Below are 57,671 nucleotides of genomic sequence, written 5' to 3' on the forward strand. Positions count from 1 at the left end.
CTCGATGCGAAAACCCTGAAAGAGGAAGGGCGAATCAATCCAGGGGCGGTCCAGCTCCGCCACATACATGCCGACCTTGAGGTCGCGGATATCGATTTTCTTCAATGCCATCCGGGCGGCCTCCTGCCTCTTCCCAACTGTTTTCTGTCTCTGGAATCTAACAGTTGGCCGCGGCCGGGTCTAAACCTTTCTTGAATCGGCGTTAGAAAGACATCGAATCTGCACCATTTATCCCTAAAAACGTGCAGAGCTGTGGAGTGAATCCGGATTTGCAGGGGGTGGGTAGCCCCTGGAACGCGCCCATCAAATCAACGCCTCGACTGCTCCCCGCTGTTCCGCGAAGAATCAAAAAAGCCCCCGGCTTACGCCGGGGGCTCCTCAGATGTGTCGCACGGATTAAAAGGCCAGGTTCATGAGCTTCTCTGTCGAAAATCGGTCATCAACCGGATTATCGCTGTCGGAAGTGTCAGCCTCGACCGACTTTGCAGCCGACCCGCTCAACACATTCAGCCCGGATCCCGAAGTCGGGCCCGGCTCACCAGGCCAGATCGGCTGCAGTGTACCGGGATGCAACATGACCAGATAACCGTGGCGGTTCCCGTTGACCCCGATAATGGCGCCTGCCGCCACCACTGCATTTTCATCCTGGGTAACGGCGAGGACATCACCCTCGAAATCCACGCTGACGGGCTTCAACGTGAAGTCACCATTGTCAAAGTTGAAGACCGCCAGACCGTCCCGGGCGCTGCCATTCGCTTCACTGAAGTAACCGGACACCAGCAACTGGTCGGTCGAGTCCAGCAGATGAAGGTCAGTCACCGTGCCATCAAGGTCGGGTGGGGTACCCACGACATTGCTGCCGGGGGTCAATACGGTGATATAAGCCTGGTTCTGCCCACCGGACTCTGTGAAACGACCGCCTGCCATGACATAACTGTTGCCATCATTCAGAACGGCGTTCACGGATCGGTCAACACCGCCATCCCAGCCAGTGCTGTTCAAATCACTGGCAAAGGTAGCCGCCAGGTGGGCGGGCGCACCGCCACCGATCTCGTCGAACCAGCCACCGACGAACACAACGTCATCACCTGAATAATAGGCAAGATCAAGAACCGTATCGTTGACCTGAGGGTCCGTCATGCTCGACAACGCGCCGGTGACAGGATCGACCAGGGCCAACCGGGTCAGAGGCTCCCCGTTGATTTCGGTAAAGTCACCACCGATGGCAATGTTTCCATTGGCTGTCGTGATGGCCTGTACCGCACTGTTTGCTTCCGGGTTCCACTCGAGGAGCGTGCCATCAGTCGCATCAAAGGCAGCCGCATTACTGCGACTCTCGCCCTGGGCAGCCTCGATCAGGCCACCCGCATAAAGCTGTCCTCCTTCGAGATGCAGGACGGCCGTGGCCAGGCCATCCACCCCGGCGTTCCAGTTGGCATCCAGCTTCCCATCCTGGCGGGAGAGGGCAGCCACGCTGCCAATATACTCACCACCAGCACCCCAGATGCCGCCGTATACGGCCATTCCATAATCGCTTTCGACAAATCCAAGCGGAATCCCATCCACATGAGGCGCCCAATCCGGATCCACGGCCATGTCACTGCCAAGCGGCAGACGACCCACGTTGATGGCCCTCTCACCGCCAATGCTGCGGAAAAGACCCGCGACATAGAGCGCATCGTCGCGAACTTCCACCGTTACCGCAATGCCATCAACGCGCAGGTCACGATTGATATCGAGCCCGCCGGTATCGAGACTCAGCGCGGCAACTCCTTCCCATGAACTGCCTGAGACCTCATCATAATGGCCGGTGATATAAAGGCGCTCCGGCCCAACAGCGATGTCCGTGACGGTTCCATTCAGATTGGGTGTGAAACCCGGGTCAACGGCTCCATCATCGTGCGACACGGCAACCAGATAATTTCTGCTTTCACCGTTTACAGAACTGAACGATCCGCCAATATAGACTGACTCACTGGATGGCAGAATCGCCAAGGCGGTGTCATTCACATCGACATCGAAATCTTCCACGTAGCTACCCGTGCTCAGATCAAGGGCAGCGACATTGCTGTTTGACGCGTCGGGCGTGTCGAAACGGCCGGCCACGTATAGGCGTTCGTCGTGAATGGCAATGGCGTTTACCTGGGCGAAGAACAATGTGCCCGCCGGGGCTTCCGGCGAGAAGCCGCCGTCAATGTTGCCATCAAAATCCAGTGCGACCAGGCCGGTGAATCCGGTATTGCCATTCACCTCTTCGAAGCGGCCGGCCACATACAGGCGATTGTCATCGATCAGCATTTCGTTGACCCGTGTGATACCGCCATCGAGGGATGCGGTCCACTGCTCATCCAGTGTTCCGTCCGCATTCAGGCGAGCAAGGTGCGCCCGAGGCTCGCCGTTGATGGACGCGAAGTTGCCACCGATATAGAAGCCACCATCGGGGTCCTTGGCGACGGCGGTGATTTGGGCGACTACCCCGTCTTCATTGCGCACATCAAGGAATGGACCGGTCAGAGGGGTGCCAGAGAGATCGTCACGAAAGTGAGCGATACCCTGGTGCAAACCGCCGTAGTACTGAAAATAACCACCGGCAATGAGGTGCTGATCCGTCAGAACGGTGTCCAGGACGTAGCCGGTCAGGTGATAAGTGAGCGCGGTGGCCGTGGTTACATCCGATTGCATGCCATTGGCCTGCATGACCAGATGGTAGGTAGTATCCAGGCGCAATCCATCATTTTCGGCATCAATCACGGCGCTACCGCCACTGACACCGTAGCTGGCGCCGCCATCCGCACACTGCTGCACATTGCTCCAGTCACAAGCGCGATCGCTTGAGTAGAGAATGTCGACGGTACCCGCCGGTGACCATTGCAGTGCAATCTGTCCTTCCTCGTTGAGCGCAGCAAGGCTGAAATCACCACACTGGACGAGCACATCATCGATGGCCTCATCACTGATCTCGCCGGATTCGTTGTCAACGAGGCAGGCACTGTCTCCTGGCTGCTCCGAGATGGTTACCTCATAGCTATCGCCATCGGCCAGCAGAGTATCGAACTCAAAGGCACCGTCGGCATCCAGTGAAAGGGTTTCTTCACCGTTCAATGTGAGCTCCACACTGTCACCCGCAAGTCCGCTCAGCTCACCGCCGACGGTAAACCCCTGGGGCCCGGAATCCCCGGAACTACTGGAGCACGCAGCGATGCCCCCGCAAGCGACGAGCACCCCGCTTAACAGAAAACCGTTCGCAGCCGTGCTGCCCTTCTTCGTCTGTATGTTGATCATGATGACCTCCCTGACTGAAATTCGGGCCGGACCTATGGATTCGGCCGCCAGTTCTCGACACACTCACCCTGCCTGTACGGCCCGTTTTACACACCCCCCCATACGGGGCACCGCGTCCCCACCCAAACGAATGGGTATCTTGCTGGCGTTGCTTCTTCGCCACGAATCTCGCGGGATGCGCAATTGTCGCAGCCGACTGCCAGGCGATTGAAAAACGGCATGGCGAACGGGAGTTCCGGCGGGTAGACTGGTTTTGCAAACGGTGCCCGATTGCCTGCGCTGTCCGGGCTGGAGGATGCGAAAATGCAGAGAATGAGCAACACGATCAGACTGCTTGCATGCTTGCTGCTGCTGCCTCTGGCGGCATGCGGCAATGATGAAACCATTCTGGTGGACGGTGGTGACCCGAATGGGGGTGACGAGGCGCTGCTTCGGGTTGTTCACGCAACGCGCGATGCCCCGGAGCTTCAGATGACGGTGACTCGTATCGATGAAGAAATGGAGGTAGAGATCTACAGCCAGGCCCTTCCAGCGGGCGGGCAATCCGACCCGATTGCAGCTGAACCTGGATTGCTCCGCCTCTACCTGGCGCGCGCCACGGCGCCGGACATGACATTGCTGGAAGCCGAGTTTGAGCTCGCCGAAGGTGAACGCCGCTCTCTTGCCGTCATCGGCAGCCTCAATGCTGATGCACTTGGAATTGCAAGCATCGCTGAGCCCGTGGAGAGTGCCGGCGCCGATGAAGCCGACGTGCATTTCCTCAATGCCGTGCATGTGGATGGCAACAATTGGCCCGTCACTCTGAGCGCCAGCGGCGAGGACATCGTCAGCGGGGCAGATTTCGGTGTCTGGCAGCCCGCGGTCGCGGTGACTGCCGGATCCGGCAGCAGTTATTCTCTGGTGGCCCGCAACAGCGATGGCCTGAACATCACGCCGCCGGTCGGCTTCACGCCTGACGCCACCAGACACTATCTGGTCATCGCGGCCGGCGTCTGGGGTGACGGTGTGCAGACCACCGACCCGGTCTTGCGGGTCGTCGCGGCCATGAACGATTGATTGGGGAACCTCTTTACGGAGGTTCCATGGACGATTCCGGGCTTTTTCTCATCCAAATGGGTGAGGCGGGGCGGCCCATTCCGGTCTAGATTCTGACTCGAGATTCGGCAGGGAAGCTGGTCTCATGCAGCGGGGAGGCTCCTTTGCAGGGGCCTCCTTTTTTGTTTCTTCGTGGAAAGGCCGCCGACGCCAATCCTGGCGTGGCGCCCGTCAGCGGATGACGCCCTCGGCACGCAGGCGTGAAAGCCGCTGTTCATCCAGCCCCAGCCGCTCCATCAGCACGGCTTGCGTATCCTGTCCAAGCGCCGGTGGCGGGCCATGGCTTTGGGTCGAGCCGCCACGACAACGGATCGGGCTGGCAATGGTCGGTATCTCACCGAGGCGGGGATGGGTCAGTGTCTGCACCAGGCCCCTGGCCCGCACCTGGGGATCGTCCATCACCGCCGCCATGTCATTCACCGGTCCCGCCGGCACGCCGGCCCGTTCCAGGGCGGCCAGCCAGTCGCCCCGCGGGCGGCGGCGGATCACCGCGGCCAGCCGTTTCACCAATATCGCCCGCTGGGCGACCCGATCGGCATTGCGCGCATAGGCCGGGTCACGGGCCAGGTCCGGCAGATCCAGCACATCGCACAGTGCCTGAAACTGCTTATCGTTACCGGCGGCGATCACCAGCCAGCCGTCCACGGCCTCGAAGGCCTGATAGGGAACGATGTTCGGGTGGGCATGACCCATGGCTTGAGGCACTTCACCCCCAACCAGATAATTCATGGCCTGATTGGCCAGGGTTGCCACCTGCACGTCCATCAAGGCCATGTCGATGTGCTGTCCGCCGGCCCCGGCCTCGCGCTCCCGCAAGGCGCCCAGGCAGGCGATGGTGGCATAGAGGCCGGTGAGGATGTCAGTCACGGCCACGCCCACCTTGGCCGGTTCACCCCCTTCCCGGGCCGGGCTGCCGGTGATGCTCATCAGGCCACCCATGGCCTGCAGAAGGAGGTCGTAGCCGTTCCGTTGCGCGTAGGGGCCATCCTGACCGAAACCGGTAATGGAGCAGTAGATCAACCCCGGGTTCTGTTTGCGCAGACTGTCATGATCCAGGCCGTATCGGGCCAGGCTGCCCGGACGGAAGTTTTCCAGCAGGATGTCACTGTCGGCCGCCAGTTCGCGCAGCAGGGCCTGCCCTTCGGGATGACTGAAATCGATGCAAACCGACTGTTTGCCACGATTGCAGGCGAGAAAATACGCCGAGAGTGCCCCGGGGTCACTGTTCAGCCACGGCGGCCCCCAGTGCCGGGTGTCGTCACCGCGCCCCGGCTGTTCGACCTTGATAACGCTGGCGCCCATATCCGCCATGAGCTGACTGGCCCAGGGGCCGGCCAGTATCCGGCTCATGTCGAGAACCCGTATACCATCGAGCGCTTTCATGGGGCTCCTCACAATGAGCGTGACGAAAAACTTGCAAGCCCTTGTTTTACGGGCCATACAAAAGTGTATCAGGGCCAGCGATTGGCAGGGATGCAGCCATGTTACACGAAGCCCACCCCCCGGTTTTCGATCAACTCCTGGATCGCGCCATCCGCGACGGTTCACGCTATCTTGAACTCAGGCGGGCCGATTCACACATCCAATTGCACGCCCTGGTTGGCGGCAGCTGGCGCGCCCTATCCGTCACCGAGCAGGACGCCAGCGAGATCTGGGAATGGGCCGCCCAGCGACTTCTGGGCAAGCACCCGGAAGCGGCATTGAACGGCCAGCGGCCCACCAGCGCGGAACTGATCGGTGACTATGAAGACCCCAACAGCAGCGATGCCAGCCGGCCACGGCTTAAAGTCCGATTGCGCTGGCTGTCCCGGGCCGCGCCGGGCAGTCAGATGAGCGGCACCATCGCCCTTCGTCTGGTGGATGCACAGGGCTCGACACACTGAGCCGGCAGACCTTTCGCGACGTGGCCAGTTCAATCATCAGCCACGTAGCGAGCACAGTTTCGACCCGCATTCTTGGCTTCGTACAGGGCACGGTCGGCACGCCCGAGCAGGGAATCCAGGCTGTCACCGGGCCCGCCGCTGGCGACGCCGATACTCACCGTCAGTGGCGGTGAATAGGCGATGCCTTCCTGCTTCACCCGGCAACGAATCTTGCCGGCGAGCTCCATGGCCGCCGTGGCATCCGAGTGCGGGCCGAGCACGAGAAACTCCTCCCCGCCCCAGCGGCAGAAGTGATCCGACTCTCGCAGTGACTCGGCAATGACACGGCTGATGCGGCGAAGCGCCTCGTCGCCGGCGGTGTGCCCGTGTTCATCGTTGATTTCCTTGAAATGGTCCAGATCCAGAAAGAGCATCGACACGGGAAAACCATATCGCTGACTACGCCGCAGTTCCGAATTCGCCAATGCCTCGAAGCTGTGTCGGTTGCCGATACCGGTGAGGGCGTCGGTGTTGGCCAGGCGGTAGAGTTCCTCCTGCTTGCGCATCAGAGTGACTTCGACCGCCTTGCGCCGCTCACCCTCCTCAATCAGGCGACGATTGAGCCGGGCGTAACGCAGAGTCAGGATACCCAACAAAAGCAAGGCCATCACACCGCCCGCCGTCCAACGCATCAGCCAGGCATAATCCGGCTGTGCCGTTTCCGCATCGAACAGAAAACCGTCCAGCACTACAGGGCCGGGGGCCATGCCCATCTTCACATAGTAATCGCCGATCATCTGCCAGCGCCCCGGGTTCATGTGCCCCATGGAAACCAGTTCCGGCATGATCAGTTCCCGCAGGGCTTCGGCTTCGAACAGCAGGTGCTCTCTTGCCTTCTCCGGCGCGTAGTGGGTCTGAATATGATCAACGGTCTCTTCCACATTCTCCAGGGCGTAGACCCAACCCCGCAGGCTGGCGTTCACGAAGTCCGCCACCATGAGCGGATCCGATTCCAGCAGTGATTCCCGCGTGATCAGGACGTCATTGTAGAAATTGATGCCATAGTCCCTGGGACGGATCAGCCGGTAATCGACACCCTTCTCTGCGAGCAGCCAGGGTTCATTGCTGCTATAGCCATCGTAGGCGTCCACCTCGCCCTGAATCAGATCGTCCAGTGAATAGGTGGTGGGGACAAGATCCATTTCTTCCAGACGGATACCCTCCTGGCGGAGCATGGCAAGCAGTTCGGCACTTTCCGGAGGCGGCATCAGCATGAGGCGTCTGCCGGCCAGATCCAGGGGCGTGAAGATCCCGGAGTCAGCACGCACGATCCACACGATGGGCGATGTCTGTGCAATGGCGGCCAGTGCAACCACCGGCTTGCCTTCCATGCGCTCGATCAAGACACCACTGTTGCTGATGGCAAAATCCACCTTGCCGTCCAGCATGTCTTCCACCGGCTTGAGGGCATGGGGGCCGCCTTCCAGCAACTCCACGGCAAGTCCGGCCTCTTCGTAGAATCCCTTTTCCAGTGCCATGTAGTAGCCGGCAAACTGGAACTGGTGCTTCCAGCGCAGCTGCAGGCGCACATCGGTATCGGCCGTGACCACTCCGAACGGCAGAAAGCCCAGCAGCAAGACGAGCAAAATCAGCGCGATGGACTCGGGGAAGCTTTTATTGATCCTCCCGCGCCTCGCGGGAGAAAGAATCCACTTGGCGGCGGGCGCGAGTGAATTGATCAGCGCTTCCTTGAATGTGGAGTGAATCACCAGCGATCCTGCGTCAGTACTTCAGCCCGAGACGGCGGTAGAGATGAGCCAATAGCCACAAGGGCCCAATCATCAGGAACTGCAGGTCTTCGAGAAAGGACGGCTTCTTGCCCTCGATTTCGTGCCCAATGAATTGCCCCACCCAGGCCAGCACGAAGACCGCAAGCGACACCCCCCACAATGGCAGGGGCAACTGGTCGAGCTGCCAGGCCAGCGCACTCAGGATCACCGCAAAGAGCAGCATGCCCAGAGCCAGCGGTGGAGAAAGAAAGAGATAGTAGATGACAGCCGCCAGCAGCAGCATCGTCGCCCAGTTCAGAAACGGGGTCAGTTCGACCCAGGCCGGCGGCACCGGCAGGGACCACAACAGGCCCACGAGGCTCAGCACGATCAACGGCACACACACCCAGTGTATGCGCTTGTTGGTGGGATGCTGATGACTCTCGCCGTAGGCATCAAGCCATTCTTCCGTGCTGCGCGCCATCGGTCGACCCCTCCCAACGTTTTCCATCAGCTTAGGTGGCGTTCCGGCACAACTCAAGCGTCGCCGGATTTGGTCACGAGCGTGGCGCTGCCATCCCAATTTTCACTCGGCGGTTGCTGACGATAGCGGCTGATGATGTCCAGATAGAGGCCGGCGACCGGATCATCCCGTCGCTTCAGAATGTCGGAAAAGCCGGCCGCTGCCTGTGACCACTGCCGCGATCGATAGGCATCCAGGGCTTCGGCAAACAGCCCAAGTTCCGCCAGGGTGTCAGCGTCAGCCATTGCTTCCAGCATCAGCGGTTCGTGAACGGAAACCGGCGACTTTCGCCCCTTGACCCGAACTCGATCCAGCTCCCGATAAAGGTACTGTGGCGCCCGATCCCGTGTGGCCTGGCTGACGATGACGGGCACACCGTAACGTCGGGTAAGCCCTTCCAGGCGGGAGGCGAGATTCACCGCATCACCCACCACCGTATAATTGAGGCGATCGGCCGAACCCATGTTGCCGGCAACGGCCGTTCCACTGTTGATCCCCACCCGCAGTTGCAGATCCGGCCGGCCATCAGCCTCCGCCATGTTCAGGGCCTGCATGCTCTGCTGCATGGCCAGGGCGGCGGCGACGGCATGGCTGGCATGGTACGGGTCCGGCAAGGGTGCGGCGAATACGGCCATCACGGCATCGCCGATGTACTTGTCGATGACCCCCTGATTCGCCTCGATGTCGCCAGACAGGCGGGTCAGGTAGTGATTGAGGAAATCCAGCAGTTCCGATGGCGGGAGGCGCTCGGCCAGCGCGGTGAAGCCGACGATGTCGGCGAACAGAATGCTCACCTCCCGCTCTTCCCCGCCCAGCTCGATGTCCCGGCTGAGTAGCTCTTCCGCGATGGCTGGCGAAACCACTTTGCCCAGCAGGCCGCGCACCCGGTCCCGATCCTCGAGCCCGTGTGCCATGCGATTGAAGGCGCGTCCCAGGGCGCCCAGCTCGTCCCGTTGACGAACATGGACACGGCTGCGGTAATCGCCCTCGGCAATGCGCACCGCGCCCTCGCGCAACTGGCGCACCGGCCCGCTCACGCGGCGGGCCACCCAGACGGCACCCACTGCCGTCAGACCCAGGCCCAGCAGCATCAGCACCAGCAGTATCCGCTGAAGGCGCGCATAGGGGGCCATGGCGGCATCCAGGGAACGGTGCATGCCGGCCATGAGCTGGCGCTGATCGTCCATGCCCAGGGGATACAGCAGGGACACATAATCCTCACCGGCAAGGCGCAGGTTGAAGGCGCTGCCCGGCGACCCGGGGTTCGTCGCCAACTGGTCGGACAGGGCCTGTCGCTCGGCCGCTGGCAGGGTGGATGCAAGCGGCCGCCACGCGGTCTCTTCCCGGACCATCAGACTGATATGCGACTGGGTCACTTCGCGGAAATGCGCCACGAAAGGATCATCCACCGCAAAGCCCATGGCCACCCAGGCATCGTGCCGCGGGATCAGAACCGGCACGACCACCAACTGAAAAGGCTCACCGTCGATCAGCACGATTGCGGTGGCCTCGCCATGGGGATCTGCCTGTGCTGCCGCCAGCAGTTCCGGGTGAATGAATGCCGCGGCTTCCTCCCCCTCGCCCAGGGTGCTGGCGATGACCTCGCTATCGAGAGAGAGCAGGTACATGATGTCCGCCCCGATGCGGTGACCATGGTTGTGCAGCATGGACTCGATGGTCGGCCCGTCGCGGGTGGCGTAGGCAGACTTGAAGGCGAAATCGTCGGCCAGCAGCACGGCGGCCTGAAGAAGGCGAGTATCCCGCTCCTCCAGGAGACTGGAGAAGACCCCGGCGGATACCTCCAGGGCGTTGCGGATCTCCGTGCCGGCCGTGATGCGGCCAGCCCAGTTGCTGAAACCCAGCGCGACGGCCTGAGTGAGCGTGAACAGCGCCAGGAAGAGAACAAGCAGGCGGGTCTGAAAGCGCCGGAATCGAAACATCGGCTCAGCTCACTCCTGCCGGGCATGCAAGGCAACTGTGATCAATCCATTCAAGGCGGCCGCCGACGACGGACGCGAATGGATTGATCGCAGGCTCCCTATCGGTACCCACGACGACCGGGGCGTGGTGCGCGACGGGGTGAAGGGCCGCTCTGAATCTCCAGTGTCGAATCCAGCTTCAGACGTTCGCCCGCGGCCAGCTCACCTTCATGCAACGTCATTCGCCCATCGGATAGGCCGTGATGCCAGACCTCCACTCGGTAACGTCCCGCCGGCAATGAAGGACTTTCCCATCGACCACCCTCATCGCTGAGCCCATGCCATGGCGTATCCACCACATAGATGTGGCCCAGCATCCAGTCATGGATATTGCAGGCGATGGTGACAATCCCCGCCTGGGGAAAATGCACGGGCCTGGCCGGCATGCCTGTATACAGGGGCAACTCGAAGGTCTTGGCCTCGGAGAAGGAATAAACGTGATGACGGATGTCATCCTTGTTGGGGAACATCACCTCGGTACCCACGGGGATGGTAATGGCGGCCGGAACGAAGGCCCGATCAATCTGGTCGATCCGGACCCGGGGCGAATCAGGGCGGTCCGGCTCGGCGTCAAGTGTCCGCACCACCACCGCAGCGTTGGCAAGCCCGTCCCCCGCGGAATCCATCAGATGAACATCAAACCCGGCCGCCGACACCGGCATGGCCAGAACAGCGGACAGCAGGAGTGGCACCAGCGTGGTGGAACAGCTCAGAGTTCCTGCATGAAGCTTAACTGCCATCGCGTGGCTCCATAGGAAATGTCATTGTCGGTGGTTACATCGGTGAAACGCCCGATGAGGTTGATGGAGGCACGATCACCCAGCGGAATGGACACGCCGGCCTGAACACTCCAGGCCTGCCCATCAATGCGGTAGGTGCGAAAACTCTCGCCAAAGACCGGGTCATCCAGCCACGGCAGCTGCTCGTCATCGAAGAGATCCGGATCGGTGGTGCTGGCATTGAAGTCGCCCCTCTGATAGGCAAGGCCCGACAGCCAGAGCCAGCCATTGTCCATGCGGTAATCCAGGTCCGTCTGCAACCCGAGCGTGGAGAGGCGGAAGACATTGTAGGGGGCATTGCCTTCATCCCGTCGCACATTGTCCGGCGACTGGCGGTCGTAAGCCAAGCCGACCCGAAGCTGCCAGTGCTCGCCAACACCGCGCCCGGTGCTTGCACCGATGGACTGGCGCGTGCCTTCTCGCCACTCGTCCTTCACCCCGTGGTAACCGTAATCCAGATGGGCGGCAATCCAGGGAGCCTGCGGCCCCAGGCCCAGGCGGCGGTGGTAATGACCGGAAACGACGAGGCGGGATTCATTGAGATCGTCAAATCGATCGTGCAGACGCGCGCCAATCGCCACAGTGGCATCCAGGGTGCCCCATTCCCGCAGGTCGAAGGGACGCAACCAGGCCAGTTCGGCATCAAGCAGCGTATCGCTGCGTTCGTCTTGTGCCTGCGCGGCCCGGTTCAGGTTGTCATCATGACTCAGCTGAACGGACACATCGCCGAACCAGCTCATGGCCGTGACATCGAGCGGCAGAGCGGCCAACAGCAACGGGCAAGCGGCACGGATACAGCGCAACATCGCGTCCTCCCGGCAGGGTGAACCGGATACTCCCCGGCATTCGGCCACCCTGAGTATAGACGCCAGATAGGCACGCGGCGCCCCGCCTCCCCGCAGCGGGTGGAAAGGATAGAATCATTGCCGCTTGGTCTCGCTGGACTATCATTGAGGAATGTCGATACGGTTTCGCGCCATCCCCCTCCTGTTGACGGCACTGCTCCTGTTGTCGGGTGCCGTCATGGCCGATCATCCGCTGCACCCGATCCAGGGACAGCCGCCGGTGGCGCGCTTTGCCATTGATCTCGATGTATTCGCCCAGAATCTGGCCATCGCCCAGGGCCCCGACGGACTGGTCTATGTGGGCAATGCCGACGGCCTTCTGACCTTCGATGGTGCCCACTGGCGCCATCACCCGCTGCCGGATGGCTCCCGGGTGCTCACCCTGCTTCATGACGGCGAACGGCTCTACGTGGGGGGAACGGAGCGTTTCGGCTACGTGGAGCACGATCAGGCCGGTGTGCCGCACTTCAGGGATCTCACCGCGCTGTTCAGGCCCTTGATGGGCGAGGAAGGCTTTGGGGAGATATGGGACATCCTGCCCACCCGGGACGGCGTCTATTTCCGCGGGCTGCGCCACCTCTTTCATTACGCTCACGATGACGGCGCCACCCGGCTATGGCACCACCCCGGACGATTCGGTGCCCTGGCCACGGATGCCGATGGCCTCCTCCTGCTTCAGTTCCGTGAAGTGGGCCTCAAGACCCTGGTGGACGGACGCTTCGAACTCGTCGCCGGTGGTGAGCAGCTGAGCGATTTCGTCTTCCACCTGCTGCCGGGCGCGGACGAAACACTGGTGGCGGCCGCCATGGACGGGCGCTGGCTCGCCTACAGGGACGGTGGCGTGGAAACCTGGACGGCACCGGCCGGCCTGCCCGACGCCAATCACTTCACCGCCTTCGCGGTGCTGCCGGACGGCAGCTGGGCCCTGGGCGGGCGCTCCGGCGATCTCTATCTGCTTGACCCGGAAACGTCCGCCTACAGCCGGATCGGCCTGGGAACGGATGCCTTGCAGGCCATCACCCCGAGCCGGGTGGGAGGCGGGCTGCTGGTGCAAACCGACCTGGAGACGCTGCATGTGGACTGGCCACCGACCTGGACCCTGTCCGATGACGACAGTGGCCTCATGGGGCATGTCACCCGCTTTGCCCGCTGGCAGGACCGGAAACTCATCCTAAGCACTTCCGGCGCCTTTCTGCTGGATCAGACCGACAGCAAGCCATCCGGCCTCAGTCTTCAACGCTCAAACTGGACACAGTTCGAGGCCTGGGACTGGCTCGCCCTGGCGCCCGACAGGGCGCTGCTTGCGGAAACCTACCATTTGATGGAAATCACCCCCGACGGGGCGACGGCGATCTCCGATTCCAGCCTCTATCCGCGCAGCATGAAGCGCAGTCGCTTTGACGACCGCCTCATCTACGTGGGTACCGCACTGGGCCTGGCCATCGCAAGGCAATCCGGCGATCACTGGGAATGGCTGCGCCTGCCGGAGAAGCCCGCTGCACGGATCCTCGGCATTGCTGAAATCGCGCACGGCGAACTGCTGCTGGCAAGCCATCATCACGGCATCATCCACGTCACCCTCAATACCGAACTGGACGGCATCGATCAGTGGCGGGCGGTGGATGCAGCGTCCGGCATCGATGACGGCAGCGGTGAAAACGGCCTCTGCCATCTCCTGCGTCATCGGGATGGCCGGATCACCGCCAGCACCAGTGGCGGTCTCTGGCAGTGGGACGGCGATTATTTCCAGGCAGTTTCGCAACCCGGCCTGGATGCGCATCGCGCCGACCACAGCCCGTTCCATCTCCGGGAGGGCCCCAGGGGCGAACTGTGGGCCTTCAGCCACAACCGTCTCCTGCGGCATGCCAGAGACGATGAATGGGAACGATTCGAGGTGGCCGAAGCGCTCAGCCGTGGCGCGATCACCGAACTGGGCTTCGATCGCGACGGGCATGTGCTGGTGGGCAGTATCGGGCGGCTGCTGTTCCACCACAGCGGCATCCGCGCTGATCACGGTGAGGTACCGCAGGTCTCGCTGCGACGTGCCATCCTGCAACACGCCGATGGCCGCAGGGAAGCCCTGGCGCTGGACCCGGATCGGGTTCACCAGCTGCCCCGCGATCACTACGCCCTGATCCTGGAGCTCGCCGTGCCGGACTACGCCACCAACTCCGGCGTCCGCTTTCGCTCCCGACTGGCCGGAGTGGAACCTGAAATCTCGGACTGGTACTCGTCGAACCTCATCACCTACTCCTTCCTCAGCCCCGGTGACTACCGCTTCGAGCTATGGGGACAGGACGGACGCGGCCGCACCAGCGAGGCGGCTCCCTTCCGCTTCGAGATCCTGCCCCCCTGGTACCAGACCAGCTGGGCCTACAGCCTCTGGGGTCTGCTCATGGTGCTGTCGGGGGTCAGCCTGACCGTGGGCGTCATCCGCTGGCGCACCTATCGCATCAGCGCCGAACACCGCCGCCTGGCGGAAATCGTGGAAGGGCGTACCCGGCAGCTTTCACTGGCTAATCGCCGCCTCAAGGACATGGCCAACATCGACGGCCTGACCGCGATTGCCAACCGGCGCCGACTGGATGAATACATGACGGAGGCGCTCAATCACTGCCGTCAGGAAGGGGTTCCCCTGGCGATCCTGCTGCTGGACGTGGATCACTTCAAGGCCTATAACGACCAGGGAGGTCATGTCGCCGGTGACGTGGCGTTACGCCAGATCGCCCTGATGCTGGAAGAGGCACCCCGGCGCCCGGAGGATCTGGCGGCCCGTTACGGCGGTGAGGAATTCCTGCTGCTCATGCCGGGCGCCAGTGAGACGGCGGCACGGGAAGTGGCTGAAGGGATACGCCGACGGGTAGAAGCGTCCGATCTCGAACTGACGGTGTCAATCGGTGTCTCCAGCCGTGTCCCGTCAAGGGACGACAACTGCCAGCGACTGATCGATTCCGCGGACCAGCCCCTTTACCGAGCCAAGGCGGAAGGCCGAAACCGGGTTGTCTTGGCCGGTTAGACAGGCGACGGGCATCCATCGGCTTCCCTCGTTTCCGGCCCCTTGTCCACCTTCAGGGGCGTGGGCCGACCATGCCCGTGCATGGAAATGGGGCAGTTTTTGACATATCGTTAAAGGCAAGGGAGTGCATCGGGCCGTTTCGTCGCGTGGCCGGGACAGGGAGACCGAACCGGGGGTGGGCTTTATCCGGGCAGACGGAGGAAAAGATGCTGACTGATTGGCGATTCGGCCTGACGTTCATTGCGCTCCTGTGGCTGGGCCCAGCCGCTGTGCCGCCGGCAAGCGCTTCCGACAACCCCCTGATGCTCTCGGCAGAGGAACGCCGAAGTACCGAAGGCCACCTGCAGGTTCACGTGGACAGCGCGGCCGGGCGTGATTTTTCCGCCCAGCTCGAACGGGCGCGTGGCGGGCAGTACCAGCTCAGCGAGGAAGCCTCGCCCCACTTCGGTTATTCCGACGCCGCCATCTGGCTCTATCTGCCGATCAGCGCGCCCGTGGATGAAGGGGGGGAATGGCTGGTGGAAATCCAGCACCCGCTGCTGGGCGAGGTCTCGGTGGAAGCCCATCATGCAGACGGTCGCGTACAACGCTGGGAAGCGGGCCAGAAGGTGCCCTTCGCGCAATGGCCGAAGGAGCATCGCAACGTCACCATCCCATTGCACATGGAAGCCGGTGAGCAGGTGGAACTGCTGTTTCGGATTGCCAGCAACAGTTCCCTGCAGACTCCCATCGTTGTGTGGCCGGAGGCGGCCTTTGCCGAGGCCAACCAGCAAGCCAATCTCTGGTTCGGCCTCTTCTATGGCGTGATCCTGGCCCTGCTGCTCTACAACCTGCTGCTGTATTTCGGCCTGCGGGACATCAGCTATCTCTATTACGTCGCCTACGTTGGCCTCTATCTGCTGTCGCAGCTGATTCTCAATGGCCTGGCCTTTCAGTATCTCTGGCCACGGGCCACCGCCTGGGCGGAGATGTCCACATCAGTGATCGTGGCCATGGCCTTTGTCGCCGCGGCCCTGTTCTCGCGATCCTTCCTGCAGCTACCCTCGCGCATGCCCGTGGCCAACAAGGTGGTGCTGGGTCTGGCCGGTGCCTTCGTGCTAGCCGTGCTGCTGGCCATCGTCTTCAGCCCGCGTGTCGGGGTTCAGCTTACCGCCGGGCTGTCGGTCATCAACACCTTTGCGCTGGTGGCCATCGCCACATTGTCTCTGCGAGCCGGCTTTCTGCAGGCACGCTACTTCCTCCTGGCCTGGACCATCTTCCTGCTGGGCACGGCCATCTACGGCCTGCGGGCCATCGGCCTGCTACCGAATGTCTTCCTGACCGAGTTCGGTGTACAGATTGGCGCCGTGGTGCAAATGCTCATGCTCAGTTTTGCCCTCGCCCACCGCATGCGAGTCACGGAATGGGAGAAAGCCCGGGTGGAGCGCGAAGCCAAGGTCAATCTGGAGAAACGCGTCCGGGAACGAACCGCCGAACTGGATAGCGCGCTGGGTGAACTGTCCAACAGCAACAAGCGCCTGGAAAACCGCACCCGCCTGTTCGAATCCCTGGTGGAGGTGAACCAGTTGGCCCCGGGCGTGCGCAACCCGGAATCCCTGCTGGTCCAGACCCTGCCCCTGCTGGCCCGCGCCCTGCCGGACACCGGCCTGGCGGTGGTGGCCCGAGTCCCCAAACGGGCCACGGCCATCACCCATGTGCATTTCCACGGCATCGAGCCGGCCATCCAGAAACGCATCCTCGGCCTGCTGCGCGGCAAACGCATCGACAGCGAGCTGCCGGTCAAGCTGCCGGATCTGGGCGATGGCCACCAGGGCCTGCTGATCACCATGAACAACCGTCTGCGTCAGCTGGAAGGCCTGTTCATCATGGTGAAGAAGGGCAGCAACTTCCAGGCCGATGAACGCGAGGCCGGCGTGCTGTTTGCCGACCACCTGGGCGCGTCCATGGAAGCGGTGCTGCTGCAACGCCGCCTGGAAGCGCGTGCCGACACGGAGATGAAGACCGGCCTGTACAAGCGGGCCCACCTGGAGAAGGTTCTGCACCGCGAGATCGAGCACCGCAAGGCCCATGACGCCCTGGATTTCGGGATGCTCTGCCTGCGGGTGCACGGACTGGACAGCGCCCGTGAACAGTACGGGGATCAGGCGGCGGAGCAAATCGTTCTGGCCACTGCCCGCGGCCTCCGGGAGCATTGTCGCCCGGGTGACGAGGCCGGCCACTGGCGGGGTGAACAGCTGGCCCTGGTCTGCCCCGGCACCCGCCGCCAGGAAATGGAGAAGTTGCAGACCATGCTGGGCAAGGCGCTCAACGGCCAGAAGCTCACCCTCACCGCGCGGGACGGCAGCCCGATCGACTACACGGTGATGGTGGAGATGGGCGCGTCCACATCGGATGAGGCGACGCCTGAAGCCGTTTCGGAGCAGGCGGTTGAGAACATGCGAAAGGGCGCTCGCTGATTCGATTCTTCCCCTTCTTGCATCCCTCCCCGCGGCTATTTAATCTGGCCGCGGGGAAAGGGATGCCCTGATCCGCGAACTCGATATCGGTCTCACCGGGCGCGAGGGGGCGAATCAGTGGTTCCCAGGGAACAAGAATAAAGGGGACGATCATGCACCAGCGCTCACTGCTGCCCACCGAAGCACCTCGCCATCTTCTGCCGCCGAACGCGGTACGCCGCCAGCCCTGGTGGAAGAGCCGAAGCAGCCGCAAGGATTTGCGGAGCAATGTCTGGAGCCAGGGCGGGCTCGCGGCATTGGCCGTCTACACCGGCAGCTGGCTGACCACCGTCCCCCTTGAAGTGCTTTTCTTCATCGGCGCCCTGCTGTTCGCCTTCTACCATGAAATCCGGGCACGCCAGGTGCTCTTTCAGATCGGGGATGGCTCTTCCCCGCACCATGTATTCGCTTCGGCTGGCCAGCGCCAGGATTCAGAACCCTCTCGTGAAACAGGGGATCGGCCACGGCCACCCGCAGCGGTCGCCCGCCAGGCGCGTCCTTCCCGGGACTGAAGCGGGCTTCCTCTCATGCTGATTCTGCCCCTGCACAAGAAACCCACCCGGGAAAACTTCCCCGTCGTCACGGCCCTGATCCTGTTGATCAACGTGCTTGTCTTTTTTGTCCTTCAGGGGGGTGACGGTGCCGTTGAAACCGAGGCGGGGCAGTACTACCACGACAGTGGCCTGTCGGCACAGGAATGGGAATGGTTCGGCGAACACATCTCGCCGAATGACCAGCCTCACTGGGATTATCGCCAGGAGCTGGATGCCCTGGCGGAGGAGGATGTGCCGGACGCCTTCATCGCCCTTTTCCGGGCCAATGTGCTCGAAAGCCATCCCGATTTTCTCGAGGCCGCCGAAGCCGGCGAGTTCCTCAGCCGGGATTCCGAGGACTGGGCGGACTGGGCGCAGCAGCGTGAACAGTTCGAATCCATGATGGATGAGAGCTTCACCCAGCGTTACCTGCTCAAATACTGGAAGGTGGAGCCGGCGAACCTGTTCGCCCACATGTTCATGCATGGCAGTTTCATGCATCTGTTCGGCAACATGCTCTTCCTGGTTCTGCTGGGTCTGTTGGTGGAAGGGGCCCTGGGGCGATGGCTGTATCTGGGCGCCTACCTGCTATCGGGTCTGGGTGCCGCCGGCGCCACGCTGCTCATGAACTGGGGCATTCCCACCGGCATGCTGGGCGCCTCCGGGGCCATTGCCGGTCTCATGGGCCTGTTCGCCGTCCTCTACGGCCTGCGCAAGGTGCGCTTCTTCTACTGGTTCTTCGTCTACTTCGATTACGTGCGCGCCCCGGCGCTGATCCTCCTGCCGGCCTGGCTGGGCTGGGAGCTGCTGCAGTTTTTCATGGACGACAGCAATGTGGCCTATGACGCGCACATCGGCGGCATCGTCACCGGGGCCCTGCTGGGTGTGCTGGTGCTGAAGCTCAACTGGGAAGACCGCGAATTCCTGGATGAGGAAGTGCGTGAAGACGATGACCGCGAGACATTGCTCCACGCACGCGAAGCCTTGAGTGAGCTACGACCGGACAAGGCCAAGCGAGCCCTGCGGCCATTGCTGGAGCGTCACGGGCAGGACATTCAGGTACTCAGGCTCTGGTACGCCGCCTGCAAGCTGCAGGCCGGTGACCCGGAGCGCCATGAGGCGGCCGCCGCCATCTTTGCCCTGCCCGGCCGTGATGCGGCCAGCCGTGCCTTCATCCTGGAAACCGCCCGGGACTACCTCGGGCAGGGCCGGATACGCCTGCGCCCGGCCCAGCTGACATCCCTGGCCGGCCGCCTGGCCGGCTGGGGTGAGACAGAGGAGGCACAGCGACTGATCCGGGCGCTGGGCCGAATGAAACAGGTACCGGCCGGGATGGCCGATGCCTGCCTGAAGCTGGCGCACGCCTGGCTGCTCAAGGGCGAGCCGAATCGGGCCGGCAACTGCCTGGCACTGGCGGACAGATTCGTCCAGACGGCGCCTGAACGCCAACGGATCCAGGCACTTCGCCGACAGCTCTAAAGCAAGGCAGGTCCATTCAGGCCGGCTTCGGCTTTGGTGATGTCAGCGGGCCCTCCGAGATCTGACTGGCCAGCCGCTCCATCTCCCCGCGTTTCTCATGCTCCGGGAATCGCCGAATCAGCTGCCCGAGAATTTTCAATGCCTGCTCATCCTTGCCGCGGCCGAACCACAGGGCGCGGGCCGCGAGGTAATAGTTCTCGGCCACGTCCGGATGCTTCGGATGCTGCTGGGCAAAGCCATTGGTGAGCTTGATCACCGATTCATGGTCAGCGAATCGATCCATCACCTGGGCCAGGTCCAGTACGGTCCTGGCTTCCTTCGGCCGGAAGTTCGGATCCAGCTGCAGGCATTCCTTCATCACCAGCATGGCCTTCTTTTCATCTTCATGCCCGTAAAGCAGGATGGAAATGTATTCACGTCCGTGCTCAAGGAGCTCTTCCTTGCGCCCCTGCAGGGACAGCAGCTTGCGGTAACGCTCGTGCTCTTCCGGCAGGCCGCCCTGATTCAGGGTGGTGCGCAGGTGCGCAATGGCACCATCGGTGTCGCCCTGGCGAATGCGCTCCTCGGCCTCCTGCAGGGCGGGTGTTGCCGGCACCGACACCTGTTTGCCCTCACGCCGTTTGTCCACGCCCTCGCCGTCAACCTCGACACCCAGGGCTTCGTGGTTCTCGTAGACCAGATAACCCATGAGGTGGAAACTGGCGATCAGGAAATACCCGCCCACCAGGAACAGGCCCACGGCCCCCAGCCAGCCGTAACCGGCCAGCCAGGCCATCAGGCCTTCCGCCATGGTCTGGCTGAGGGACAGCATCATCAGCAAGAGCACGGCAATGAAATAGGCCCAGCCGATGCGACGAATCACATTGAACCAGGCCAGGGGGTTGAGGGCATACAGCAGGCTGTTGGTCATCACCACGATCATGATGGCGGCCGGCCAGGCGAAACCCACGGCCAGGCCCACCAGCGCGGTCAGCAGCATCGACCCCGTGGCAATGGCCACGGCAACCACCAGCAGGATGAGACCGAACAGCAGCAGAAACTGCTTGGCCAGCATCCAGCTGGTATTGGCGCTCTGTATCTCCGGCGGTTCCATCCAGCCCCGGGCGGTGGCCTCAAGGCAGTCCGCAGCAAACTTGTAGAGGCCGACATAGGCGACCAGCACCAGCAGGAAGCCGATCAGGGGAAGAAAGATCCCCACGCCGTACAGCAGGGCAAAGAGCCCCAGCGATGTCAGACAGGCGGAATGGAATGGATAGGCGAAGATGCGGGGCAGTCGTTCCCATACCCGCGGAATGCGATTCTCATCATCAAGCAAGGCCATCTGGCTTTCCCCTCTTGTCTCCCTGGCGGGCCTTTTCGTTCATCACCATCGTCCGGATGGTGACAGCGCCGAAACGCGGTGGGCCCGAATGTCCTGATGGAAGCCGAACCGGGCTCCCCGGCCACGGATCGGCCTGTCGATTGTCGCTGCCGGGCTCCGCTCATGCAATCCGGGCATGATGTCGGGTGCGGAAGCCTTGACAGAATGGACTACACATGTAGGCTTGAAAGCATCAAACTTACAACTGTAGTCCAAGCCATGAAGATATCCGAATCCGAATCCCGTGTCATGGAAGTGCTCTGGGACGCGCAACCGCAGCACTCCGGCGACATCGTCGCTGCCGTCACCGCCCGGGAGGACTGGAGCCCGAAAACCGTGCGCACCCTGCTGGCCCGATTGCTGGACAAGGGCGCCGTCCGGCGGGAAGGCGGCAGCCGCCCCTTCCTCTACAGCCCCTGCCTCAGCCGCGAGGATTGGCTGCGGGAGCAGACCGGGCAGCTGGTGGACAGCCACTGCCAGGGGCGTCTGGCGCCCCTGGTATCGGCCTTCGCCCGTCGTGAAAAACTGTCCGAGGAAGACCGCCGGGAGATCCTGGCCATCCTGAAGGAGATGGAAGAATGAGCCCGCACGCTATCCTGCACTGGCTGGCCCATACCAGCCTCGCCCTGGCCCTGCTGCTGCCCCTGGCCTGGCTGTTGTCGGCCTGGATGCGTCGCTGCGGCGCGGGGCGACTGGCCTACGCCTGCTGGCTGCTACCGCTGCCGGCATTGCTGCCGGCCGGCCTTCTTGCCACGGGGGCACCCCTCGCCACGCCCCTTCCGCCATCGCTGAACCCCACCGTTGTCATGGACACCCTGACGGTCACGGGCAGTGAGACCGGATCGTCCCTGAGCGGCGTGCTGCTCGCCGTCTGGCTGGCCGGTGCCCTGCTGCTGGGCGGATTCAGCCTGTTCAGCCAGTGGCGCTTCGAGCGCGGCCTGCAGCAGGGCGCCCGGCCGGGCTCCGCCATCACCGGGCCATGGCGCCGTTGGCTGGACTGCAGCGCGATACCGCGCTGGCTGTCGGTCATGCAGACCAGCGCCTGCCGCAGCCCCATGCTGGTCGGCGTGGTACGCCCCCGCCTTGTGCTGCCGTTGGACAGCCGGGACCGGGTCGCCGACGAGGGCCTGTTGATGCTCGAACATGAACTGGCCCATCTGCGCCACGGCGATACCGTCTGGAATGCCGTGCTGCTGTTCCTGCGCAGCCTGTTCTGGTTTCACCCCCTGGTCCATCTGGCCGCCGGGCGCATGCGCCGGGACCAGGAACTGGCCGCCGATGAGAGCGTGGTCGTTCAGCTCAAGCCATCCACGCGCATTGACTATGCCCATCTGCTTTGCAGCTCGAGTGGCCTGGAGCCGCGCCACCTGGCTGTGTCCTGGATCACACGCGGCTCACTCAGGGAGCGAATGATGATGATTGGAAAATCACGCGAGCAACGACTGTCCGTGGCAGGCGGACTGGGGATTCTGCTGCTGGCACTGGTGAGCGGCACGGCCTTGGCGGGCAGCCTGGTCAACACGGCCAGCGACACGGACCGGCATCAGGCCACCGAGGCCGACCCGGCTGAACACAAGGACGGCGCACTGAAACCCATCGTGCGGGTGGCACCCAAATGGCCGAGAGAAGCGGTCCAACAGGGCATCGAGGGTGAAGTCACTATGGAAATGCGGGTACACAAGGATGGCAGTGTGAGCGACGTAACCGTGGTCGCCTCCAATCCGGAAGGCGTCTTTGATGAAGCCGCGGTGGAGGCCGTGGAGCAGTGGAGAATCCACCCCGCGATGGAGGAACTGCCGGATGGGTCGGTGGAGGTGCGTGCGGCAACCGTCCGCCAGACCATCCACTTCCGGCTCGACTGACACAAGCAGCCCCGGCCACCGAGTGTGGCCGGGGCCTCCTTCAATTCCTGATCATGCCCGCCTCATTCAGCGCTTGCCGGATGCCGTCCAGTTGCGCTGCCGACCAGTCTTCCCCAGCCGGCAAGTTTCCCCACACCACACCCGGCCAGCAGGCGTCACCCGGGTAGCGGCCCACCACATGCACATGCAGCTGCGGCACCAGATTGCCGATGGCGGCCATGTTGGTGTGTTCACTGCCATGATGCTGTTTCACGAAGGCCGCCAGGGCGAACACCGCCTCCATGAGAGGCTGGCGTTGCGCTGCTGGCAGAGCCTGCAGCTCGCGCTCATCGCTTTCCGGCACCATCAGGTACCAGGGCAGCGTGGCATTGCGCTGCAGCAGCAGCCAGCCGGCGGCCGAACGCCCCAGTACATGGCAATCCGCCTGCAGGCGCGGATGCAGCTGGAACTCACTCATGAATCGGCGCCGGCCTTGAGCGCCTCGTGACGCCGCTTGATTTCCTCACGCACCCGCTGGATTTCATCCGAACTGTCCGAGGCCGCCGGCGCATTGTCGTAGCTATCCGACTGGGACAGGCCCAGCGTCAGGGACAGGATGGAGAAGACCACCACACTCAGGCCGGCCAGCAGGAGTATCAGCGGCGGGGTAAGCGCGCCGGTGAAATAATCCAGATCCGCCACCGCAGCGGCCTGGATCTCGAAGCCGCCCATGCTGACCACGTACATGCTGAGCACGGCCAGGGCCATCACGGGCGCGGCCACATAGCGATAACGGGGCCGCGGACTGCGGGCCAGATACATGGCCGGCACCGCCAGCAACACCGCCAGGGCCACACCCGCGAACAGGAAGAACTCATCGTGGACAATCAGGCCCTGGACACGAATGGCTGCGGCCGCCAGATAGTTCATGGCGGCCAGGCCGCCGCCGATGAACACCGCCGCCAGCGGGATCAGACCCGGCACATGCCCCCAGCGATAGGCCAGATACAGGCCCGGCAGAAAGGCCAGCAGCGGTGCCAGAAATGCGGCCAGCGCAAGACGGGCATCAAAGGTAATCAGGGTGTCCGGGGTCACCGCGAGCAGACCAAGGAAGTACGGCGCCCAGGCCGTGCAGCCGGCCAGGATCATGGCGGAAAGCAGCAGCCAGGACAGGCGGGTACGCCCGGCCGGCGCAATCCAGCGGGCGGCGGAGAAGGTGGACAGGGCGCCGAAGGCCGCCACCAGGAAGGAAACCACGAGCAATCCATATACGACATCCGAAAGCCAGAAATCCATGGCCATTCCCCTCTGTTGCAATCCGCCTGAATGTACAAGGTTTTCGGCTTATGTAAAAGGCGCAGGGTCTGGCGGCAGTTGCTCGGCCGCTGAAGGCCGGCAGGTACTGACTGCCCTCACTCCCGCAGCCAGCGATCCATCCAGGTCTCCAGGCGCTCGTACATGTCCACGCGATTCTCAAGGCGGCGGTAACGATGGGGCTCATCCGGATAGCTGTGGCTCTCGAAGACCTTGTCATGCTGTTCGAGGGCCTCTACGACCAGCTCGAACTGACTGAAGGGGGCGCGGGTGTCGGCCTCGCCATGCATGATCAGGATCGGCGTCTGCACCTGATCGAGCAGACGAACCGAATCACTCACCCGATAGGTTTCCGGCCGCTCCTGCGGGGTGCCACCGTGGCCGTCGGCGGTGAGGATCCGGCCCAGGCGGTCGGTGTATTCCCAGGCATGGGCCCAGTCGTAAATGCCGCCCATGGGCACGGCGGCGTCGAAGGCCTCCGGTGCCCGGGTCACCGCGGCGAGACTGATGATGCCACCGTAGCTGTAGCCATAGATGCCCACCTTGCCGCTGGACCAGGGCTGCTTGCGCACCCAGTCGGCCGCGGCCGCCGCATCCAGGGCCTGGGCATTGGACCAGTCCTCGATGGCCATGTCCTGAAAGGGGCGACCGAAACCGGAACCGCCTCGATAGTTCACCGCGAGCACCACATAGCCCTGCTGCGCCAGGCGCTGCTCCACCAGGTTCAAACCGTTGAAATAGGAATTGGTGCCGCCCCCGTGGACCTGGATCAGGGTGGGGTAGGACTGGCCGGGATCGAAACCCGGCGGCAGGAAGCGAAAGGCCTGGATGTAATGGCCATCAAAGCTGCGATAACTGATCTCCACCGCCTCCTGCACGCCGGGCCAGCGGGAGGCGAAGGCGGTCAGCGTTCGCGGCTCACCCCCCTCCAGGGTGAGCAGATCCGCCTCGCGGCCCCGGGTGGAGGTGGAACGCACGACGACAAAGCGATCGCCGCTGGCGCTGGCGTCATAGGCATGGATCAGGCCACCCATGTTGCTGACCCGCGTCGCAACACCACCATCGACGGGCACGCGCCACCATTCCAGTTCAGCCCGTTCATGCACGGGGAAGAAAAGCTCGTCGCCGTCCGGCCCCCAGATGGGACGGTCCATGGCCATGGCGTGCACCGCCATGTCGACCCGCTGTTCGCGACCGGAAGCCACGTCCACCACATAAATGTCCGCCATGTCCCCATACCACATGCCCGCCTTGTCGGCGCCCATGACGGCAATGCGTTCACCATCCGGGGACCAGCTGGGCGTATACCAGGCCATGAAGGAGCGGGAGAGCTGACGCCGCTCCCCCGTGGCGACGTCCACAACCCACAGGTTGTCGCCCCAGTAGTCGCCTTCATTGGAGATGAAGGCAATGGATTGCCCATCCGGGGACCAGGCAAGGCCAAAGCGGGCCTCTTCGAGGGTCATGGCGCCTTCGGTCAGCGCACGGGCCGGTTCACGGCCCTCATCACGGCCCTCATCACGGCCCTGGGCATCCACCAGCCACACATCCTGATGGCCCGAGCGGCCGCTCATGAAGGCAATGGTCTTGCCGTCCGGGGAGATCACCGGTGCCCGCACGTCACCGTCATCCCGGGTCAGCCGACGGGGCCGATCCGAATCCCGCGCCACCCGCCAGAGCTCATGGTCACGGATGAAGACGATACCCTGACCGTCGGGAAACCAGACCGGTGAATGCCCCTCGACCCAGAATTCGCTGTCACCGCTGTCCACCGACTGACGATGGATGCCCTGGTGACGGGGCGTATCGACACTCAGGGCCAGTTCCTCGCCATCGGCGGACAGGCTGACGCCCATGACGCCATCATGCCCCGTGGCGCGGCAGACATCGGCCGCACAGATGGCCTCCCATTCCAGCGGCTGCTGGCGTGATTCGGAGACGGCAAGGGCGGGTAGAAGCAGGAAGGAGGCGAGGACGAACAGGGGGCGAACGAGACTCACAGGCAGCTCCTCAAAGCGGAAGACGGGTTGGCGACATGACAACTTGCATTCGGACTATTGACCATTCTCCGTCACGAGAATTCCCGGCAGGCCCCCTGGGCCGGGGAACCCCGTCATTGGTGGCCGGTCAGATAACGAATTGCCCCATACCCTGAATCGTGTGCACCCACGGTTGCACGGTGGGCATTGACGTATCGTATAAGCTGTATTGAATGACCCGAAGTGGATTTTCACCATCCCGCAACCTTCAGACATGGAATGGCCGATGAACTCATCACGCTCTGAGCAAACATCACGCATGCAACGCTTCGCCCTCTTCGCCACCACCCTGCTCTTCTCCGGCACCAGCCTTGCCGCCGTACCGATCATTCAGCCCGGCGCCCCCGGCCAGGCCAGCAAGGAAGTCAGTGCCGAAGAGGCCCGCAGTCTGGCCAGCATCCAGTACGTGGAAGCCGATGTCCGTTTCATGCAGGACATGATCGTGCATCACTGGCAAGCGGTGGACATGTCCGAGCTGGCCGATGAGCGCAGTTCAAACCAGGAGATCCGGGATCTGGCCGGCCGAATCCTGGCCTCCCAGAAGGATGAAATCGACTTCATGCAGGAATGGCTTCGGGAGCGCAATGAAGCGGTACCCGGCCGCCACGATCACCATGGCCATGATCATGCTCACCATGACATGGCCGGCATGGCGTCCCCGGAAAAGATGGAGACCCTGGCCGACTCCCGGGGCAATGATTTCGATCGCCTCTTCCTGCAGTTGATGATCGAGCATCACAAGGGCGCGCTGGAGATGGTCGAGACGCTGCTGCGTCAGCCCGGCTCGGCCCAGGATATGGTGATGTTCGAGTTCGCCAATGACGTCACCAACGATCAGGATGCGGAGATCGACCGCATGACCCAATTGCTGGCGGGCCTGTCCACCGACCCCCGCGTGGGTCTGGCCGCCGGCTTCAAGGATGCCGGCGAAGCGATCTGGAACATGGAGCACCTGGCCAACGTGCCGCGTCCCCCCGGCTTTTATAACCCGGACAACCCCGCGGGCCTGCCCATGAGCCGTCTGCGTGAACTGGCCGGCGAGGAACCCAGCGAAAGCGACGAGAAGATGGAAGGACGGCGCTCCCTGCTGAGCTTCGTCAATTCCGATATCGCCTTTGCCGGCGACAAGGTCATTGCCGGCAACTACCACGGCTTCAACATCTACGACATGGCCAACGGTGACACGCCGGAGCTGATCACCTCCGTGGTCTGCCCCGGCGGCCAGGGTGATGTATCGGTCACGGGTGATTTCCTGATCATGTCCGTGGAGCAGCCCCGCGGTCGCCTGGATTGCGGCCTCCAGGGCGTGGCCGGTGACGTCAGCGAGGATCGTTTCCGTGGCCTGCGCATCTTCGACATCAGCGACATTCGCCGCCCGCAACAGGTGGGCGCGGTGCAGACCTGCCGCGGATCCCACACCCATACCATCGTCTCCGATCATCAGGACGGCCGCATCATCGTCTACAACTCGGCCACCAGCTTCGTGCGTGATGACGAGGAGCTGCCAGGCTGTTCCGACAAGCCGCCCCATCGTGACGGCCAGACCGCTCTCTTCCGCATCGACATCATCGAAATCCCGGTTGATGATCCGGCCGCGGCGCGCATCGTCAACAGCCCCTTCGTGTTCGCCGACAGCGAGACCGGCGCGCCCGATGGCCTCTGGGACGGCGGCGATCACGGTGATGGCACCCAGCGCACCCGGGCCACGGACCACTGCCATGACATCACGGTCTTCCCGGCCCTCAACATCGCCGCCGGAGCCTGTGCCGGCAACGGCATCCTGTTCGACATCACGGATCCCATCAATCCGGTGCGCATGGATGAAGTGACCGACCCGGGCTTCGCCTACTGGCATTCGGCCACCTTCAACAATGCCGGTGACAAGGTCATCTTCACCGATGAATGGGGCGGCGGCACCCGCCCCCGCTGCCGGGCCTCGGACCCGCTGCACTGGGGTGCCAATGCCATCTATGACATCGTCGATGGCAAGCTGGAGTTCCGCAGCTATTACAAGATGCCCGCCCCCCAGACCGAGCAGGAAAACTGCGTGGCCCACAACGGCTCCATCGTGCCCATGCCCGGTCGCGATCTCTTCGTTCAGGCCTGGTACCAGGGGGGTATTTCGGTAAAGGATTTCAGCGATGCCGGGAATCCGAGGGAAATTGCCTTCTTCGATCGCGGCCCCATTGACGAGGAAGAGCTGGTCACGGGCGGCTACTGGTCGGCCTATTGGCACCAGGGACGCATCTACGGCACCGAGATGGCTCGGGGCCTGGATGTCTTCCGCCTGACCGTCAGTGACGAGCTGAGCGAAAACGAGCTGGCCGCCGCCAAGCTGGCCGGTGACCGGGTGTTCAACCCCCAGAAGCAGCGCCAGATTGACTGGCCGGCCGAACCGGTGGTCGCCCGCGCCTACCTGGATCAGCTCAGCCGTGGCGAAACCCTCAAAGGAGACCGCCTGGCCGAGCTGAGTGGTCTGGTGGACCGTAGTGAGCAGGCGCTGTCCGCTGATGGTAACGACCGCCGTCTGGCACGCAGCCTGCGCAGCAACGGCCGCGACCTTCGTCGGGAGGCGCGCAACCACGAGGGCATGGACAGACGGCGCCTCGAGGAACTGGCGGATACCCTCGCCGGTCTCTCCCGCCAGCTGCGATAAGCCCCGGCTCGATCAAGGCCATTGCAGGCCCGGCTCCCAGGAGCCGGGCCTTTTTTGTTCCCCAATCCATGCCTCCCCGGCACACCAAGCGTCCGTATCCGACAGCCAGGATCCAAATTGCCGACAAGCGCTGTCGGTGACGACCTACAGCTGCTGACGCCGGCTGCCGACGGTAGCCACAGCGCCCCCGGCCTAAGCTTGCGACTCATCAAAGCCCCGGGAAGGAGGAATGCTGTCATGGTCAACACGGATTATCCGGAAGTCTTCAATCGCCTGATTGCCAGGCACGGTCACGGCAAGGTGCGCTACCTGGAACTGAGCCGGAAGGACGAGATGTATCAATTGCGCGGCCTGGTGGACAGCCAGTGGAAATCCCTGGTGGTGGATCAGCGGGAGGCGGCACGCATCTGGACCTGGGCCACGGATCGCATCGCATCGCGTCATGCGGTGTTCGGCAATATTCAGCAGCGGGAACGACTGCCGGCGATCGAAATCGTGGGTCGCCTGGGTGGTCACCGCCAGGTCAGTCGCCTGAAATTGCGCTGGCGGGCGCGACCGGTTGAGCGTCTTGCCTCTTCCGGCACCCTGACCATGCGCATGAAGGATCTGGCCGCCTGATGAGGGCGGCTCAGATCTGCCAGGCGTAGCTCATCTTGACGAAGATTCGCTGAGCATCACGGCTCAACGCCTCCCGGCTGGCGCCACTGCGGCGATCCGAGTATCCGGCAATGAACTCCGTTCTTGGATCCAGGCGCCAGGTAAAGGTGAGCTGGTTGGCCCAGATGACCTCGTCCTCACCCATGCCGTCCGGGTACAGGCTGGCGTCACGCTCGATATCGGCCCACTGGGAGATAAGCCGCAGGGAAGTACGCAGGCCCGGATACCAGCCGGCGCGCAACTCCCGGGTCGAGGCGGTGAACAGGCGGCCTTCATCGACATCCAGTATTTCACGCTGATAGCGCAGATCCAGCTCCAGATGGCGGCCGATGTCGGCTCGCAGTCTGGGTGCAAAGCGCCGTGACTCACCGGCGCGCAGACCAACGAAATCAATCTGATCCCCGCCATCGGCTTCCGCTTCCAGACGCAGACCACGGATTGGCTCGTACTGGACGCGGGTGAACCAGCGTTCACCGTCAAATCGCTGCCCACCCTGCCACTGCTCGAACCGGCTGCTCGCCACCGTCAGGCGTGACTGGCGCTGCCCCTGCAGGGCAAGTTGCAGTTCGTCATCGCGAAGCAGGCGCTGATCGTCCACCAGGCTGTCGCGGCGACGGTGCTGTACACGCAGATCCGCTTCGGTGAGAAAGCCACTGCCATCCCCGAACCAGCGGGTCCCCGCCCAGGCCGAGTTTTCCTCGATGCCGGTCTGGGGCATGAAGCCTAGATCGGCACGAAATTCGGCATCCCGGTGATCATGACTGAGGCCGGCATAAACATTGCGGCGCTCATGCTGGTAGTTGAGGTAACGTGCCTGGCCTTCTTCCGGCTCGGGCCCGTTGTCCTCACCCAGGCCGTCACGGGTCTCGCTGCGGGCCCATTGGTAGCGCAGGGTGTCACGGCGGCTGGGCCGGAACTGACCGTCCAGCGACACCACATTGTTCTCGTAATCCTCGGCCGTGCGCCGGGTCAGCAGCAGACCGACGCCGGAATCCCGCAACACATCCCGCCGCAGACGAAAGGCCGTCGATTCGCTCTCCTGATCCAGGCGCAGGAATTCCGCCGACTCGGGCCCCGGCCGGATCAGATTCAGCTGGCGATCACGTACATGGAACAGGCCGACAGCCTGGGCACCCAGCTGCCCGGCCAGCTTGAGCCCGGCGGAGGGTTCGATGAGATTGCGTGTCTGGACCGATTCCATGGGCGTCTGAAAGACATCCGCCGACTCCTGAAAGAAGGGCCGACGTTCCTGGCGCTGGATGCCAAAGGGCTGGTTGATGTCCAGCTCCAGGGGATCCACCGCCACCTGGGAGAAATCCGGATTGACGGTACCGGTCAGGGTCAGGCTGGGCGTCAGCGCCCACTGGGCGGTGACCCCGAGATTGCTGTCCTGCTCACGGACCTGGCCGTCACCCGTTTCAGCCGGGAAGCGGCGTTCCCCCAGGGAAAGTTCGGGAGTGAGCTCCAGGCGACTGCCACTGCGGGTGCCGGCAAATCCGTCCACCGGGCGCACCTGACAGAGATAGCAGTCATTGCCCCGCTCCAGGGGGCTGAGCGCGAAACGCCGGCTGTGCTCCCGGTTGTAGAAGCGCACCAGGTCCAGTCCCCAGGTCATCGCCTTATCGCTGGCCGGAAAACGCAGGCTGCTGAAGGGAATGGCGATCTCCACCTCGTAGCCGTCGTCGGTGATTCGGCCCGCGGAGTCCCAGATGAAGCCGTAACTGCTGTCCTCGGTGCCGGCCAGCTCATTGATGAAGAGATCCGCCTGCACTCCGAGGGGATTGACGAACAGCTGATAGCCCCGGCGCTGGCCACCATAGGGATCCAGTGTGATGGAGACCAGATCGTCGCCGAAGATGTCATCCCGCTCCCGGAAATAGGCACGTATGCGGGAAGGATCGGGGTCATGGGCGCGAAAGGCCACATAGAGATGTGTATCGCTGTGAATCAGCCAGGCCTGGGTGTGCAGGGGCGCGGGCGTGTTCTCGCCCGGGCGGGTTTCGTAGGGCAGCTCGAATTCCGCCGCCTTCGACCACACCGCTTCGTCCAGGCGACCGTCCACCACAATGGTTTCGTCAGTGTGGGGGATGAAGGGGCGCTCCGCGGCCAGCGCCGTCGGGCCAATCAGCAGAACAAGCAACAGCAAGCCAAGCGAATGCCGCACGACGGTCTCCAGGGCCGGATGGTCGGGAGGGGCGGACTGCCCGAAGGGGGCAGTACGGTACCGCTCGTCGCCTGAAGTCTCAAGGGATAAGCCGACGGGCTGTCACGGCAAGGGGACGGATGGCCGATACGGTCGCGAGCCAGAGGCCTGAACGGCTCAGAACGCCCAGGTCAGCACGGGGAAGACCACCGGGCCTTCCGCGGGCAGATCCATGCCGGGCTCACGGCGCAGGTTGAGGACGCCAAGCTGCACGCCCCGCAGTGAACCGGCATAGTTGACCAGGCCCAGCTGCAGGCCCGCCAGGTCCCGGGCGTAGTTGACCACGCCCGCCTGCAGGCCACTGTGGCCGGCATGGTTGATGTTGACCAGACCGAACTGGCCGGCAAAGGCGTGACTGCCATGGGCGCGGTTGAGGCCACCCAGCTGGAAGCCGCCCAGTTTGCCATCGATACGATTGAAGGCGCCCAGCTGGGCGCCGGCCACATCGGCACCGCCCCGGTTGATGACCCCCAGCTGCAGGCCCGTCAGGGAACCGCCGGTGACATTGATACCCCCGATACCGATGCCGGACAGGGCGCCACCACGGATGTTGACCCCGCCCAGTTCCAGGCCACGTGCATCCTGCCCACCCAGATTGAAGACGCCGAAACGCAGGCCCGTGTGTTCCCCACCGGCGATGTTGAGCACGCCCAGGTCAATGCCAGCACCGTCCTCGCCGGTGATGTTGAGCAGGCCCAGGCGAGCACCCATCTGCTGCTCGCCGGCAATATTGATCAAGCCGAAGCCCAGACCCCGGGCATTGTCACCGGCCAGGTTGATCAACCCCAGCTCGAGGCTGTTGCTGTCGTCACCGGCCACGTTGATCAGGCCCAGCGCCAGCCCGCCGCGGCTGTCGCCACTGAGGTTGATCAGGCCGAACTGACCGCCCACGGCCGAGCCGCCCACCGCGTTGATACCGCCAAACTGCAGGCCGCGCAGCTCCCCATCCAGGCGGTTCACCGCAAAGGGCATACCCAGATCCACACCGTAGAGGTTGCGGTTACGGGCGTAGAGCAGATTGAGGCGAATGACATGGATGTCTTCGTCGGCGGCCGGATACTGGGCGGGCTCATAAATGGCAATACCCGGCTTGGCCTGGGCCGTGCCCATGACGAAAACGATCAGAACAACCATCCAAGCAAGCCGACTCACGCTGCGCATCATGCACCTCAAGCAGGAAACAGAAGGCGCTAGCAGAACGCCTGACAGCGGCAGCAGTCTATTCCCGTGGACACGGCAAATCCAGTGCCTGAACCACAACGATCCGGCTTGGCGGCAGGTGGACGACAAGCGTAGGATGGAGGCATCAGACCAGGCACAAGGAGGCAGGAATGAAAGGCGACAAGGGCGTACTCGAGTTTCTCAACAAGGCGCTGCGCAGCGAGCTGACCGCCATCAACCAGTATGTGCTGCACGCCCACCTGCTGGAAGACTGGGGGCTGGATCGGCTGTATCAGATCGGCTTTGCCCACGCCAAGGATGAAATGCATCACGCCGAAACCATCATCAAGCGCATTCTGTTCCTGGGTGGTCACCCGGAGATGCAGCAACTGGACGACCTGCTCATCGGCAAGGACGTAAAAGGCATCCTCGAGAATGACCGCAAGGCCGAGGAATACGCCCTGAAACTCTACCGGGAAGCGGCCGCCCACTGCGAGAAGGTGCAGGATTACGCCACCCGTGACCTTTTCACCGGCCTGATCACCGACGAAGAGAAACACTTCGACTTCCTGGATACCGAACTTGGCCTGATCGACAAGATGGGGCTGGAGAATTACCAGCAGTCACAGGCCCGGGGCGAATAAGGTTCGATACGCCTACGCGATAGCCGTGATGCCGGAGATGCGGGCGCTCACTCAGGCGGCGGCGATTGCCGTGGATCCCGATAGGCGGTCAGGGAACGGGCCAGCAATCGCCACTCCCCCTCTCGTTCCACGAAGACACTCAGATAACGGAGCTGAGGGGGAATGGGGTGACCCATGACCGTACCCTCCACATGCAACAGCCCGGACACCATCGCCGTGTCCCCGTTGCGGGCAAAATAATCATGCTCCACGCGCAGTGACGTGACGGAAAGATTCTCCGCCGTCGCCAGCACCTCATCCCGCGTCTCGACAATACCGATATCCACGACCAGGGTGTATTCCGGCAAAGTAAGGCGTGAATACAACGTCACGTCATGATGCAGGATGTAATCCACGAAGCTGTCGTGGTTGAGCGTGGCAAGATGGGCTTCCAACCGGCTATTGTCGTCGGCCGCTACAAGCGGTGAGGCGCACAGCAGGTAGCCAAGCGACAGCAGGACATACGATTTCCAGCGAATCAGCACCACAACCTCCCCGACGAGTCATTTCACCACTGGCGGGTATTCAGCAACGCTCTCACACCGGCTCCGAAAGTATAGATGATGTTTGCGTGGGTGCTATTCCCCCTGCAATTGATCTATGTCAATTACTTCTTGCAGCCGATGGTATGCATTTGACGGAATCCCGTCAGCACATCCATTCATCCGGGGGTCAATGACATGCTGAATCTGCTCACGCGATTTTCCATTCGCCTGCGTTTACTGTTGATGCTGGCACCTGTATTGCTCGGCCTGCTCTACTTTGCCGCTGTCGGGAGCCTGGATCGTCACACCCTGGCCGCTGACATGCAGCGGATCGAGTCCCTGACGGAAGTAGCCGTGGCAGTCAGTAACGTGATGCACCAGGTTCAGCTGGAACGGGGCATGTCGGCTGGCTACCTGGCCAGCGGTGGTCAGGATTTTCGCCAGCAGCTGGGCGGTCAACGGGAGGCAACAGACCAGGCACTTGAAACCCTGGCGCAGGCTCTGGAACAGACCGGATCCCTCGGCACGGACATCCTTGGCGACCTCAATCTGGCGCGCGGCATACTGGAAACGCGCAGCGCCGTTCGGCGGGACGTAACCCGCCTTGCCGGCGAGCTGGACGACACCATTGCCTTCTACACCAGCGCCAACACACATTTCGCGGCAGCCATCAGCCGTATCCCCCGTCAAAGCGACAATGGCAGCATTGCCAATGGCCTGACCAGTTATGCCAACCTCATCCATGCCAAGGAGCTGGCGGGCATCGAAAGAGCCATGCTGGCGGCAGTGTTCGAGGCTGATTTCTTTACCCCGGCCCAGTTCCAGCGCTTTCAGTCGCTCCTGGCCCAGCAGCAAACCCGACTCGACGCCATGCGCGCGCTCATGCGAGGTACCCAGCTGGAACGGTTCGAGCGCGCCATGGGACATCGCGCTGTAGAAGCCAGTGACGACATGCGACGCATTGCGCTGGAGCGGGGTGTGGATGGTGGATTCGATATCCGTGCCGCGGACTGGTTTCAGCAGCAGACCGCCCGTATCGAGCAACTGCACGCACTGGAAACCGGCCTCGCTCGCAGCCTGACCGAAGAGGCTACGGCCCTGCGCCAGGCGGCCTGGTCCGGACTTGCCGGCTTCGTCCTCTTGGCACTTACATTGGTGGCGATCTCCCTGGTGCTGGGCTTCCTCATCGGCCGCAGCGTCATCGATCCCATTCGGCAGGCTCTGCTGGCACTGGAAGACATCGCTGACGGAGATGGGGATCTCAGGCGGCGCCTGACAGTCACTGGCCGCGACGAGATTGCCCAGCTATCGACGGCCTTCAACCGTTTCACCCAGAAGATTGAGTCAATGGTGACCCAGGTTAAGGAGACAGCCGCTTCCATTCACATGGCATCGAACGAGATTGCAGCCGGCAACGATGATCTGGCGCAGCGCACCCAGGAGCAAGCCAGCAGTCTGGAAGAAACCGCCTCGAGCATGGAGGAGATGACGACAACGGTTCGAACGACCGCGGACAACGCCAGAGAGGCTGATCAGCTGGCGTCCAGCACCCGTGATCATGCAGAGAAGGGCGGTCAGGTCGTTGCCGAAGCCATGCAAGCCATGGGTCAGATCCGCGAGTCCAGTGACAAGGTGACCACCATTATCAGTGTCATCGAGGAGATCGCCTTTCAGACCAACCTGCTGGCACTCAACGCCGCGGTGGAAGCGGCTCGTGCCGGCAACCAGGGGCGTGGCTTCGCCGTGGTGGCCAGCGAAGTCCGGACACTGGCACAGAAGAGCGCTCAAGCGGCTCGGGAGATTCGCGAACTCATTACCGACAGTGCGTCGAGAGTCGAGGTAGGGTCGGAGCTGGTCAATGCCACCGGAGACAGTCTCACGGAGATTGTGGACGCCGTAAAGCGTGTGACCACAGTGGTATCCGAAATTGCCACCGCCAGCGAGGAACAGTCCAGCGGAATCGAGCAAGTCAATTCCGCGGTTTCCCAGATGGACGAGGTGACACAGCAGAATGCTTCGCTGGTGGAAGAAGTCACCGCGGCGAGCCGTTCCCTCCAGGAGCAGGCTGCCGTACTCAATGACATGGTTTCAGCTTTCCGGGTCAGCGATGAGTCCGGGAGGGCGACGAAGACAGAGCGGGATGTTGTCAGTTCCCCGGGAACTCAGACCTCACTCGAAGGGAAGCCAGGCCGCCACATCGAAGCCATTGACGCTGCCAGCGCCTGATGTCCGATGACCCCACGGACAGTCATCACTGCCCCGAAAGGGACAGAAACTCCGGCATGCGCTCTTCCAGGCGATCGCGGCGGTCACGGGAATGGGGGTGGGTGGAAAGGAAGGCGGGGACTGACAGGGTCGCCTCTTCCATGCGCTCCCAGACCTTGACCGCCTCGCGCGGGTCGTAGCCGGCCATGGCCATCAGCTGGGCACCCAGGTAGTCGGCTTCCAGTTCGTGGCGGCGGCTGTAGGGCATTTCCAGCAGGAACAGGGTCGCGATCCCGGCGGCGGCCAGTATCCGGTCAGCCTCCTCCCGGGTATCGGCCATGGCTGCAGCCAGGCCGTAGGTGGCACCGGTTGCCAGCAGGCGCTGACTGATGCGCTCACCACCATGGCGGGCAATCACATGGGCCACTTCATGGCCCATCACCGCGGCGATGCCGTTCTCGTTCTCCAGCACCGGCAGAATGCCGCGAAAGAAGACCACCTGGCCGCTGGGCACCACGAAGGCATTGATGGTGTTCGAATCCACCAGATGGAAGGACCATTCCAGATCCCCGAAGCCACGCGCCTCCAGCATGGGTTCAGCCGCCATGACGATGCGCTGTCCAATCACCTGCAGGCTTTCATACGCCTCGCCTTCGGTGATCTCCCGCTGGCCGCGCATGATGGATCGGAAGGCCTGCTCACCCATTGCCATCTCGGTTTCCGGGGAGGTCAGCAGGAGCTGCTCACGCGCGGTTTGGGGCACGGTCTGGCAAGCGGTCAGCAGGATAACAAGGCAGATGACGGTGACGGCGTTTTTCATCGTTCCCTCTCGATGGCAGTGAACCCCGATTATAGCCACCAGGCTCCGCGACACCGACCACAAAAAAACGGCCGCCTGATTGGCGGCCGTTTCGGGGTCGTGCTTGAGGGCGGTCTTACTCGCCCTGACCGAGACTGAAACCGAGCTGACCATCGAAGGTGTAGAGCTGCTCGGTCTTGATGAAGTCCAGGCCGGCTTCGTTGATGCGGCCCAGCAGGGTGATCACATCGGCGTTGCTGGCCGTGACGCCCTCATCGGCGCGGAAGCGGCAGCGCCAGTGATCGGTGCAGAAGGTCTCCGGCAGGCCTTCCGGCCACACCTTGACCCCGCGATTGGTGATCAGGCGCAGCTCGAAGGGCGTGCCCTCGGTGAGCCCGGCGAGACGATCACCCAGGGCCTTGGGATCACGACCGGACTCGTCGTAATCCAGGAACACGTCCACACCCACCAGGGCCTTCTCCGAGCGATCCGCCGTCGGCGTCCAGGCGTTCTCGAAGTTCGGCAGCTCACCGGCCGGGGGCACGACCATCTTCTCCGGCTTACGGCCCAGATTCTCGATGATGCGATCGCCAAAGGCCTGGGTGCCCACGCGCTCGCGGCTGTGTCCTTCCTTGTAAAGATCGCCCGTGTGCACGCCTTCTTCCAGGGTCACCATCCAGGCGTCCTGGATCGTCGCGGCGGTGTCGGCGTCGCCCAGGTAACGCAGCATCTCGCAGGCCGCCAGCAGCATGCCGGAGGGGTTGGCAATGTCCTTGCCGGCGATGTCCGGGGCGGAACCGTGCACGGCCTCGAACATGGCGCAGCCCTCGCCGATGTTGGCGGAACCACCCAGGCCCACCGAGCCGGTGATCTGCGCGGCCACGTCGGACAGGATGTCGCCGTAGAGGTTGGGCGCGAGAATGACGTCGAAACGATCGGGCTGGTCGGCCAGCAGCGCGGTACCGATATCAATGATGCAATGCTCGGCTTCGATGTCCGGGTACTCGGCGGCCACTTCCTTGAAGACCCGATGGAAGAGCCCATCGGTGAGCTTCATGATGTTGTCCTTGCTCATGCAGGTGATCTTGCGGCGACCCTGGCTGCGTGCCAGCTCGAAGGCATAGCGGGAAATGCGTTCACAGGCCGGGCGCGAGATCAGCTTCAGGCACTGGGTGACTTCCCGCGTCTGGCGATGCTCGATGCCGGCGTAGGTGTCTTCCTCGTTTTCCCGAACGATCAGCACGTCCATGTCCGGATGGCGGCTCGGGACCACCGGATCAAGGGAACGGCAGGGCCGGATGTTGGCGAACAGACCGAGCGACTTGCGCAGGGTGACGTTGAGACTCTTGTAGCCACCGCCCTGGGGCGTGGTGATCGGCCCCTTGAGCAGGACCCGGTGGGTGCGAATCGCGTCCCAGGCCGATTCCGGAATACCGGAGCTGACGCCGTCGAGGTAGCAGGCCTCGCCAACGGTAATCGGGTCGAACTTCACGGCCGCGCCAGCGGCCTCCAGGATCTTGACCACCGCACGGGTGATTTCCGGGCCAATGCCGTCACCTTCGGCCAGGGCGACGGTGGTGGCTTCCGTCGCCGGGCGGGCGGCGCCGTATTCATCGTTCTTGGGGGCTGCGCTGGACATGATCCTCTCCACTTCTCTGCGGTTTTCAGGCGCGCGAAGTGTAATTCTCGCAACAAGTAGAGTAAAGTTAATTATACTTGATGTTCGATTAGATAATTATCTAATCAAGGATGGCTCTTATGCACCTCACCCTGCACCAGCTCCGCATCTTCCGCACCGTGGCCGAAACCGGCTCCATCACGCGGGCGGCCAAACAGCTGCATCTCACCCCGCCCACCCTGTCCATCCAGCTACGGCAGCTGAGTGAGGCGGCCGGCCTGCCCCTGTATGAAGTGGTGGGGCGCCGCCTGCGACTGACCGAAGCCGGGCACGACATGTTCGAGGCGGCACGCGCCGTGGACGAACCCCTGCGGCGGCTGGAGCAGCAATTGTCGGCCCGCCAGGGCATCGAACGCGGCCGCCTCAAGATCGCCGCCGTCTCCACCGGCGAGTACTTCATGCCCCGGGTGCTGGGCAATTTCCGCCGCCAGCACCCCGGGATCGAGGCCAGCCTGAGCATCCTGCCCCGCTCGGCCCTGATCGAACGTCTCAACGAGGGCCTGGACGACTGGTATCTGATGACCCGTCCACCCTCGGATCGCCGCCTGGAAAACCAGCAGGTGGGCATCAACCCGCTGGTGATGATCGCAGCGCCGGATCACCCCTGGACCCGGGCCCCGAGCATTGGCTTTGATCTGATTGCCCGGACCGGCTTCGTGGTACGTGAACAGGGCTCCGGAACACGCCTTTGGACGGAAGAATGGCTGCAACGCTTCGGGGTGGAGCTGCGCCCTGAGCTGGAACTGGGCAGTAACGAAGCCATCAAGCAGGCCGTGCGCGGCGGCCACGGCCTGGCCGTGATTTCCCTGCACGCCGTGCAGCTGGAACTGGAAGCGGGTGAGCTGGTGATGCTGGATGTGCCCTACTTCCCGGCCCCGGTGTACTGGCACCTGGTACAGAAACCGGATCGACGACTGACACCGGCGGCGGAAGCCTTCCACAACCATCTGCTGGCGGAGATGCCCCGGCTCGATCAGCAGCTGGTACAGCGCCTGCACGACAACGATCAGCCCTGGCCACCCACGGATCACCAGGCCTGAGTCAGCGCCGGTAGAACTTTCTTCCGGCGGGTCGGCGAATTAATATTGCCACCACGGACAATGTGTCGAGGATCACCATGGAACGCCAGTATCGATCGAAGATGGACGCCTGGATCGTGCTCGTGCTGCTGGGCAGCGCACTGGTCTGTCTCTGGGCCGGTGGAGTCCTGCTGATCGAAAGTGAGGGCGACAAGTTGGTCATCGCCCTGCTCATTGCAGCCGTAGGTGCAGGGTTGCCCCTCTGGATGCTGCTGGACACCGTCTATGTGATCGATCAGGACATGATCCGCGTCCACAATGGCCCCTTCCGCTGGAAAGTACCGCTGGCGAACATCCAGTCAGTGAAGCGTGAACGTACGATTCTTGCCGGTCCCGCCCTGTCCATGGATCGCATCGTGATCCAGTACGGGCGCTGGAAGATGCTCATTATCTCCCCACGTGATCCCGAAACCTTCATCGCCGAGCTGGAGAACCGCCGCGCCTCGCTCAGCCCGTCCGTGAGCTGAGCCTCACAACGGCGTGATGCCATCGCGGCTGATTCTCAATGGCTAACTGCCTGAGCCTTCATCCCCTCAAGCAAGGCCGCACGGAAGGCCGCCGGCTGGTCCACCCAGGCATTATGGCCGGCGTTTTCCAGGAGCACGTAATTCACGGAATCGCTGCCGGCAAACCAGTGGCTATACAACTTGCCACCAAAATCATTGAAATCATGATCGCCCATGATCACGGAGACGGACTCATGGTGCCCCAGCAGATCGTCAATGTAGTTCCAGGGCTGAGATTCCATCATGTCACGGCCAGCAGCCTGGCCCGCTTCGACCGCATAGAACATGCCACCCTGCATTCGGGGCCATTGACTGATGTCGTAAAGATTGACGGAAGAGAAATTAACGCGCCAGCGCATGGAACGCTCACGGGCTGACAGTTCATCGCCATCCAGACCACGGCGTTTCAGTTCTGCCTGCACACGGTCGCGCTGCTGAAGTCGCTGTACTGCCTCATCACGCGGCACCATCAGCGCTTCTTCCTCATCGTCCAGCGGCCGTTTCAGGTTGGCCGGGGCCAGCAGCACCAGTTTCCCGGTCACCTCAGCGTGTTCAGCGCGATAACGTGCAGCCAGATAGCCACCAGCCGAGTGCCCAATCAGATTTACTCGCTCAAGCCCCAACTCCTTGCGCAGGGCATCCAGGTCGTCAACATGGGCCTGCACGGAAATGGTCGACACATCGCAGTCCGACCGCAGGCTACCCCGCTGATCGTAAAGGACGATGCGAAAGTCCCTCTCCAGCCCCGCCAGGGCCTGACGCAAATAGGCATGCTCAATACCAAAACCACCATGCAAACCAATCCAGGTTTCGGCTTCGGGGTCACCGAACTCGCGTATATAGAGCCGGCAATCCTCATCCACGGGCAGATACCATTCAAACCCGCCGCCGTGGCTCATCGGATCCTGCAAGGTGCGCGCAAACACATCCTCTTTCATTTGCTCGCGCTCATCCGCGACCAAGTCGGTGGCATGGGTTGTGAGCAGGCACATCGCCAGACTGACAGACAGACCGATAGGCAACCGCATGCCCCCCCCTGCTTGTATTTTGGGATTATTGGAACACTGATAATGCGGTAATAGCCTTCCGATCTCAAGGCAGCCGCGGATTCGCCTGCGCCCGCACCAGATGCTGACAGGAAAGCCAAAGCGGCGGGCCCCACGGGTCGGTGGTGCCAGACACGCTGGCACCACCACCGGGCCTGGCTTCCTCATTCGTATCGGGCGGCCTCTCCCTCTTCGGGGATTGAGTTCAGAATGAACTCGCGCAGGTCGCGATTGGATTGGCGCAGGTCGTCATAGCGCAGGTACATCATGTGGCCGCTGCGGTAGCCCTTGAAGCTCAGGCGGTCGCGCATTTCGCCACTGGGGTCGAGCTGCCACATGCTGTACTTGGCGTCGAAGTAGTTGGTGGCGCCATCGTAGTAGCCGGCCTGGAACAGCACGTTGAGGAAGGGGTTCTGGGCCATGGCCTGGCGCAGGTTTTCGCCCGTCCGATTGTTCTGTCGATCCCAGGGGTGCACCGGCCCGAACATGTTGTACTTGATGTCGGTCTCGTATTCGAGCTCATTGCGGATGTAATGGTTGATGGCTGGTGTGAAGGCATGCAGCCAGGCCGTCAGCTCTGCCCAGTAATCCGGCCGCTCGCCCACGTTCTTGCGGTCGATGCCGAGATAGCGTGAATCCAGCCGCCCCACGGTGCGCCCACGCTCCCGCAGCAGATCCTTCCAGAAGAAGGCCAAATCGATGTCCAGATTGCTGCCCAACACGCTCTCCACGGATAGCCCGGAGTAGCGGGCTACCTGCTCGGCGATTTGCTGGCGCTCGTCTTCGTCAATGAACGCGCCCCGGGCCAATGCCGGCAGATACTCATCCAGAGTGAATTCCTCCACTTTGGGCAGAAGCTCGTAGAGATCCAGGGCCTGCAGATCCTCGCCCAGGGCCTCGTGATACCAGGCCGTGGCGGCAAAATAGGGCAGGCGGTTAGCCGCCTTCACCGGCCCGTCACGGTCGATGCCCATGTCGGTGGGCGAGACCAGGATCACACCGTTAAGGTACATCCACTGGCGGTTCTGAAGCTCCAGGGCCAGGCCGGCGACCCGCGTTGTGCCGTAGCTCTCGCCAATCAGGTACTTGGGCGAGTTCCAGCGTTCATGGCGGGTGACGAAGGTGTTGATCCATTCCGCCAGGTATTCAATATCCTGTTCGACGCCGAAGAAGCGTTCCTTCTGCTCCTCGCGGCTCAGCTTCTCGCCCTCCTCGTCGGGCACCACCCGGGAATACCCGGTATTGATCGGATTCACGAAGACGATATCGGCCACATCGAGCACCGAGTAGGGATTGTCCTTGATCCCATAGGGCTGCACCGGATAACCCTCATCGTCGATCTCCAGCACCCGCGGCCCGGTGTAAGCCACATGCATCCACACCGAGGCCGAGCCCGGCCCGCCATTGAAGGAAATCAGCAGAGGGCGACGGTCCCGATCACGTACATCGGTGCGCTGATAATAGGTGTAGAACAGCGTGGCAATCGGCTTTCCGTCCTCGTCCCACACCGGTTGGGTGCCGGTGGTGGCCGAGTAACGCACCCGCTGCCCTTCAATTCGCATGTCATGCTCGGTGACCACGGCATCATCAATCGCAATGCTGCGCTCACTGGCCAGTGCTGTCGCCGCCAGCAGAAGCAGAAGAACAGCACCCAGTCCTTGATTCAAGATCCGCATACTCACCTCATTTGCAATTGGAAATCACTGAAATCGGCGACCGCCAGCCGACAGGCATCCCGCCTTCGACCGTGTGCGTCGCATTCAGTTCTATGTTCGAGCTGCGCCACCCATCCCGTCATGGGTACCGCTGACCCCATTTACTGGGCCATCCGGAACCGGCACGACACAATTTGCGTGAGAATCCGCCTGGACAATTCAGCTATTCGGATGAACAAGGAAACCAAGGATGAAACGAATTTGCCTGATATTCCTCTTGCTCGCAATGACTGCAACCGCTCATGCGGCAGATCGGCGTTGGCAAGCGGCCATTGAAACAGCGGACCTGGAAGCGGCCCAGCAACTGCTCGCAGATGGCGTTGAAATGAATGTGCACATTCATGGTGTCGAGAGCCGGCATTCCGGTTCAGTTACCACGCCACTGAACTGGATTTTTGAGCAGCGCGATCTAGCCGGCACCTCCCTGCCCTGGACGATGATCGAGGCTGGAGCCGACCCCAACTTCAGCGCACCCGATGGAACCACCCCGCTCTATGTCGTAGCGGCCAAGGGCAATCGGGACGCGGTACGTGATCTGCTTCATTATGATGTGGATGTGAATGCCGCCGCAGAAGGCGGCTGGACGCCAGTGCTGGCGACGGCCAACGGCCAGGGCCTGGGCTCCCACCGCCTGGAGATCCTGCAGCGCCTGGCCGCGGCGGGTGCCGACATGAATGCCCAACAGGAGGATGGCTGGAGTGTGTTGACGCTATTGGCGAATCGGGAAGAAGTGGAACTCATTTACAATCTTCTCGCTGATCGACAAATCGATATTGACCCGAATACCCAGATCAATTCCGGCTGGTCACTGCTTACGATCTACGTCAACCAGAATGACAACCCTCGTTTTCTGCGTCAGATCCTCGATCTCTCCCACCGGGACATTAACGTGAACCTGAAGAACGGTCGTGGCGAGACGGCTCTGGACATCGCCATGATCCGTAATCACACGAATTCGGCGCAGGTGCTTCGTGATCGAGGTGGTTTACAGGGTGCCAATGTGCCCGACGCACCGCCGACCCAGACGGCCTCGACTGAAGAAGAAAGCAGCAGCGGGAGCGGCTGCAGCATCGGGCGGGGTCCGTTCGAATTGCTCGTCCTGGCCCTCGCCGCCCTTCTACTCTCCCGGCGCCGAATGGGCCACATCAAGGCCTGACTCAGAGACTTAAAACAACAGAACCCTGCGTGGTTTTCCACGCAGGGGCAAGCGGGCCATGTCAATACGCATACGACTGAAAGGTGAAATAATGAAAAAGCAGCTCGCCCTTTTGAGCATCTTGCTCAGCCTTGGCCTGACCAGCGCACCGATCAAGGCCGATGGCATCACCGCGACAATGCTCTGGCCGGAAATGTTCCCGCAAGCCAGTCTAGGCTGGTATCGAGACAGTCTGGATCCGGTCATGGATGTACCGTTGAAGCTGTGCGCCCTGAAAACAGATGACACGGAGAAGGAGCGACTGCTGATCGGCTATGCAAACCGTCTAACGTCTAAAGGCTACGCAGGACGGCCAGCAGCAGAACCGGTCACATCATTGGAAACTCTCTACGAGCCACTGTTTCGTTCGGCGCGGCATGGCCATGCCGAGACATTGGAGGAGTTTGAGTCACTTTATCGTCGCGTGCTTCGCCCGATCGGGCCGTTCTTGAGCTGGGAAGGCACCCGAGGACGAACTTCCCCAGAAGGTCATGGGCCTCAGCCATCCGTATTTGAACGCTGCGATGTCTTTATTGGCAGCGAATCGGACGTCACCGCTGTTCGTGACATCGTGCATGAGAGTTTCCTGGTTTTTATTGATGATCCGAATGCGCCCCGTTTCACTCCTGTTACGGACCAAATCTGGCCATTGGGCGAACTGGTGAGCAACAACGAAGCGCTTCAGCTCCATCAATTTGAGACATTCTCCGGTGACCAACGCACGGAGGTGCTTGATAGCTGGGCCAAGGTTACCCAAGGCCTGGAAGATTACGCGACCTTCCAGTTCCGTGAGTCTCTCGACGCCAACAATGACCAGCTGTTTGAGCTGGCGGCTCATGGAGTGAGCAACCCGGCTGAGCGGGATGCATTATTGCAGAGGATGAAAGGCGTGAATTACCCGGGTGGGCAATCCCTTGGGAATATGTTGGCCTTTGTACGCGACGTTTCGGCAGCAGGCTCTGATGAGACTGCAAGGAATCGGCGGGTCGCCAGAGACCAGCAGATCACCGAGGCTGCGGCTGAGAAAGAAGCCCGCCGCCAAGCTGAAGCCGAAGCAGAACGTCAACGGCGTGCGGAAGCTGCGGCTCGCAGACAAGCCGTCCGGGAAGCCCGTGAGGCGGAGTTGAGAAAAACCCATCCCTATGTCGCACGCTTGAGCTGCAGCCCCAGCGGCATGACTGACCATTTGAGGCTGGATGCCTGCTTCATTCCCAGCCACGGTAGCAATCACAGTCGATTGCGTTTGACCAATGACGGGAGAATGGAAATCTTCGAATCCATGGAGGTCTATGCTGCCGGCACCCGTCGGAATGATGGTCTTCACATCGACCTCACACCCAATTTTCACATTCAGGCACAGAATGTTGCTTCCAGCCTAAGCCTTGGCATCGAGATCACCGATCGACGCACCGGGGAAGTAGTCTATGTGAATCGCGTTGGCCAGTTTGGTGTCATCAATATAAGTAATTAAATGCGCATTTGGTGGAAAGGGAGGCGGGAGCCTGCCTTTCCACCAACTCCGAAATCATCGCTCGCTCACTACTGCCGGATTAGCGTAGCTGTGTTCCAGGCGCCTGTTTTGGCGAAGTTTATGTCTTATAGAAGGGCAGAAAGAAACCTCAGACAGACAATTGCCTCGTTTACTGATTCCGACGCAAAACAATACAACGGTGGGCGCCCTTGGCTCTTATCTGGGCTTTTTGTCCCGCACTCCAGTCGCGGCGACGGAATCCGTTGACGCTTCACTTACAGATACGATACGTTCGTAGCTTGAAAGGGCAAACCTGTCGAAAGGCGGGGACGCAAAGCAAACGGTCTAAGGGGACTTCACCCTAGGACAGCGTAGCTACCGTACAACTCAGCATCGCACTCCTTGACCATACTTCCCTTTCTAGCGCCCGAGCACCCCCACCGGTGCAAGGCAAACAGAAGCTCTCCCTCGAGAGAACAAAATGGTAAGGAGACCATGTCAATGATCCGATCCGCAATCACCACCATTTCGGTGCTTTCCGTCCTGGCTATGACTTGCCTGTCCGCGTCGCAAGTAATTGCCTCTCCTCTAAAAGTCAGCAACCCAGAGAAGCTTCCCTATTGGACAGCTGTTTCGGAGAACTGCCCATTCTCGTCAGGAAACACCGGGACACGCACCTCCCTCCATCCGATTCTTACACAACCCCTCGGATATTTCCTACAGAACCGCGAGGGCGAGTATTGAAGAATGGGCTCAAGAATCAATAAAGGGGGAGGACCAATGCCGATTGCCAGGAAAGAACAGGTCTGCCTCGAGGCCACACCCTATTACCATGTGATTTCCCGCTGTGTCCGGCGGGCCTTTCTTTGTGGCATGGACAGGCTCAGCGGCAAATCCTACGAGCACCGCAAGGACTGGATCGTGGAACGGCTCAGCGAGCTTTCCGAGATCTTCGCCATCGATCTTTGCGCTTATGCGGTGATGAGCAATCATTGCCACCTGGTCGTCCGACTCGACCCGGACAGGGCCAATGCCTGGTCCGAGACTGAGATCCTGGAGCGCTGGGAGCGCTTGTTCTCTCTCCCCGTCCTTGTCCAGCGCTATCGCTCGGGCCAAACAACGGGTGAAGCCGAGATAGACGTGGTCCGACGGATCATCGAGACCTGGCGGGAGCGGCTTTCGGATCTTTCCTGGTTCATGCGCTGCCTGAATGAGCACATTGCCCGTCGAGCCAATGCCGAGGATGGCTGCACTGGTCGTTTCTGGGAAGGGCGATTCAAGTCCCAGGCCCTGCTCGATGAGCAGGCCCTGCTTACCTGCATGGCCTATGTGGATCTAAATCCCGTAAGGGCGGGTATCGCCGAAACCCCCGAAAAATCTGATCACACAGCAATTCAGCAGCGGATTCGGGAGGTTCTGGGCAGGGAACCTCGCAGAGATTCGGCCAAATGTCCCCGCCTATTGGATTTTGCCGGCGGCGAGCGCTGGGATGGGCCGGATGGCCTGCCCTTCTATCTTGACGACTATACAGAGCTGGTCGACTGGAGCGGGCGGATTGTTCGTGAGGGCAAGCGCGGGGCCATACCAGAAGATCTTCCGCCGATTCTGGACCGTCTGGAGATCGATGGCCGCACCTGGATGCGCGCCATCCGCCGGGGCCAGAGATTGCAGTTCCATCACGCCGTAGGACGGGCCTCAGCCATACGAGTAGCGGCCGAGCAGTTCGGGCGTGCCTTTTTCAAGGGCCTGAGCTTTGCCCGGCAGTTGTTTCCTGATCCCGGTTAGACCTAGCCGGCTTCCACCATTGAATCTAGCCCATCAATTGCCGCTCAAGGCGAGGCACCCCTGCCCGACTGTAGCCAATCGGGGACGCATTCTCTGTAGCTCAGCGACTGTAACCATGGAATAGCACTCCATTTCTCAGGCGAAACCATTCGCCTCAAACCTCCGCGTTCCCCAAAGGCAGAAAATGAGTACGATGGAGTGGTGGATGTCCTTGTTCTTTCTATCCCGGTCACGCACATCGGTGCGCTGATAATAGGTGTAGAACAGCGTGGCGACGGGCTTGCCGTCCTCGTCCCAGACCGGCTGGGTGCCGGTGGTGGCCGAGTAACGCACGCGCTGCCCTTCAATACGCATGTCATGCTCGGTTACCACCGCATCATCAATGGCAATGCTGCGCTCGCTGGCGAGCGCCGTGCCTGCCAGGAGACTCACGATCAGAAAGACAAGCGACTGTTGAATAATCCGCATGAGAAACCCTTTATGGCTGAATACAGATCAGACCGGCAGACGTCAGGGTCCGCCGGGGCTCCCCGCTTCGACGCATGAATCCACGGAAGGTTCGGTCTGAGAGAGGCTGGCCAGGCTCGACAAATCACGGCGAAGTGAGGAGTTTATGGGTATGTGCGAAAGGAGCGAGACTATTCGCCTCGCTCATCAAGCTGCTTTAGCAATTCCTCATAATATCTGACGAAGAACGTAGTCCTATGCTCCGCGAGCACTTCCAGGAACGTATACCATTGACTGTACAGCCCCGGATACATGGGCTCTCTTTCCATATTCTTCAGGTAATTTCGATAGATCTCATCACATTGAACTTCAATGATGGGGTTCTCGGCATCGCCGGTGGGAGCGTAGTGGGTGGCTCGTGCCCAGAGGCCATCTTTCGCTGGTTGCTTCACTCGGCTGACCCCCATATCACTGCTGATCCATAGATCACCATCGTGCATGAGCATATCGTGGAACACGAAACCGCAGCTGGCCCTCCTCACCGATGCAGCCCGAACTCGCTCCGTCCCCAAATCCACGACGAGTAGACCCTTTGCTGGATACTCACCGATGCACTCCATATTATGGTATGTACCCAGCCACAAATGCTGGCCGTCATGGGCGATGGCATTGACTGAGCTATGCAACAAGGAGGTTGTGCGCCGCACAGTAGGCTCACCGGAATCATCCAACCACCCCCATCCACCGAGATCACCCACGCCCTCTCCGTGATAGAAGCTTAGACCGAAATAGGTTCGGTCATCTTCATGCACACAAGCACCGCCAGATTGCTCCAAGCGCACCACCGGTGGGAGCAGCTGTTTCTCTGTCTCACTCAAGCTCACGGCCGGGAATTCGCAAGAAGCAACATTGCTCCTCTTGCAGCCTCGTTGTCGCCGGCAATCTTTCTTGCCGATCGAACGCCACCCAGCCTCAGGATCGTAAGCAATCGTGGGCCGGTTTTCCATTTGATGGCGTTCAGCTTCCTGCGATAATTCATTGAGATGGCCTGCGGCGGTGCCATTGCCAATGATTGTCGCATGCACAAGCCCATTCTCAACGGAGAGCTCACCCACAGCTGGCAGATGATGGAGGTCATAACAATGTGCTGCCGAATTGGCGGCATGCGTATAGAAAGTCATGGCCAGCGCAAACACAACCATTGAGAGGTATCTGGCGCAACGGCATTCTGCCTCTTTAAAGAACCCACAGCTGGAAAACATCGGCACCCCCTCCCAAAATGAAGTTATTCTCTGAAGTCTGGTTTGCTTGCTCGTCTATTCGACAACGAACCACCGGGGCACCCACCTTTCTCTATCCGTGTAGCTAGCACTTCGCGAAATCAGCAACTAGCCAATATACCTTGCGGGTGTCTCTGTACTTTCCCTGCCCTCTAGCGCTGGAAGACAATCTCGCCATTTACCACGGTCAGCTCAACACCGACGTCCTTCAGCGCCAGCTCATCCACGGCGAAGGGATCCTCTTCCAGTACCACGATGTCGGCCAGCATGCCGGGTTCGAGGCGACCCTTGATGGCTTCATTGCCCTCGGCATAGGCATTGTTGGCGGTATAGGCCCTCAGTGCTGTTTCCAGGTCGATACGCTCCTCCGGGTACCAGCCGCCCTCCGGCTCGCCATCCAGGGCCTTTCGGACCACCGCGGCATAGATGCCCTGCATGGGGTTGGCTGGGTACCAGGAGGCATTGGTCCCGGGCCAGTCGCTGCCAAAGCTCAGCATCACGCCCGCCTCGTGCAAGGTGCGAAAGGCATAGGCCCAGCGGGAGCGGTCCGCGATGCGTTCCTCCATCCAGCGCATGTCGTCGATGGCATGGAAGGGCTGCATTTCCGCGATCAGGCCCATCGCCGCCATGCGCTCGGCCACATCGGCATCACGCAGAACCTGGGTGTGGATGACCCGGAGGCGTCGATCCGCCGGTCCGTTCGCCTCGATCATTTCCTCGTACAGATCCAGCAGATGATCAATGGCCTCGTCGCCGATGGCATGGACCTGGGGCCAGTGACCCGCCGCATCGGCCCCCTTGAGCAATTCCAGCATATTGCCCTCGGGGTACATCATGTCCCGCCACTGCCCGCGGGAATCGATGTGTTCGTAAGACTCGTAGAAGCGGGCGGTGGAATTGCCCATGATCCCGTCCACGAAACCCTTGAGCCCGCCGATCTGAAGCATCGGATCACCGAATCCGTGGGTGATGCCGACCTCGGCCAGGGCCTCCCAGCGGTCCAGGGTGGGGCGGGCATAGACGCGGGTGGTGAGGCGACCTTCCCGGTACAGGTACTGGAAGACCTTGAGCTGTTCCGGCGTGGTGATGTCGTGGATGGTGGTCACGCCCTGCTCGCGCAGCCGCTCCAGGGCCACCTCGGCTTCGGCCAGGCGTTGCTCGAAAGGCTTGTCCGGGACCGTCTCCCGCAGGGCCTCGCCGGCCGAGGGTTCCAGGCGGCCGGTGGGTTCGCCGTCGCGGCATTCCACGCCCTCCGTTTCGCAGTCAAAACCGGCGTGGTCCAGGGCGGCGGGGCTGGCCAGCCACAGGCTCTCGTCCCAGTTCCACAGCAGCACCGGGCGGTCACCGGCAATAGCCTCGACGATCTCGCCATCGGGATAGTAGGCATCCTCCGGGACGTCACCGGCGCCCTGGCCATCGCCGTGCTCCCAGGCTTCATAGGCACCCCACAGCCCACCGGTGATCCAGCTGTCCGCCGGCATCCGCTGGTGGGCCGCCTCAAGCTCGCGGCGAAAGCCCTCGTCATCGGCCACGGGCAGCAGGTTGATGCCCAGCAACAGCTCCCCAGCGCGGTTGAAGTGGGTGTGGTTGTCGATAAAGCCGGGCACGATACGCCCACCCTCGACTTCGATGATCCGGGTTTTCGGCCCCACATGGCCTTGCAGTTCAGGATAGGTACCCACCGCCAGAATCTTCTCGCCGCGCACCGCCACGGCATCGGCTTCAACATCCATGTCCGCAGACCAGACCGGGGCACCGTGGATCAGCAGATCCGCCGCCGGCAACTGGGCGGCCTCCCGCTCTCCACCGGGCTCACAGGCGGCGAGCAAGAGGGCGAATGCAGCCAAAATCTGGCAAATCAACGACGTACAGCGCGGCATGTCAATCTCCTCGCTTGTCGGCGGTCAATCCGATGAAATCAGGCACGATGGATATCAGTGTAGTGCCTTTTTGGAGACTTGATCGACGGGCGTCCGGCTGAGGAAGGGTCAGTCTTCAAAGCCCGCTCTTTTCCTCCCAGGCGGGCCGGCATAACCCGCTGATGGGTATGCCTATCTGGGGCCAGGTGGCGCTCATGCAGAATGCGAGCGCTACTGACGCTTCCGAAATTTGGCTCAACTTGGGATTCGCCGGACGCTATCGCAGTGACCATTTGCTTGATTCTTCCGAAGATTCCTACACTCGTCTGGTCGTGCCCCCCCATCCGCCATTCCCCTCAGCCCTAAGCTGGTAGAGTAGTGGGTGTCCATGTGGGTCTGAGCAATCAGAGTGGCGGCCGAGCAATTCGGCCGAAGCTTCCTGAAGGGACTGGGCTTCGCCAGGACGCTAGTCCCATAACCCGGCTAGGCAAACCCTCATAGCCTAGGAATGACACAGAAACTGCCGTCCAAGGTGGCCTGCCCGCGTCCGCAATAACCCCAACTGGATATTTTTCCGCCACTTTGCCTGCGTCAGGCCCCGTTTAGCACCGCCAAACGACCACTCCACCGACCCTCACGCCACCAGATCATCAACGAATGCGTGTCAGCAGCCAATCTGGGAGATGAATGTCTCGGTTGTTTGTTACAGCACTCAATCTGGGAGGTGGGTGTCGCGGTGATTGATAACGACGATGTCCTCCTGAGTTATCCAAAATCAAACTTAAACCATACTAAGCTGTTCCCCGTATCAACAGAGGATCGTGAGATTTCCTCCAAATGTGAATAATAGTCTTCCCACAGAAGGCTGGAATGGACAAACGAGTCATCAATTCCGCCAGTTTCTCTTTTAGATAAAAGACTGATTATTGAACTAGCACAGACATCAAAATATGCATGCAGATTTTTCACTAGGACACGCAATCCGCCCGGGGTTCCGCTACCGTGAATAATCATATTCCTCGCTCTGTATATCCGCCTAAGCTGCCATTCAATTTTTCCCCAATGAGAAAGCAGTGCGAAACGGATAGTCTTGGCATCTGTCACGAGAGATTCTATCTCGAATATGCGATTTCTAAGGAGAAAGAACTCGCCACAATCTGCTTTTAGCTTTCTCAGATTCTTCTCGTTGCCTTTACTGCTTAGAAGATGCACTAACTTCTCTGTATCACGCTCTCCGTCACATAGGTCAAGATATTTCCGACAAGCACCCTCATCCCATCGAAATAGGTCTTTCCTTAAAAGCTCAAGCTTTGAGGGGAGATATGTCATGAGAAGAATAGGCTTTATAGCTCTCGATATACTTTCTATATGCGACTCATTTCCGCCATTATCCCTTGAAACCAAAGTTTCTAGTGCAGCCCAGAGATTCAATAGCTGCCCTTTATTATCTTCTGCCCGCACGGCTGCCGCATGCAATGCTAAGGCCTGTGTTAATTGCTCCACATCCTTCACCGTTCGCGCACGCACTTGACCAAGGGTGGTGATAGTTCTTGAGATCGCAGAATCAGGGCGAGAATCAGGGCAGCATGTAATTGGCTTAGGAGCCATCTTTATAAGTCGAGATTTTCCAGTTTGCTCATTCTGAACGATCGCCCGTGCGGGTGGGGACAGTGCGCTTTTGTGGTGATAAAAGGCGAGATAGTCAGTAAGACTGGAAGTATAGTCCACCGCTGCTTCATAAGCAGAGTGAACATCCCGAGCGCGAACGGATTCCATCCTTCCATAGGCACCACCATCTTTGACCGTCATCCCATGTTTACGAGCCTCGTCGAGGAGGATAGAGCCTCCCTCACTCTCAACAGTTATGTTGTCCAAACCGCCCTTTTCTATCATCTCGACCATAAGTGAGTTCAATGGGAAAAGGACGGTGTATTGCTGGTACTCAAGTGGAAATAGCGCAAAGTAGTCTCCCACATCTGCGACTTTCGTTATCCCGGCCTTGCGGAGAAAGAAGAATTGTCGAGACTGAGCATACAAATAGGTTTCATGATAACCCAGGTGCATAAGGTTACTAAAATAATGGGAAGCTACCGTTGATATGTCTCGCTTTCGGTCGGCTCTCTGCAATAGCGTCAAAAGGACAACCTCAGAAGCCTGCTTGTAAGCGCTTGGCGTAAGGTGAAGTTTCAATTTTTCTAGATGTGCTCTTCGCGTCCAAGTGCTCGAGTTCTTAAGTGTTTTAGCGATGGTTGACGCGCTATATGGCGCCATCTCTTTAACGACAGGATCGTTTTTAATGCGCAGTGCTAATTCTCGACAAACATGCTCTACATGCTGTTTGTCAATCAAGCCGGCGTTCACGGTATCAATTACATGGATAGCTTCCGCAACAAGACTAGGAACAGCCATAAGCGGGGGCTTGTATCCATCGCTGGTATACTTGAATAATAGCTCTTGTGTTAGTTGCGCAAAGAACGCCAATCCAGAGAGTTTTGACGGGTTTTTCCACGTTGTTAGCCTAGCGTATTGCATGCTTCATCAGCTCCCTGTCGAACATGTCTTTCGACATGCACAAAACTCACCTTTTATAACTTCATTGCCAAGGTTGGAGATGGATGTCTCGGTTATTAGGGTGGCCTGGAGCCCATCGACCCTTCTAACCCAATATCGTTCTCGAGGGTGACAGCGTAATCACCCGTCAGTGACTGGCGTACTCTAGCGCTTCACCGGATCACAGAAGCGTGTGAATAGTCAATTTCCAGTCAGCACCCGGTACGTGCGGCCGTGTCGCCACCCCCCATGCCGCAGCGCGTGCCAGCATCTCTCCAAATCAAAGCTTGCTGCCCCTTGCAAGATGTCTCAGGGGTTGCCATTCTATTCCTGAGGCGGCCTCACATGAGGCGTCCTAACAAAGCTGTCGGGCACTTTCGTGTCATTAGTTTTGTCAGCTTGATCGGCAAGCTCCGCCTCCCGCTCCGCCAAACGCTCTTCTTCCTCTGACACGGGCTTTCTGGATTTTCTGTACTTCGGAGGTGGTGGTGTCCAGGCGCGTAGGTGTTGGCCGATATCACGGTAGAAGGCCGGAAAGGCTTTCTCAATGTCCTCCACCAGCGTTCTAGCGCCGCGGAAACGGCCAGCGAGATCGACCACGCGCATGACTTCCAGTCCGGCAGGCAGGTCGTTCATGCCATCCGGGATCAGCGACTTGGGATCTTCCAGGGCAGTTTCCAGTGGCTGGATGGTATCCGGCGTGCGCCGTGGCCAGGTACAGCGAATCAGGACACCTTTGGCGATATCCGGATTCAACTGGCGGGTGAGCCAGTTGATGGCGGCCGTTGGGCGCTGCTTGTCCTTGGGTGGTTCCAGGCGCATCGACAGATTGATGGTGCGGCGCATGATGTCAGCAGAGAGGTTCACATTGCCGGCCGCATTCGGAATGTCGAACTCGTCTGCGAGGAGCTGGTCTTTGACCAAGCGACCTATGTCATGTTCCAGGCGCTTTGCTGGGTCGTTCGCATGCTTGCGGCGAACACAGACCGAAACCGGCTTTGCCAGTCGGCTGCTGAGCTTGAGTGCCAGATAGCGGCAGAGCTGGTGCCAGTCAGCAACGGCCTCCTGCAGCTTCTCGTCACCCTTCCGGAGCGGCGCACCCTGCTGAACGGTAGCGCACAGATCCTTCCAGGCCGGCCCCATGCGGTCGTATGGCTTGACGCCTGAATTGTCATGCTCGAGGAAGCGAATTAGCTCCTTCAGCACCAGCGCCTGTTCTTCGTCTTCCAGGGTGTCGGAATCGGACAGTACCTGGGCATTGCTTTGCAGGGCCAGCCAGGAGAAATGATAGAGCGAAACAGATCGAGTCTTCTGCTTGTTGACCCGAACCGGGTGATGACTGGGCAGCAACGCGAACTGATTGGAGATGGTGATGACGGCATTCGCGCCCACTTCCCGGGCCAGGTCCAAATAGCGCTCAATCTGGGCGGCCGAGATCTCCTCGTTCTTCACCTTCGCTTCAACCAGCGCCGCCCACTCCTTCTTGCCACTCTGAACGGCCAGCAGCCCATCCGGGCGCGGCAGCTCGGAAGGCTTCTTCCCAAGCACCTTGAAGGTGATTTCCGTCCAGGCGCTCAGCTTCGCCCGCTTGTTCGTCGGTGCCCCAACCTCATCCAGCATCAGATTCGCATAGGCCGGAATCAGGCGGAAAACTGCCAACAACGCCGAAATCGCCCGTGATTCCTTCTGCCGATCACTCCCCACTGGGATCAGCCGAGCCCGCTCCCCCGTCTGAAGCTTATCCAGAACACTTCCATTGCCCATTGTCATCACCGCAAGTCCATGTGATTGGTGGAGAATCCTCCAATCTTGCAATGTTTAAGACTAGCAGAGGATTAGCAAAATGGAGACTCTATGACCATGACAATCCGCTAGGTGGATACGTCCGCTATGCGATCTCTTTGCAATGTTTTCGGCCTAAGACTACCTTAGATGACAGATCAGGTCGGCAAGGAGCGAGTTATGCCTAGGTTAATGGACTGGAAAAGACTGCTATCCTCGCAGCGCTTCAAGGATGGTGGTCGCCTCAGACCCGCCCACGAAGGGCTCCCATCTGCCCGTACCGTGTTCCACAAGGATCATGACCGCTTGGTCTTCTCCCATGCATTCCGGCGCCTGGGACGAAAGACTCAAGTACACCCGATGTCGAAAAATGATCATATACACACACGATTGACGCACACCATTGAGGTAGGGTCCGTTGGGCGCTCATTAGGCTCAGAAATTGGGGGCTGGCTCGAAGATAATGGGGTGCTTCCCAATGACTTCAATCATGCCGATATTGGGGTTATCACGCAGGCGGCCTGTTTGGCTCACGACATCGGAAACCCACCATTCGGACATGCGGGAGAAGAGGCGATAAAGGACTGGTTCAAAGAAAACAAAGGACTTATAAAGGATCAGCTCTCCGAGGATGAACTAAACGATTTCACAAAGTTTGATGGGAATGCGCAAGGTCTCCGAACAATAACAACAATTGAAAACCACCTCTTTGATGGTGGCCTTAGACTTACACTTCCCACGATAGCTACAAGCATAAAATATCCGTGGAACTCATCTCACGCAAAGACGAAAGATAAGTTCAGCGTATTTCGTGATCAATTCGATGTGTTCTCTCGAGTAGCCAACGAGCTCGGTCTCATAGACCAAGGGGATGGGAAGTTCTGCAGGCACCCGCTTTGTTTTCTAGTCGAGGCAGCAGATGACATCTGCTATGCAATCATGGATCTGGAGGATGGTGTAGAACTAGAGCTTCTTACATTTAAGGAACTATATGATGTTTTTGAGGGCTTAACATCAGACTCGTATGATGATCTTATGACCGAACATATTTCGGATCGTCGCCGAATCGCACGGCTGCGTGGTGCAGCAATGCAGTCAATGATCGATCATGCGGTTAGAAGTTTTAAAGAGCATTATGAATCGATCATGGCCGGGGAGTTTTCGGACAACCTCGTGGAGTGCGGGAAAGGTGTGACACCAGAGGCCATCTCCGCTGCAAAGAATGCAGCCCGGAATCGTGTCTTTACGGCATCTAGAAAAACCCAACTTGAGATAGGCTCCTTCTCATCAATCGGAGTTTTACTAACGGCGTTTGTCAAAGCCATAGTGGAACTACATGATAGAGGGGAAGACGCTATGTCTTTTCGTAACAAGCGAATTCTAGAGTCAATGGGAGCGAACAAGCCCCCACGATCCTGGACTTTCTACGATTCATTGTTGCGTGTAACTGATGTTATTAGCGGGATGACCGACGACCATGCCACTTTCTTGGCTGGGCAGTTGTCCGGTTATGGAAAATAAGGGGACTTTAGAACCCCGCGGAATACGCACACCTTCTCCGGTCTTGGTGGCAGAACCCCAATATTGGCCACAGCACTCCCTAAAGTGGTAGGCATTCTTGCAGCAATTTAGAACATCAACCCTCACTGGATCTTAGGGCCAGTACTTCCTGTGCCATTTCTGCTTGCGCGGGAACGATCTTTTTTTCCTCTCTTCCTTGACCATTTCTTCTTGGAAGCCTTCTTCTTGGAAGCCTTCTTCTTGGAAGCCTTCTTCTTGGAAGCCTTCTTCTTGGAAGCCTTCTTCTTGGAAGCCTTCTTCTTGGAAGCCTTCTTCCTGGAAGCCTTCTTCCTGGAAGCCTTCTTCCTGGAAGCCTTCTTCCTGGAAGCCTTCTTCCTGGAAGCCTTCTTCCTGGAAGCCTTCTTCCTGGAAGCCTTCTTCTTGGAAACAATCATAGCCCACCCAATACTCAAGAAATCAACATCAAAACACAGCCAACAGCTTGCTTGAGATAGCCACACATACCTGAGCTCGTCTACTGACGATGCCTAACTGACTGTCGGAGACGCATTAGGAACAAACGATAACACCTATTAAAACCAACAACCCGACTAAACAGGAAACATGCTTCGTCCAAAAAAAGAAAATGGCAGGATAGTTGAGCCAAGCAGGGAACGACGAGGATCGGCTTCCACTCGCATTCGAGTGCCCACTATCC

General features: G+C 60.8%; 43 protein-coding genes and 1 riboswitch. Of the genes, 18 read left to right on the plus strand and 25 right to left on the minus strand.

Annotation, left to right across the window (positions count from 1 at the left end; genetic code table 11):
• Together RBH19_RS13055 and RBH19_RS13060 are read right to left on the minus strand one after the other, a co-directional pair.
• A partial coding sequence (locus tag RBH19_RS13055; RefSeq protein ID WP_306729341.1) for a DUF3391 domain-containing protein occupies positions 1-111 on the minus strand: 111 nt, incomplete at its 3' end.
• Positions 112-396: 285 nt separating this feature from the next.
• Complete coding sequence (locus tag RBH19_RS13060; protein ID WP_306729297.1) at positions 397-3,282, minus strand: delta-60 repeat domain-containing protein; 2,886 nt, start codon at positions 3,280-3,282, stop codon at positions 397-399.
• Between the two features lie 312 nt (positions 3,283-3,594).
• Between RBH19_RS13060 and RBH19_RS13065 the strand changes: the two genes are divergently transcribed.
• Positions 3,595-4,338 (plus strand): DUF4397 domain-containing protein, encoded by a 744-nt coding sequence (locus tag RBH19_RS13065; protein WP_306729298.1) that lies wholly within the window; start codon positions 3,595-3,597, stop codon positions 4,336-4,338.
• 210 nt (positions 4,339-4,548) lie between these two features.
• Here the strand turns inward: RBH19_RS13065 and RBH19_RS13070 are convergent, their stop codons facing one another.
• Complete coding sequence (locus RBH19_RS13070) at positions 4,549-5,760, minus strand: CaiB/BaiF CoA transferase family protein (protein WP_306729299.1); 1,212 nt, start codon at positions 5,758-5,760, stop codon at positions 4,549-4,551.
• A gap of 98 nt (positions 5,761-5,858) precedes the next feature.
• Between RBH19_RS13070 and RBH19_RS13075 the strand changes: the two genes are divergently transcribed.
• The gene (locus RBH19_RS13075; RefSeq protein WP_306729300.1) at positions 5,859-6,260 is read left to right on the plus strand and encodes a hypothetical protein; all 402 of its coding nucleotides are present in this window, start codon (positions 5,859-5,861) and stop codon (positions 6,258-6,260) included.
• 29 nt (positions 6,261-6,289) lie between these two features.
• Here the strand turns inward: RBH19_RS13075 and RBH19_RS13080 are convergent, their stop codons facing one another.
• The 5 genes from RBH19_RS13080 to RBH19_RS13100 all read right to left on the minus strand — a co-directional run bounded on the left by RBH19_RS13080 (position 6,290) and on the right by RBH19_RS13100 (position 12,095).
• Positions 6,290-8,008 (minus strand): GGDEF domain-containing protein, encoded by a 1,719-nt coding sequence (locus tag RBH19_RS13080; RefSeq protein WP_306729301.1) that lies wholly within the window; start codon positions 8,006-8,008, stop codon positions 6,290-6,292.
• 13 nt (positions 8,009-8,021) lie between these two features.
• Positions 8,022-8,492, minus strand: a complete 471-nt coding sequence (locus tag RBH19_RS13085; RefSeq protein ID WP_306729302.1) for an Mpo1 family 2-hydroxy fatty acid dioxygenase — start codon at positions 8,490-8,492, stop codon at positions 8,022-8,024.
• A gap of 53 nt (positions 8,493-8,545) precedes the next feature.
• Positions 8,546-10,471: an adenylate/guanylate cyclase domain-containing protein gene (locus RBH19_RS13090; protein WP_306729303.1), complete on the minus strand. Its 1,926-nt coding sequence runs from the start codon at positions 10,469-10,471 to the stop codon at positions 8,546-8,548.
• A 98-nt stretch (positions 10,472-10,569) separates the two neighbouring features.
• Complete coding sequence (locus RBH19_RS13095; protein ID WP_306729304.1) at positions 10,570-11,250, minus strand: methylamine utilization protein; 681 nt, start codon at positions 11,248-11,250, stop codon at positions 10,570-10,572.
• Positions 11,220-12,095 carry a hypothetical protein gene (locus tag RBH19_RS13100; protein ID WP_306729305.1) on the minus strand — a complete coding sequence of 292 codons (876 nt, stop codon included), beginning with the start codon at positions 12,093-12,095 and terminating at the stop codon, positions 11,220-11,222. The genes RBH19_RS13095 and RBH19_RS13100 overlap by 31 nt, the downstream gene beginning before the upstream one ends.
• A gap of 151 nt (positions 12,096-12,246) precedes the next feature.
• On the opposite strand from RBH19_RS13100, the gene RBH19_RS13105 reads away from it, so the two are divergent.
• The 4 genes from RBH19_RS13105 to RBH19_RS13120 all read left to right on the plus strand — a co-directional run bounded on the left by RBH19_RS13105 (position 12,247) and on the right by RBH19_RS13120 (position 19,657).
• A complete protein-coding gene (locus tag RBH19_RS13105) occupies positions 12,247-15,150 on the plus strand; it encodes a ligand-binding sensor domain-containing diguanylate cyclase (protein WP_306729306.1) in 2,904 nt (967 codons plus the stop codon).
• 206 nt (positions 15,151-15,356) lie between these two features.
• Positions 15,357-17,606: a 7TM diverse intracellular signaling domain-containing protein gene (locus RBH19_RS13110; protein WP_306729307.1), complete on the plus strand. Its 2,250-nt coding sequence runs from the start codon at positions 15,357-15,359 to the stop codon at positions 17,604-17,606.
• Between the two features lie 152 nt (positions 17,607-17,758).
• Positions 17,759-18,157, plus strand: coding sequence for a hypothetical protein (locus tag RBH19_RS13115; protein WP_306729308.1), 399 nt, complete (start codon positions 17,759-17,761; stop codon positions 18,155-18,157).
• A gap of 15 nt (positions 18,158-18,172) precedes the next feature.
• Positions 18,173-19,657 carry a rhomboid family intramembrane serine protease gene (locus RBH19_RS13120; protein WP_306729309.1) on the plus strand — a complete coding sequence of 495 codons (1,485 nt, stop codon included), beginning with the start codon at positions 18,173-18,175 and terminating at the stop codon, positions 19,655-19,657.
• 16 nt (positions 19,658-19,673) lie between these two features.
• Here RBH19_RS13120 and RBH19_RS13125 read toward each other — a convergent pair whose 3' ends face one another.
• Positions 19,674-20,978, minus strand: a complete 1,305-nt coding sequence (locus tag RBH19_RS13125; RefSeq protein ID WP_306729310.1) for an outer membrane protein assembly factor BamD — start codon at positions 20,976-20,978, stop codon at positions 19,674-19,676.
• Positions 20,979-21,236: 258 nt separating this feature from the next.
• On the opposite strand from RBH19_RS13125, the gene RBH19_RS13130 reads away from it, so the two are divergent.
• A complete protein-coding gene (locus RBH19_RS13130; protein ID WP_306729311.1) occupies positions 21,237-21,599 on the plus strand; it encodes a BlaI/MecI/CopY family transcriptional regulator in 363 nt (120 codons plus the stop codon).
• Complete coding sequence (locus tag RBH19_RS13135; RefSeq protein ID WP_306729312.1) at positions 21,596-22,879, plus strand: M56 family metallopeptidase; 1,284 nt, start codon at positions 21,596-21,598, stop codon at positions 22,877-22,879. Before RBH19_RS13130 ends, RBH19_RS13135 begins: the two co-directional genes overlap by 4 nt.
• A gap of 40 nt (positions 22,880-22,919) precedes the next feature.
• On the opposite strand, the gene RBH19_RS13140 is transcribed toward RBH19_RS13135, so the two are convergent.
• From RBH19_RS13140 to RBH19_RS13150, 3 genes are all read right to left on the minus strand, one after another.
• Positions 22,920-23,336, minus strand: a complete 417-nt coding sequence (locus RBH19_RS13140; RefSeq protein WP_306729313.1) for an HIT domain-containing protein — start codon at positions 23,334-23,336, stop codon at positions 22,920-22,922.
• Positions 23,333-24,154, minus strand: a complete 822-nt coding sequence (locus tag RBH19_RS13145) for an MHYT domain-containing protein (protein WP_306729314.1) — start codon at positions 24,152-24,154, stop codon at positions 23,333-23,335. Before RBH19_RS13145 ends, RBH19_RS13140 begins: the two co-directional genes overlap by 4 nt.
• Positions 24,155-24,270: 116 nt before the next feature.
• On the minus strand, positions 24,271-26,172 hold the full coding sequence (locus RBH19_RS13150) for a S9 family peptidase (RefSeq protein ID WP_306729315.1): 1,902 nt from the start codon (positions 26,170-26,172) through the stop codon (positions 24,271-24,273).
• A 265-nt stretch (positions 26,173-26,437) separates the two neighbouring features.
• Between RBH19_RS13150 and RBH19_RS13155 the strand changes: the two genes are divergently transcribed.
• Both RBH19_RS13155 and RBH19_RS13160 read left to right on the plus strand, forming a co-directional pair.
• Complete coding sequence (locus RBH19_RS13155; protein ID WP_306729316.1) at positions 26,438-28,867, plus strand: DUF305 domain-containing protein; 2,430 nt, start codon at positions 26,438-26,440, stop codon at positions 28,865-28,867.
• Positions 28,868-29,104: 237 nt separating this feature from the next.
• The gene (locus tag RBH19_RS13160) at positions 29,105-29,485 is read left to right on the plus strand and encodes a hypothetical protein (protein ID WP_306729317.1); all 381 of its coding nucleotides are present in this window, start codon (positions 29,105-29,107) and stop codon (positions 29,483-29,485) included.
• A gap of 10 nt (positions 29,486-29,495) precedes the next feature.
• On the opposite strand, the gene RBH19_RS13165 is transcribed toward RBH19_RS13160, so the two are convergent.
• Positions 29,496-31,688 carry a carbohydrate binding family 9 domain-containing protein gene (locus RBH19_RS13165; RefSeq protein WP_306729318.1) on the minus strand — a complete coding sequence of 731 codons (2,193 nt, stop codon included), beginning with the start codon at positions 31,686-31,688 and terminating at the stop codon, positions 29,496-29,498.
• A gap of 156 nt (positions 31,689-31,844) precedes the next feature.
• Positions 31,845-32,879 carry an LA_2272 family surface repeat-containing protein gene (locus RBH19_RS13170; protein ID WP_306729319.1) on the minus strand — a complete coding sequence of 345 codons (1,035 nt, stop codon included), beginning with the start codon at positions 32,877-32,879 and terminating at the stop codon, positions 31,845-31,847.
• Between the two features lie 179 nt (positions 32,880-33,058).
• Here RBH19_RS13170 and bfr point away from each other — a divergent pair, with 179 nt between their 5' ends.
• Complete coding sequence (bfr, locus tag RBH19_RS13175) at positions 33,059-33,532, plus strand: bacterioferritin (RefSeq protein WP_306729320.1); 474 nt, start codon at positions 33,059-33,061, stop codon at positions 33,530-33,532.
• 47 nt (positions 33,533-33,579) lie between these two features.
• Here the strand turns inward: bfr and RBH19_RS13180 are convergent, their stop codons facing one another.
• Entirely contained in the window at positions 33,580-34,056 is a 477-nt protein-coding gene (locus tag RBH19_RS13180) for a nuclear transport factor 2 family protein (RefSeq protein ID WP_306729321.1), read from the minus strand.
• A 195-nt stretch (positions 34,057-34,251) separates the two neighbouring features.
• On the opposite strand from RBH19_RS13180, the gene RBH19_RS13185 reads away from it, so the two are divergent.
• The gene (locus RBH19_RS13185) at positions 34,252-36,282 is read left to right on the plus strand and encodes a methyl-accepting chemotaxis protein (RefSeq protein ID WP_306729322.1); all 2,031 of its coding nucleotides are present in this window, start codon (positions 34,252-34,254) and stop codon (positions 36,280-36,282) included.
• Positions 36,283-36,307: 25 nt separating this feature from the next.
• On the opposite strand, the gene RBH19_RS13190 is transcribed toward RBH19_RS13185, so the two are convergent.
• Both RBH19_RS13190 and RBH19_RS13195 read right to left on the minus strand, forming a co-directional pair.
• Positions 36,308-37,081 (minus strand): M48 family metallopeptidase, encoded by a 774-nt coding sequence (locus tag RBH19_RS13190; protein WP_306729323.1) that lies wholly within the window; start codon positions 37,079-37,081, stop codon positions 36,308-36,310.
• Between the two features lie 115 nt (positions 37,082-37,196).
• Positions 37,197-38,699, minus strand: coding sequence for an NADP-dependent isocitrate dehydrogenase (locus RBH19_RS13195; protein WP_306729324.1), 1,503 nt, complete (start codon positions 38,697-38,699; stop codon positions 37,197-37,199).
• 119 nt (positions 38,700-38,818) lie between these two features.
• On the opposite strand from RBH19_RS13195, the gene RBH19_RS13200 reads away from it, so the two are divergent.
• Positions 38,819-39,778 (plus strand): LysR family transcriptional regulator, encoded by a 960-nt coding sequence (locus RBH19_RS13200; protein WP_306729325.1) that lies wholly within the window; start codon positions 38,819-38,821, stop codon positions 39,776-39,778.
• Between the two features lie 77 nt (positions 39,779-39,855).
• On the plus strand, positions 39,856-40,284 hold the full coding sequence (locus RBH19_RS13205) for a PH domain-containing protein (protein ID WP_306729326.1): 429 nt from the start codon (positions 39,856-39,858) through the stop codon (positions 40,282-40,284).
• A 35-nt stretch (positions 40,285-40,319) separates the two neighbouring features.
• Here the strand turns inward: RBH19_RS13205 and RBH19_RS13210 are convergent, their stop codons facing one another.
• Positions 40,320-41,351 (minus strand): alpha/beta fold hydrolase, encoded by a 1,032-nt coding sequence (locus RBH19_RS13210; RefSeq protein ID WP_306729327.1) that lies wholly within the window; start codon positions 41,349-41,351, stop codon positions 40,320-40,322.
• A gap of 182 nt (positions 41,352-41,533) precedes the next feature.
• Positions 41,534-43,045 (minus strand): S10 family peptidase, encoded by a 1,512-nt coding sequence (locus RBH19_RS13215; RefSeq protein WP_306729328.1) that lies wholly within the window; start codon positions 43,043-43,045, stop codon positions 41,534-41,536.
• Positions 43,046-43,274: 229 nt separating this feature from the next.
• Between RBH19_RS13215 and RBH19_RS13220 the strand changes: the two genes are divergently transcribed.
• The 3 genes from RBH19_RS13220 (at position 43,275) to RBH19_RS13230 (ending at position 47,535) form a co-directional block, all read left to right on the plus strand.
• A complete protein-coding gene (locus RBH19_RS13220; RefSeq protein WP_306729329.1) occupies positions 43,275-44,240 on the plus strand; it encodes an ankyrin repeat domain-containing protein in 966 nt (321 codons plus the stop codon).
• A gap of 91 nt (positions 44,241-44,331) precedes the next feature.
• Positions 44,332-45,750, plus strand: coding sequence for a hypothetical protein (locus RBH19_RS13225; protein WP_306729330.1), 1,419 nt, complete (start codon positions 44,332-44,334; stop codon positions 45,748-45,750).
• A gap of 296 nt (positions 45,751-46,046) precedes the next feature.
• A riboswitch (cyclic di-GMP riboswitch) is annotated at positions 46,047-46,133 on the plus strand.
• 397 nt (positions 46,134-46,530) lie between these two features.
• Positions 46,531-47,535 (plus strand): transposase, encoded by a 1,005-nt coding sequence (locus RBH19_RS13230; RefSeq protein ID WP_306729331.1) that lies wholly within the window; start codon positions 46,531-46,533, stop codon positions 47,533-47,535.
• 135 nt (positions 47,536-47,670) lie between these two features.
• Here RBH19_RS13230 and RBH19_RS13235 read toward each other — a convergent pair whose 3' ends face one another.
• From RBH19_RS13235 to RBH19_RS13255, 5 genes are all read right to left on the minus strand, one after another.
• Positions 47,671-48,003, minus strand: a complete 333-nt coding sequence (locus RBH19_RS13235; RefSeq protein ID WP_306729332.1) for a hypothetical protein — start codon at positions 48,001-48,003, stop codon at positions 47,671-47,673.
• A gap of 170 nt (positions 48,004-48,173) precedes the next feature.
• The gene (locus tag RBH19_RS13240; RefSeq protein ID WP_306729333.1) at positions 48,174-49,184 is read right to left on the minus strand and encodes a hypothetical protein; all 1,011 of its coding nucleotides are present in this window, start codon (positions 49,182-49,184) and stop codon (positions 48,174-48,176) included.
• Positions 49,185-49,414: 230 nt separating this feature from the next.
• Complete coding sequence (locus tag RBH19_RS13245; protein ID WP_306729334.1) at positions 49,415-51,142, minus strand: amidohydrolase; 1,728 nt, start codon at positions 51,140-51,142, stop codon at positions 49,415-49,417.
• Positions 51,143-51,886: 744 nt separating this feature from the next.
• A complete protein-coding gene (locus tag RBH19_RS13250) occupies positions 51,887-53,653 on the minus strand; it encodes a hypothetical protein (RefSeq protein ID WP_306729335.1) in 1,767 nt (588 codons plus the stop codon).
• A 342-nt stretch (positions 53,654-53,995) separates the two neighbouring features.
• Entirely contained in the window at positions 53,996-55,441 is a 1,446-nt protein-coding gene (locus RBH19_RS13255) for a hypothetical protein (protein WP_306729336.1), read from the minus strand.
• Between the two features lie 162 nt (positions 55,442-55,603).
• On the opposite strand from RBH19_RS13255, the gene RBH19_RS13260 reads away from it, so the two are divergent.
• The gene (locus tag RBH19_RS13260) at positions 55,604-56,974 is read left to right on the plus strand and encodes a deoxyguanosinetriphosphate triphosphohydrolase (RefSeq protein WP_306729337.1); all 1,371 of its coding nucleotides are present in this window, start codon (positions 55,604-55,606) and stop codon (positions 56,972-56,974) included.
• A gap of 132 nt (positions 56,975-57,106) precedes the next feature.
• Here the strand turns inward: RBH19_RS13260 and RBH19_RS13265 are convergent, their stop codons facing one another.
• Entirely contained in the window at positions 57,107-57,415 is a 309-nt protein-coding gene (locus RBH19_RS13265; RefSeq protein ID WP_306729338.1) for a hypothetical protein, read from the minus strand.
• Positions 57,416-57,671: the final 256 nt, after the last annotated feature.

Origin of the sequence: Natronospira bacteriovora, from assembly GCF_030848495.1 — a bacterium.
Classification (GTDB): Bacteria; Pseudomonadota; Gammaproteobacteria; order Natronospirales; family Natronospiraceae; genus Natronospira; species Natronospira bacteriovora.

Bases quoted from the DNA above. Each gene is read 5' to 3' on its own strand.
- RBH19_RS13100 (WP_306729305.1), bottom strand. From the start codon at position 12,095: ATGTTGCGCTGTATCCGTGCCGCTTGCCCGTTGCTGTTGGCCGCTCTG.
- RBH19_RS13060 (WP_306729297.1), bottom strand. From the start codon at position 3,282: ATGATCAACATACAGACGAAGAAGGGCAGCACGGCTGCGAACGGTTTT.
- RBH19_RS13125 (WP_306729310.1), bottom strand. From the start codon at position 20,978: ATGGCCTTGCTTGATGATGAGAATCGCATTCCGCGGGTATGGGAACGA.
- RBH19_RS13090 (WP_306729303.1), bottom strand. From the start codon at position 10,471: ATGTTTCGATTCCGGCGCTTTCAGACCCGCCTGCTTGTTCTCTTCCTG.
- RBH19_RS13195 (WP_306729324.1), bottom strand. From the start codon at position 38,699: ATGTCCAGCGCAGCCCCCAAGAACGATGAATACGGCGCCGCCCGCCCG.
- RBH19_RS13070 (WP_306729299.1), bottom strand. From the start codon at position 5,760: ATGAAAGCGCTCGATGGTATACGGGTTCTCGACATGAGCCGGATACTG.
- RBH19_RS13145 (WP_306729314.1), bottom strand. From the start codon at position 24,154: ATGGATTTCTGGCTTTCGGATGTCGTATATGGATTGCTCGTGGTTTCC.
- RBH19_RS13260 (WP_306729337.1), top strand. From the start codon at position 55,604: ATGACAGATCAGGTCGGCAAGGAGCGAGTTATGCCTAGGTTAATGGAC.
- RBH19_RS13215 (WP_306729328.1), bottom strand. From the start codon at position 43,045: ATGCGGATCTTGAATCAAGGACTGGGTGCTGTTCTTCTGCTTCTGCTG.
- bfr (WP_306729320.1), top strand. From the start codon at position 33,059: ATGAAAGGCGACAAGGGCGTACTCGAGTTTCTCAACAAGGCGCTGCGC.
- RBH19_RS13095 (WP_306729304.1), bottom strand. From the start codon at position 11,250: ATGGCAGTTAAGCTTCATGCAGGAACTCTGAGCTGTTCCACCACGCTG.
- RBH19_RS13235 (WP_306729332.1), bottom strand. From the start codon at position 48,003: ATGCGGATTATTCAACAGTCGCTTGTCTTTCTGATCGTGAGTCTCCTG.
- RBH19_RS13085 (WP_306729302.1), bottom strand. From the start codon at position 8,492: ATGGCGCGCAGCACGGAAGAATGGCTTGATGCCTACGGCGAGAGTCAT.
- RBH19_RS13190 (WP_306729323.1), bottom strand. From the start codon at position 37,081: ATGAAAAACGCCGTCACCGTCATCTGCCTTGTTATCCTGCTGACCGCT.
- RBH19_RS13225 (WP_306729330.1), top strand. From the start codon at position 44,332: ATGAAAAAGCAGCTCGCCCTTTTGAGCATCTTGCTCAGCCTTGGCCTG.
- RBH19_RS13135 (WP_306729312.1), top strand. From the start codon at position 21,596: ATGAGCCCGCACGCTATCCTGCACTGGCTGGCCCATACCAGCCTCGCC.
- RBH19_RS13245 (WP_306729334.1), bottom strand. From the start codon at position 51,142: ATGCCGCGCTGTACGTCGTTGATTTGCCAGATTTTGGCTGCATTCGCC.
- RBH19_RS13075 (WP_306729300.1), top strand. From the start codon at position 5,859: ATGTTACACGAAGCCCACCCCCCGGTTTTCGATCAACTCCTGGATCGC.
- RBH19_RS13110 (WP_306729307.1), top strand. From the start codon at position 15,357: ATGCTGACTGATTGGCGATTCGGCCTGACGTTCATTGCGCTCCTGTGG.
- RBH19_RS13065 (WP_306729298.1), top strand. From the start codon at position 3,595: ATGAGCAACACGATCAGACTGCTTGCATGCTTGCTGCTGCTGCCTCTG.
- RBH19_RS13120 (WP_306729309.1), top strand. From the start codon at position 18,173: ATGCTGATTCTGCCCCTGCACAAGAAACCCACCCGGGAAAACTTCCCC.
- RBH19_RS13230 (WP_306729331.1), top strand. From the start codon at position 46,531: ATGCCGATTGCCAGGAAAGAACAGGTCTGCCTCGAGGCCACACCCTAT.
- RBH19_RS13185 (WP_306729322.1), top strand. From the start codon at position 34,252: ATGCTGAATCTGCTCACGCGATTTTCCATTCGCCTGCGTTTACTGTTG.
- RBH19_RS13205 (WP_306729326.1), top strand. From the start codon at position 39,856: ATGGAACGCCAGTATCGATCGAAGATGGACGCCTGGATCGTGCTCGTG.
- RBH19_RS13140 (WP_306729313.1), bottom strand. From the start codon at position 23,336: ATGAGTGAGTTCCAGCTGCATCCGCGCCTGCAGGCGGATTGCCATGTA.
- RBH19_RS13160 (WP_306729317.1), top strand. From the start codon at position 29,105: ATGGTCAACACGGATTATCCGGAAGTCTTCAATCGCCTGATTGCCAGG.
- RBH19_RS13240 (WP_306729333.1), bottom strand. From the start codon at position 49,184: ATGGTTGTGTTTGCGCTGGCCATGACTTTCTATACGCATGCCGCCAAT.
- RBH19_RS13130 (WP_306729311.1), top strand. From the start codon at position 21,237: ATGAAGATATCCGAATCCGAATCCCGTGTCATGGAAGTGCTCTGGGAC.
- RBH19_RS13105 (WP_306729306.1), top strand. From the start codon at position 12,247: ATGTCGATACGGTTTCGCGCCATCCCCCTCCTGTTGACGGCACTGCTC.
- RBH19_RS13255 (WP_306729336.1), bottom strand. From the start codon at position 55,441: ATGACAATGGGCAATGGAAGTGTTCTGGATAAGCTTCAGACGGGGGAG.
- RBH19_RS13220 (WP_306729329.1), top strand. From the start codon at position 43,275: ATGAAACGAATTTGCCTGATATTCCTCTTGCTCGCAATGACTGCAACC.
- RBH19_RS13200 (WP_306729325.1), top strand. From the start codon at position 38,819: ATGCACCTCACCCTGCACCAGCTCCGCATCTTCCGCACCGTGGCCGAA.
- RBH19_RS13250 (WP_306729335.1), bottom strand. From the start codon at position 53,653: ATGCAATACGCTAGGCTAACAACGTGGAAAAACCCGTCAAAACTCTCT.
- RBH19_RS13155 (WP_306729316.1), top strand. From the start codon at position 26,438: ATGAACTCATCACGCTCTGAGCAAACATCACGCATGCAACGCTTCGCC.
- RBH19_RS13115 (WP_306729308.1), top strand. From the start codon at position 17,759: ATGCACCAGCGCTCACTGCTGCCCACCGAAGCACCTCGCCATCTTCTG.
- RBH19_RS13210 (WP_306729327.1), bottom strand. From the start codon at position 41,351: ATGCGGTTGCCTATCGGTCTGTCTGTCAGTCTGGCGATGTGCCTGCTC.